The organism is Streptomyces shaanxiensis (genome assembly GCF_039537145.1).
GTDB classification, from domain to species: domain Bacteria; phylum Actinomycetota; class Actinomycetes; order Streptomycetales; family Streptomycetaceae; genus Streptomyces; species Streptomyces shaanxiensis.
The window spans coordinates 261,881-319,207 of record NZ_BAAAZY010000012.1; the positions used below are offsets into that span (position 1 = coordinate 261,881).

The following is a 57,327-nucleotide window of genomic DNA, read 5'->3' on the forward strand; positions in this document are numbered from 1 at the left end:
GGTCCTGGGGCGGAGCCCCCGGCCTCGCCCACCCGCCACCCGACTCGGTCGGTCAAGAGGCTGGACTCGGGGGCGTCGGGGGCGTCGGGGGCGGGCGGGGTGGGGGAGTGAGAGGCGGGTCGGCTCGGAGGAGGGCGGGGTCCGGGGGCGGCAGCCCCGGGCCTGGTCGTCTACGCTGGGGACAAGACAGCAGGGGTACCCGCAGGCAACCCGTTTTGACCCGGCCGAGGCGCCGCAGGTATCCTGCATGTTCGTTGTGTATTGGCTTGCTCATTCTCACGGGACGGGCCCTTACACCGGTCCACCGGGCCGATGACCAGCGACCCCACGTACGCGGTATGCGTCGCCGCAGTGCGGTCCAGGCTGTCGTGATCGTTTCGGTGACCTTGTCAGGACCATTCACTCGAAGCGAAGGCTACGAACCGTGCGTACGTACAGCCCCAAGCCCGGCGATGTGACGCGCCAGTGGCACGTCATTGACGCTCAGGACGTCGTCCTGGGCCGTCTCGCCAGCACCGCCGCCTCCATCCTGCGGGGCAAGCACAAGCCGATCTACGCCCCCCACGTCGACACCGGTGACTTCGTCATCATCATCAACGCCGACAAGGTGCACCTGTCCGGCAACAAGCGGACCCAGAAGATGGCGTACCGCCACTCCGGCTACCCGGGTGGTCTGCGCTCCGTCCGTTACGACGAGCTCCTCGACAAGAACCCCGAGAAGGCCATCGAGAAGGCCGTCAAGGGCATGCTCCCCAAGAACACGCTGGGCCGTCAGATGCTCTCGAAGCTGAAGGTCTACAAGGGTGACCAGCACCCGCACGGCGCGCAGCAGCCGCAGCCGTACGAGATCACCCAGGTCGCGCAGTAAGTCCGGCCACCCCCTAAGCCTGAAGAGAATCTGAGGAGAATCGTGGCCGAGACCACTGCCGAGCAGCCGCTCGAAGAGCTTGACATCGACAGCTACACCACCGAGTCCGAGGTTCCGGTGGAGGGTGAGTACACCTCCGAGTCCCTCGCCTCGCGCTTCGGTGAGCCCCAGCCCGCCGCCGGTCTGGGTCGTCGTAAGAACGCCATCGCCCGCGTCCGGATCGTTCCGGGCACCGGCAAGTGGAAGATCAACGGTCGCACCCTTGAGGACTACTTCCCCAACAAGGTGCACCAGCAGGAAGTCAACGAGCCGTTCAAGGTTCTCGAGCTCGAGGGCCGTTACGACGTCATCGCCCGCATCGCCGGTGGCGGTGTCTCCGGTCAGGCCGGTGCGCTCCGTCTCGGTGTCGCCCGTGCGCTGAACGAGGCCGACGTCGACAACAACCGCGGCGCGCTGAAGAAGGCCGGCTTCCTCCGCCGCGACGACCGTGCGGTCGAGCGCAAGAAGGCCGGTCTGAAGAAGGCCCGCAAGGCCCCGCAGTACAGCAAGCGCTAAGCGCAAGCTGCCTCTGCTGGTACTCCGGTACTCCGAACGCCCCGGCGGCACGCCACAGTGCCGCCGGGGCGTTCGTTTTATCCCCGGGCTCAGGCGTATAACGGCACAAGACGTTCAAAGGCTTGTGTGATCCGATGCCCAGGCATGGAATGCCTGGAAGCGGGAGCCACCGGCGGCAGATCGCGCGCCGGCTCCGCTTCCGGAACTGATGTTTCCTCAGGAGGACAAGTGGGACGACTCTTCGGCACGGACGGCGTGCGCGGCGTCGCCAACGCGGATCTGACGGCCGAGATGGCGCTCGGTCTCTCCGTGGCGGCGGCGCACGTACTGGCCGAGGCGGGCACCTTCGAGGGCCACCGGCCGACGGCGGTGGTCGGGCGGGACCCGCGTGCGTCCGGGGAGTTCCTGGAGGCCGCCGTGGTCGCGGGCCTCGCGAGCGCCGGCGTGGACGTCCTGCGCGTCGGTGTGCTGCCGACGCCCGCGGTGGCGTTCCTCACCGGCTCGCTCGGCGCCGACCTCGGCGTCATGCTCTCCGCCAGCCACAACGCCATGCCCGACAACGGCATCAAGTTCTTCGCCCGCGGCGGCCACAAGCTCGCCGACGAGCTGGAGGACCGTATCGAGACCGTCTACGACGAGCACCGGCACGGTGAGCCGTGGGAGCGGCCGACGGGCGCGGCCGTCGGGCGGGTGCGGTCGTACGACGAGGGGTTCGAGGAGTACGTCGGCCACCTGCTCAGCGTCCTGCCCAACCGGCTGGACGGGCTGAAGATCGTCCTCGACGAGGCGCACGGTGCCGCGGCGGGTGTCTCGCCGGAGGCCTTCTCACGGGCCGGGGCCGACGTCGTCACCATCGGGGCCGAGCCGGACGGGCTCAACATCAACGACGGCTGCGGGTCCACGCACATGGACAAGCTGAAGGCCGCCGTCGTCGAGCACGGGGCCGCGCTGGGCGTCGCGCACGACGGTGACGCCGACCGGTGCCTCGCCGTGGACCACACCGGCGAGGAGGTGGACGGCGACCAGATCCTGGCCGTGCTCGCGCTGGCCATGCGGGAGCGGGGCGTGCTGCGGTCCGAGACCGTGGTCGCGACCGTGATGTCCAACCTCGGCTTCAAGCTGGCCATGGAGCGGGAGGGCATCGCGCTGGTGCAGACCGCGGTCGGTGACCGGTATGTGCTGGAGGAGATGAAGGAGCGCGGGTTCGCCCTGGGCGGCGAGCAGTCCGGGCACGTCATCGTCCTCGATCACGCCACGACCGGTGACGGTACGTTGACCGGGCTGCTGCTGGCGGCTCGGGTCGCGCAGACCGGTCGTACGCTCAAGGACCTCGCCTCGGTCATGGAGCGGCTGCCGCAGGTTCTGATCAACGTCCCGGACGTGGACAAGGCCCGGGTGAAGACCTCGGCCGACCTCGCCGCCGCCGTGGTCGAGGCGGAACGCGAACTGGGCTCGACGGGGCGTGTGTTGCTGCGGCCGTCGGGTACGGAACCGCTGGTGCGGGTGATGGTCGAGGCGGCCGACATCGATCAGGCCCGATCCGTAGCGGGGCGTCTGGCCGATGCGGTGAAGTCGGCGCTGGGCTAGCTCACCAACGGCCGTCACTCGACGTACGTAACAAAGGGTGCGTGTCTGATAACTGATTGTTTGACTTTGGTCGAGGGGGGTTCCGCCCGGCGCCGCCCGGGCGTCCTGCCTCGACGAAAGCGAGAGACACAGTATGAAGATCGTGAACACCACCCTGAAGCGAGCCGTCGGTCCGGCCGTGGCCGCCGGTCTCCTCGTCACCGCGTTGGCCACCCCGGCCGCGGCCCAGACCCCCGGCTCCACCGTGTTCCGTCTCTTCGGCAGCGCCTACCTCAGCGCGCGTACCGGCGTGGCGAACCAGGTGACGGCCACCGTCTCCAGCGGCCGTCTGATCCTCACGGACACCACGGGCCTCGCGGTGGGCGGGGGCTGCACTCGCCTGTCCGACACCAGCGCCGACTGCGGCAGCGTCGCCAGTACCGGCCGGCTCTCCGTCGGGCTGGGTGACGGGAACGACAGTTTCAACGGGTCGAGCATCTCGCTCCGCAGCCTGGTCGATGCCGGCCTCGGCACCGACAATGTGACGACCGGCTCCGGCGGCGACACGATCGGCGTGAGTGACGGCGTCGGCAACGACACGGTGGACTGTGGCGATGGCTCCGACCTGGTGTTCCGCGATGCCGGTGACAACATCGCCGCGAACTGCGAACGGCGGTACTAGCGGTCCCAGCGGTAGAAGCGGTACTAGACGCCGCTCGCCTTCGCCGTCCGCCCGCGCTGCCTGGCCCACAGCCACTTCTGGGCCAGTAGCGTGAGCGTGCCCGCCAGGACGATGCCGAGCAGGTTGAGCAGGAGCTGTTGGGTGGAGCCCCAGGTCTGCACGGTGTCGCCGTAGCTCAGGGCCACTGCCGCGTTGGCGGCGGCCGGGACCGTGGTCACGGAGATGGCCACGCCCACCAGGAGGCCGGACTTGGCGGATGTGAGGGAGAGGGTGCCGGCGATGCCGGCCAGGACCGCGACGATGAACGAGAACTCGTCGGGGGCGTAGACGAAGCCTGTGTTGGGCCGGTCGGCTTCCAGATCGGACTTGTGGAACAGGTCGAGCCAGTCCATGAACAGGCTGAAGCCGACCGTCACCGCCATGGCGACGGCGAAACCGGCGACGAGCGCGATCAGTGAGCGCAGGGCGAGCCGGGGGGCCCGCTGGACCAGGGCCGTGCTGAGCCCGGCCAGGGGGCCGAACTCCGGGCCGACGGCCATCGCGCCCACGATCAGGATGGCGTTGTCCAGCACGACACCGCAGGCCGCGATCATCGTGGCGAGCGTGATGAAGGCGACGTAGGTGATGGAGAGGGTCGACTCCTCGTGCGTGGCGTCCGCGAGGTGCTCCCACAGCACCGCGTCCGCGCCCTCGCCCGGGGCGTCCTCCTCGGCCTTCTCGGCCCGTTCGGAGAGGGACAGGTCGATGTTCTCGACGGCGATCGAGCCGGTCTTGTCCAGGTCCAACTGACGTAGCGCGCCGATGAGTTCATCGCCCGCCTCGCGGGCCACGTCGCACAGGACGACGTCCCCGGATGGGTTGCGGGCGGCGCCCGGCAGCACGACGAGGTGCGTGGTGCCGACCGTCTTCTCGATCAGGCGGACCACGTCGTCCGTCCTGTGGGTGGGCGTGATCAGGCGCAGATGCAGCATGACGCCTTTCTAACAGGCCCGCGTTACGGCCCTACAGCTTGCGCAGGCTCAGCCGCTGCACCTTGTGGTCGGGGCCCTTGCGTACGACGAGGGTGGCTCGGCCGCGGGTGGGGGCGATGTTCTCCACCAGGTTGGGCTTGTTGATGGTGCGCCACATCGTGCGGGCGTAGTCGAGGGCCTCCTCCTCGGACACCTGGGTGTACTTGCGGAAGTACGAGGAGGGGTTCTGGAAGGCGGTCTCGCGCAGCCGCTTGAAGCGGTTGAGGTACCAGTGCTCGATGTCCTCGGTGCGGGCGTCGACGTACACACTGAAGTCGAAGTAGTCGGCGAGGCCGACCCGGGTGCGGCCGTCCTTGCCGGGGAGGGCGGGCTGCAGGACGTTCAGGCCCTCGACGATCAGGATGTCGGGGCGGCGGACCGTGAGCTTCTTGTCCGGGACGATGTCGTAGATCAGGTGGGAGTAGACCGGCGCCGTGACCTCGTCCTTGCCGGCCTTGATGTCGGCGACGAAGCGGGTGAGCGCGCGGCGGTCGAACGACTCGGGGAAGCCCTTGCGCGACATCAGGCCCCTGGCCTCCAGCTCCTTGGTGGGCAGGAGGAAGCCGTCCGTGGTGACCAGCTCGACGCGCGGGTGCTCGGGCCAGCGGGAGAGCAGGGCCTGCAGGAGACGGGCGACCGTGGACTTTCCCACGGCGACCGAGCCGGCGACTCCTATGACGAACGGCGTGCCGGACTGGGAGCCCTGTTCGCCGAGGAAGGTGTTCAGCGCGCCTCTGAGGCCGTCGGTGGCGCCGACGTAGAGGTTCAGGAGGCGGGAGAGCGGGAGGTAGATGTCGCGGACCTCGTCGAGGTCGATGACGTCGCCGAGGCCGCGCAGCTTCTCGACCTCCTCCGCGGTGAGCGGCAGCGGGGTCTTGTCGCGCAGCGCGCTCCACTCGGCACGGGTGAGGTCGACGTAGGGAGTCGCCTCCGGCCGCTGCCGGTGGGCGCTCCGGGGCGTCGAGGAGACCGGAGAGATCACAGTCCATTGTTAACGGAGTTTGAACGGGGTGGGGGGTGGGGTGCGTCACGCACGGCGGTACGTGGTCGCCGCCCCTTCGAACACGGCGGGCCCCGCCGAAGCCGGTGCTGATCGGCTTCGGCGGGGCCCGCCTCATGAGTGGATCAGGGTCGCAGGCCCTTCACCTGGACCATGCTCCCGTGCCCGTGTCCGTCCGGTTCCTCGACCTCGAATCCTGCTGAGGCGAGAATCCCCAGGAGAGCGGCCCCCATGTGCTGGAGCACGGTGTTGTGGTGGCGGACGACCGGCGGCGGTTCGGAGTAGTCGATCCCTTGCGCGAAGAGATCGAGAGCGGCATCTCTCAGCTCCGCGTCCGTGCCCCAGTCCACGTACACCCCGCCGTCGACGAAAGGCGTCACATGCACGTCCGCGCCGGGCCGGCTGTGCGGACCACCGCTGAGGTCACCCCGGTACACGGGAAGACCGGCCCGTCGCAGCTCCTCGCACACCCGCTCGGCCAGCGCCTGGCGCTCCTCGACCGTCTCCGGCGCGGCCATCGGGTGCAGGTCGAATTCGGGTTCAGTCATGGACACCTTGTTCCTCTCCCTGCTGATCGGCCGTCGCCAAAAGTGTCGCTCGTCCACCTCGGGCCTGCGTGACGTAGCGGAAGAGCAGGCTCTTCGCCGCCGACGCGTAGGAGGGGTGGTAGGGGACCGCCCAGCTGACCGGCGTCCCCGGTTCGAGCGCCTTGAGCAGAGCGGAGTCGCAGGTCGGGCAGGGCTGCCGCTCCGTGTACAGAGCGGTGATCTTCTTGGGGTCGATGTTCTTCGCCTTCAGCATGTCCAGGATGGCCGTCTCCGAGTGGCCGCTGAAGCTGCTGTTGGCGATCACGAAGTCCCCGGTCTTGGGGTCGTTCCATCCCGGTACCTTCGCGACAGCGACGTTGTGATCCGCCCCGTAGTACCCGTTTTCCGTCCGGTACTTGAACGCGAGGTGGCTCATCTCGTCGCTGTTGTAGGCGATCAGCCCCACGGGACATGCGCTGGCGGCCTTGGCCACGCGTGAGGTCAGAGCCGTACGGCTCTTGGCGCAGGACTTGACGATCCCGTCGAGTGCCTTGGCCCCGATCGCGACAACGGCGTCGTCGGCCAGACTGAAGGTACGCAAGGCCTGGTAGGCGTCCGCGAAGCCGATGCCGGTTCGGGCGGCGGCGTCCACCGCTCTGACCGCGTCCGCGATGGGCCGGAGGACCTTGCCCGCGAACAGCGAGGCGACGTCCACCGCCGCCCAGGCGCATCCGCCCCAGCTACCTCCCGCACCGCCCGGGGCGATCTTCTGGACGCACTTGATCCAGCTCCCGAAGAGGATGTCGATCGGGTCGATGCTCTTGTTGAACTCGGCGATCGTGATGTTGTGCGTGACCTCGGTGGACAGTTCCTTGGTCGGGTACTCGCCGAGGTACGTCGTCGCGCCGGAGGGGCACATGTACCGCTGCGGGTCCAAGTCCTCCGCGCTGCACATGTACAGGTCGAGGATCGCCTTGAAGCGAATCTTCGAGGTGATCGTGCAGTCGCCCTGGTAGGCGAGTTTGTCGATCCAGCCGTCGCAGCCGTCCGTCTTCTTCACGACCTGCGGATCGCCGATCGTCTCGAGATGGTCGACGACGTAGAACATGTTGCCGATGAGGGCGCCGTTCTCGTCGGGGACGGTTCCCGTCTCGATCTGCTGCCCGTTGCCCTGCTTCTCGGTCCTGTCGGCCGCTTCCTGCGCCTCCGCCGCGTACTTGTCCGCGTCCTTGGCCGCCTCTTCCGCCTCGGTCGCCGCCGCGTCCGCGCGGTCCGCTGCCGCTCGGGCGTCCTTCGCGGCCTGTTCGGCCTCCGCCGCTGCCGTGCGGGCGGCCTCGGCGTCGAGGGCGGCCTGGTCGGCGGCCGCTCGGGCGGAGGTGGCGTAGCCCTCCGCGCGGCCGGCCGCCGCGTCGGCTGCCGCCGCGTCCTCGGTGGCCTGGCGCTGGTACTCGATCGTGCGGGCCAGTGAGGCGCTGGCCTTGGCGGCGGCATCGGCCGCGTCGGCCGCGTAGCCCAGGGCCTCCTTGGCGTAGCCGCGGGCGTCCTTGGCATGGCCGGCGGCCTTCGCCGCGTGCTGGAGGGCGGCCTTGGCGTCCGAGGTCGCCTGGTCGGCGATGACCTGAGAGGCGGCGGCCTCCTCCGCGGCGTTCTTCGCGTGGGCCTCGGCGACGGCCTTCTGCTGCTCGGCGATCGTCTTCGACGCCTGCCCGCTCAGCACGACCAGGCTCGCGGCCGAGTCGGTGGTGAGGTAGGGCGAGCCCAGCTGGATGGCGTCGTTGGCCGGTGCGGCGACCTGTTCGGCGGACTTCGTCGCGTCCACCGCCGCCTGGGCGGTGACGTGGGCGAAGCCGGCCGCCTTGGCTGCCGCGACGCGGGCTTTCGCCGCTTCGGCGAGTGCCGCGTTCGCGTGGCCTCTGGCCTCCTTGGCGTGCGCCTCGGCCTCGTCGGCCAGTTGCACCGCGGTCTTCGCCTCCTGGGCGGCGTGCGCGGCGGCCTTGATGGCGTCGGCCACCGCTGCCGTGGCGACGCGTACGGCGGCGTCGGCCTTCAGCTTGGCGGCCTGCGCCGCGTCCGCGTCGGCACGCGCCCGCTTGGCCGCTGCCTCGGCACGGGTGGCGGCGGCGTCCGCCTCGGCGGCGGCCCGGGTGGCGGCGTCCGCGGCGGAACGGGCGTTCACCGCGGCCGTCTCGGCGATGTCCGCCTGGCTGTCCGCCTCGTCGGCGGCGGACCGGGCGGCGTCCGCCGCCTCGCCGGCGTCCAGGGAGTCGGCGTAGGCGCCCTTGGCGTCGGCCTTGGCGCGTGCCGCGTCGGCCTTCTGCTCGGCCTCCCACGCGTCGTCCCGCTTGGCCTTGGCGTTGTCGCGGGCCGCGACCGCGTCGTCCCGCCTGCTCTGCGCGGTCCTGTCGGCGGCCTCGGCCTTGTCCTTGGCGTCCTTCGCCTTGTGGGCCTCGGCCTGGGCGGTCTGTTTGTGCTGGTTGGCCTCGGCCTGCTTGGCCTCGGCGGTCTCCTTCTCCTTCTTCGCGGTGGCTTCCTCGGCCTCGGCCGCGAGCCGCCGGGAGTGCGCCTCGGCGGCGGCCGCCTTGGCGTCGTTCTCGGCCTGGAGCGCGACGGCAAGCTTCGCCTCCGCGGTCTCCTTGTCCTTCTTGGCGTTGTCGCGGTGGACCTTCGCGGCGTCCGCGGCGGCCTTCGCCTGGAACTCCGCCTTCTCGGCGGCCTCTCGGCGGAACTCGGCCTTCACCTGCGCGGCCTGTGCCAGCGCCCGCTGGGTGATGGTCGCGCTGTCCGCGGCGGCGGCGCGGGTGGCGGCCTCGGCGGTCTCGCCGGCCTTCACCATCGCCTCCAGCGCGGCCACCGCACCCTTGGTGACCTGCGCCTTCTGCTGGCCGACGAGCAGTCCGCGGCCGCGCGGGGCGCCCTTGCCGTCCGCGACGGTGTACGCGGCCTGCTCGGCGGCGTCGGAGGCGGTGGCCGCCTTCTGCGCGGCGGCGAGCTGGGCCTTGAGGGCGGCGAGCTTGTTCGCGGCCGCAGCCTGGGCCTTGCTGATGTTGGCCTTGGCCTTGGTGAACTGGGCGGCCGGCGGAACGGTGCCGGTGTGGCCGGACGGCTTGACGGTGAGCTTCTGCGGGGTGCCGCCGGAGCAGGTCCACAGCCGGGAGTCCTGGCTGTTGTCGTACGTCGCCAGGTCCAGGCACTTGCCCGTGCCGACGTTCTTCAGCGGTGTGGCGGCGCGGACGTTGTACTCCCAGGTCTGTGCCGGGGAACTGTTGCACGTCCACAGCTGGATCTTCGTGCCGTTCGCCGAGTTGTTGTTCGAGACGTCGACGCACTTGAGGGCCTTGACGTTGCGCAGGTGCAGGCCCTTGTCGTCGCCCTCGACCGTCCACTGCTGCCCGGCCGAGCCGTTGCAGGTGTAGATCTGGACGACGGTGCCGTTGGCCGTGCCGCCGCCCGCCGCGTCGAGGCACATGCCCGTCTTGCCGGTCACCTGGATCGTCGTCGGCGCGTCACCGATCCAGCCGACGCCGCCCTCGGACCAGTAGTCCTGCCAGCGCGTGAGCCGGTCGGCGGCCCAGGACTGGCCGAGCAGGTCGCCCATCGCCTTGGAGGCGGTGGTCAGGGCCGCGACCGCGTCCTTGTTGGCGGTCAGGATCTGGTTGCGCTGCGTGGCCTGGGAGGCGATCTCCTGCTGCCACTCGGCGGCCGCGGTGGCGGTGGCGTCGTTCAGCACGCCGTTCGGGTCGAGGGGGTCACGCCAGGCGCAGGTCGCGAACCGGGCCTTGAGGTTCTCGACCGCGACCCGGTACTCGGCGCTCTCCGGCTCCGGGGCGGTACGGGGGAAGCCTCCGGACTCCAGGAAGATCCGGGCGTCGTCCCCGCCCGCGTTCGCCCCAGGGACTCCGTGCATCCAGGAGAACGCGTCCCGCTCGGCGAGGGCGCGGTTCCACTCGTCGCTCGGCAGACTCGGGTCCGGGTCCTTGCCGTAGAGCGGGGTCCCCAGGGTGTCGACGGCCTTGAGGGTCTTCTCGTCGGTCTCCGGCGTGGAGTCCTGGTAGAAGCCGTCGTCGCTCTGCCAGAAGCGGTCGGAGATCCACTTGGTCAGACCGGTCTGGCCGTAGAAGGTCTGCCGGCCGTCGTTGTTGGTGCCGGGCGGCCAGTGGAAGCCGGTCTCGGTGAAGCCGGCCGGGGTCGTGAGCCCCTCGACGGGCGTGTGCCACGTGTCCCGCAGGGCGTTGATGGCGTCGAGTTCCCTGGCCGCCTGGTCGCGGTCCTTCTGGTACGCCGTCGCCAGCGGCGTCTGCTGCCAGTGCTCCCGGTCGGCCAGGGTGCGCAGCTTGTCCTGCGGCTGGTTGAGCGCGTCCTGCGCGGTCGTGGCCATGGCCGTCCCGCCCAGGCGCAGGACATCGGTCATCAAGCACTGGTCCTGCCGCAGTTGTTCGGCGGCGGTGTCCTCGTACCAGGAGTAGCTGTCACCCGCGGGGGAGGCGTCCTGGGCGGACGGCTGGACGACCGGGCCCGAGCCGGCGGCGATGCCGGCGAGGAGCGCGGTGGCGAGGACGGGAGGGAGGACTCGGGTGGCCGTGGCGAGTCGTCCGAACAGGGATCTCGATGGTCTGGAGCGCAACTGCGTACCCCCTGTCGGGGGAAGACGGTCGCGGCTCGGGCCCGGGCGGACTCGCGGTGCGCCGCAGATACTGCGGCATGACGATGTGCCCCCCGTGGCGCGGCGACACTGTTCCCCCGTCGCTGGCTTGAACTGAGTGCTGCCGGATTAGTCATGATCCGGTCAAGCGTGCGTCACTTTAAGCGGAGGTCGAGGGGGGTGAGCAAGGGCTTTCTCACTGGATGGCGGGGGCGGCCGGAAGTCGTTCATGGCGGGTCGTCGGCCGCGGGGGTGTGCGCTGCGTCCGCACTCAGGGGATTTCTGTGTTCCTTGTGTGCCCTTCCGGTGCGGGTGTTGGTTACGTGACGGGTGAAATTGGCCTGATCCCGACCATCGCCTCGTCGGCTGACTGCCCGCTGGGTGCCGACTGAGTGTCGGCCGAGTCGGGAAATCCGGGCAAACCGGGGAATGTCAGTGCCGTGCGTCACAGTTGTGGGAGAGGTGGGCCCAGGCCGGGGCCCACCAACCCCGAGGGGGTGACCCATGACGTATGCGATCGAGGCGGAAGGCCTGGTCAAGCGGTTCAAGGAGACCGAGGCGCTGGCAGGGGTCGACCTGGGGGCCCGTAAGGGCTCGGTGCTGGGGCTGCTGGGGCCCAACGGTGCGGGGAAGACGACCGCGGTGCGGATCTTCGCGACGCTGCTCAGGCCCGACGCCGGCAGGGCCCGCGTGGCGGGGCACGACGTGGTCCGCGAGGCCGGGGTCGTACGCGCCATGGTCGGGCTGACCGGGCAGTACGCGGCGGTGGACGAGAACCTGACCGGCACGGAGAATCTGCTGCTCATCGGCCGGCTGCTCGGTCTGCCGAGGAGGGAGGCCAGGGCGCGCGCGGCTGAGCTGCTGGAGCGCTTTCAGCTGACGGACGCGGCCGGACGGGCCGTGAAGACCTTCTCGGGGGGCATGCGCAGGCGGCTGGACCTCGCGGCCAGCCTCGTGGGCCGGCCCAGCATCCTCTTCCTCGACGAGCCGACGACCGGCCTGGACCCGCACAGCCGCGGTGAGCTGTGGGACCTGCTGCGGGGCCTGGTCGCGGACGGCGCGACGGCCCTGCTGACCACGCAGTATCTGAACGAGGCCGATGTGCTCGCCGACGACATCGTGGTGATCGACAAGGGCCGGGTGATCGCCGAGGGCACCCCGGACCAGCTGAAGTCCCAGGTCGGCGGGCAGGTGCTGGAGCTGCGGCCGGTGCTGGGGCAGGACCTCGCGCGGGCGCACCTGCTGGTGGCCGGGGCGGCCGGGGAGGAGGCCCGTATCGAGGGCGAGACGATCACCGCCCCGGTGAAGGACCCCGAGCTGATGCCGGCCGTCGTGCGGGCGCTCGACCGTGAGGGGATCGCGGTGGGCGAGCTCGCCCTGCGGCGTTCGTCGCTCGACGAGGTCTTCCTGGCGCTGACCGGGCATCGCGCCGAGCCGGGTTCGCCCGAGGGCAACGGTGGCGCGGCCGTCCGGGACGACGACAGCGAACTGCAGGAGGCGGTGAGCCGGTCATGACCGCCGCCACCACGACCATCACGGCACCGATCACCAAGTCGGGCCGCGTGCGGCCGCTCGACGGGATGCGGCAGACCTTCACGATGGCCTGGCGGAGCCTGGTCGCGGTGAAGCACAACCCGCTGGAGCTGGTGGACTACAGCATCACGCCCATCATGTTCGTGTTCCTCTTCACGTATGTGCTGGGCGGACAGATGGCCGGATCCCCGGAGGCGTATCTGAAGTACGCGTTGCCCGGGATCATCGTGCAGAACACCCTGTTCATGACGATGTACACGGCCATGGCGCTCAACACCGACCTCACCAAGGGCGTCTTCGACCGTCTGCGCAGCCTGCCGATAGCCCGCTCCGCCCCGCTCATCGGCCGGATCACCGCCGACCTCGCCAAGCACGTCTGGGCGTTGCTGCTGATGATCGGCCTCGGACTGCTGCTCGGCTTCCGGATCACCGGGGGACTGGACGGGTTCCTGCTCGGGACGTTGCTGGTGGTGGTGTTCGCGGCGGCGGTGTCCTGGAGCGCGGTGCTGATCGGGATGCTGGCGGGCGACGCGGAGAAGGTGCAGGCGTTCGCGTTCACGATCATCTTCCCGATCACCTTCACCAGCAGCGCGTTCGTCATGGTCGACACCATGCCGGGGTGGCTGCAGGCATGGAGCGACGTCAATCCGGTGACGCATCTGTCGGATGCGTTCCGGGGGCTGCTGCTGGGCGGGCCGGTGGCTGAGCCGGTGTTGTGGTCGTTGGTGTGGGCCGCGGGCATCGCGATGGTGTTCTATCCGTTGGCCATGCGGGCCTATCGGGCGAAGGCGTAGCGGTCTCTGACGCTTGGAGGGCTGTCGGGGCGTTCGTACTGCCGTGGGAATTTCCGAATTCGGGCACGCGGAGGCCCTTTCGGGCGCCGGTTCGGTCGTAGGCTGCCGCGCATGTGCGGAATCGTGGGATACGTGGGGTCGCAGTCGGCGCTTGAGATCGTGATGGCCGGGCTGAAGCGGCTGGAGTACCGGGGGTACGACTCGGCGGGCGTCGCCGTTCCGGCGGACGGGGGGCTGGCGGCGGCCAAGAAGGCCGGGAAGCTGGGGAACCTGGAGAAGGAGCTGGCCGAGCGGCCGTTGCCGACCGGGACCACCGGGATCGGGCACACGCGGTGGGCCACGCACGGAGGGCCCACCGATGCGAACGCGCATCCGCATCTCGACAACGCCGGGCGGGTCGCCGTCGTGCACAACGGGATCATCGAGAACTTCGCAGCTCTGCGGGCCGAGTTGACGGAGCGGGGGCACGAACTCGGCTCCGAGACGGACACCGAGGTGGTCGCGCATCTGCTGGCCGAGGAGTTCTCCGCCTGTGCCGATCTCGCCGAGGCCATGCGGCTGGTGTGCCGGCGGCTGGAGGGGGCCTTCACCCTCGTCGCGGTGCATGCCGATGAGCCCGACATGGTCGTCGGCGCCCGGCGGAACTCGCCTCTCGTGGTGGGCGTAGGAGAGGGTGAGGCCTTTCTCGCCTCGGACGTCGCCGCGTTCATCGCCCATACGCGGTCGGCGATCGAGCTGGGGCAGGACCAGGTCGTCGAGCTGCGGCGGGACGGGGTGACCGTCACCGGGTTCGACGGGCGGCCGGCGGATGTGCGGCCGTATCACATCGACTGGGACGCCTCGGCCGCGGAGAAGGGGGGCTATGACTACTTCATGCTCAAGGAGATCGCCGAGCAGCCCAAGGCGGTCGCCGACACGTTGCTGGGGCGCATCGACGCGGCCGGCTCGCTGACGCTGGACGAGGTGCGGATCAGCGCCTCCGAGCTGCGGGAGGTCGACAAGGTCGTCATCGTCGCCTGCGGCACGGCCTTCCACGCCGGGATGATCGCCAAGTACGCCATCGAGCACTGGACGCGGATCCCGTGCGAGGTCGAGCTGGCGAGCGAGTTCCGGTACCGGGATCCGATTCTGGACGCCCGTTCGCTGGTCATCGCCATCTCCCAGTCCGGCGAGACCATGGACACCCTCATGGCGCTGCGACACGCCCGCGAACAGGGCTCCAAGGTGCTGGCGATCTGCAACACCAACGGTTCGACGATCCCGCGCGAGTCGGACGCGGTGCTGTACACCCACGCCGGGCCGGAGGTGGCCGTCGCCTCGACCAAGGCGTTCCTGACGCAGCTGGTGGCGTGCTACTTGGTCGCCCTCTATCTGGGACAGGTGCGGGGCACCAAGTGGGGCGACGAGATCGGCGCCGTGATTCGCGATCTGTCGCAGATCTCCGGTGCGGTCGAGCGGGTGCTGGAGACCATGGAGCCGGTACGGGAGCTGGCGCGGACGCTGGCCCACAAGAACACGGTGCTGTTCCTGGGCCGCCACGTGGGCTATCCGGTGGCGCTGGAGGGCGCGCTGAAGCTGAAGGAGCTCGCCTATATGCACGCCGAGGGTTTCGCGGCGGGTGAGCTGAAGCACGGGCCGATCGCGTTGATCGAGGACGATCTGCCGGTGGTGGTGGTAGTGCCGTCGCCTCGGGGGCGCTCCGTGCTCCACGACAAGATCGTGTCCAACATCCAGGAGATCCGGGCGCGGGGTGCGCGGACCATCGTGATCGCGGAGGAGGGGGACGAGGCGGTCGTGCCGTACGCCGATCACCTGATCCGGATTCCGGTCACGCCGACTCTGCTGCAGCCGCTGGTGGCCACGGTGCCGCTGCAGGTGTTCGCGTGTGAGCTGGCGACGGCTCGCGGCAACGAGGTGGATCAGCCGCGGAATCTGGCGAAGTCGGTGACGGTGGAGTGAGCTGCGCTCGAGGCCTGAGCGCATGAAAGGGGCGAACGGCCGACTGCCGTTCGCCTTGACGGATTCCTTGGGCTTGACGTTGACGAGCGAGCTGCAGTCCGGCTTCGCTGACGGGCTGGAGCTGCGTCCGGAAGTCACCGCGGCTGACGGGTCGCCTGGGGGTGCTCACCGTTTCCGTTGGTCGTCCACTGCGTTCGCCCTCCACACCGCCGCCTGAGGCAGGAACCGGTGCTCGGTCGCGTGCGCTGCCATGCGGGCGTTCCGGGCCTCCGCCTCCGGGCCGTCCGGCAAGTGGAATTCGCTGCCCGCCCGTGCGGAACGGGCCTGCATGCTCGTGGCGCCCGCCAGCCGTCGGCGGACGTAGCGGTCGAGGGCGTCGGGTACGTCGGTCGGCGTCGCGCCCGTGAGGACGTCGCCCAGTACCGCAGCGTCCAGGATCGCCTGGGCCGCCCCCTGGGCCTGGAACGGCACCATGGCGTGGGCGCTGTCGCCGAGGAGGGTCACCCGGCCGAGGTTCCAGCGCTCGAGCGGGGTTCGGGTGTGGATGCCGTAGCGGAAGACCTGGCCCGCGCGTTCGAGGACGCTCAGCACCCGGGGGTCCCAGTCGGCGAACTCGTGCAGTTGCTCTCCGGGTTCCGCCCGAGCGGTCCACGACTCCTGGGCCAGTTCCCGCGTGCTGAACACAGCCACGACGTTGAGCAGTTCGCCGCGCCGCACCCAGTAGTGGACGAAGTGGCGGTCCGGGCCGAGCCAGGCGGCGAGCGGCGGCAGGCCCAAGTCCTTCACCTCGTGCGACGGCAGCAGAGCCCGGTACGCGACCGTTCCCGAGAACGCCGCCTCGTCCTCGCCGAAGAGCCACTGGCGGGCAGCGGACCGGATGCCGTCCGCGGCCACCACGAGGTCTGCGGTCAGGCGTTCGCCCGTCGCCGTCATCACCTGGGCGTGGTCGTCGTCCTGGCCGATCGCGACGACCGTCGTGTTCAGGCGTACCGACTCCGAGGGCACCGCCGCGGCCAAGGCGCTGTGCAGATCCGCCCGGTGGACCACCAGGTACGGCGCCCCGAACTCCTCCTCCGCCTCGCGGCCCAGCGCGTAGCGGCAGATCTCCGACCCGTCCGACCAGGTGTGGAAGCTGACGTGGGCAGGGCGGGCGGCCTGGGCGGCGACCGCGTCCAGTACGTCCAGCCGGCGCAGTTCCCGCGTGGCGTTGGGGGCCAGTTGGATTCCGGCGCCCACCTCCGTGAAGCGTGCTGTCTGCTCGACCAGCGTCACCTCGACACCCGCGCGGCGCAGGCTCAGTGCCGCGGCCAGTCCTCCGATTCCCGCGCCCACGACGACCGCCCTCATGCCATGCCCCCGCCACGGGATCGGCTCAGTGCGGCACGCGGGTCGCCGCCGTCGTATCGCCTCTCGTCAGCACGGTTCGTCTCCGCCCCGAACCTCTCAACCCCGTACATCCCGCCAGGCCCCCGGAATCCCCTCGGCCACGTCATGCGCCCCCACCGGCGCCCCGTCCGCCGCGAATCTCGCCGACAGGCCATGGAGATACGCAGCGACGCTCGCAGCGTCCACCGCCGTGAGTCCCGCCGCCAGCAGTGATCCCGCCAATCCCGACAGCACGTCCCCGCTTCCGGCCGTGGCCAGCCAGCCGGTTCCCGTGGGATTCACCCGGACCGGGCCCGCGCCCCCGGAGTCGGCCACCAACGTCGTCGACCCCTTCAACAGCACCGTCGCCGCATACCGCCCCGCCAACTCCCGTACCGAAGCCAGCCGAGCCCCCTCGACCTCCTCCCGTGCCACCCCGAGCAGCGCCGCCGCCTCTCCGGCGTGCGGGGTCATCAGGGTCGGTGCCGTACGGGCACGTACCGCCTCCGGGTCGGCCAGCCGCAGCCCGTCCGCGTCGAGCAGGACCGGTACGTCCGTCGCCAGCACCTCCGCCACCGTCGCCGCGTCGTCGCCCGCCCCGGGGCCGGCCACCCACGCCTGCACGCGGCCCGCCTTCTTCGGTCCCCGGTCCGACACCAGCGTCTCGGGAAACCGGGCGATGACCGCGTCCCCGGCCGGACCGACGTACCGTACGGCCCCCGCCCCGCCCCGCAACGCCCCCGCGACCGCGAGCACGGCGGCGCCCGGGTAGCGGGCCGAGCCGGCCGCGATGCCCACGACCCCTCGCCGGTACTTGTCCGTCTCCGCCGCCGGCAGCGGCAACAGCCGTGCCACGTCCGTGTGTTGCAGTGCCTCCAGCTCCGTCGCGTCGGCCGGCAGCGCGAGACCGATGTCCACCAGCCGCACCACACCGGCGTACTCCCGCGCCGGATCGATCAGCAGCCCCGGCTTGTGTGTGCCGAAGGTGACCGTCAGGTCGGCGCGCACCGCCGCGCCGCGTACCTCGCCCGTGTCCGCGTCCACGCCGCTCGGCAGGTCCACGGCGACCACGGCGGCCCTCGATCGTGCGGCCGCCGCGGCCAGTGGTGCCGCCTCCGGGCGGAGCCCGCCCTTGCCGCCGATCCCGACGATGCCGTCCACGACCAGGTCCGCGCGCTCGATCAACTCCTCGGCGGCGTCAACTCCCCTGACCACGCCGCCCGCCCGCTTCAACGCCGCGAGACCCCCGGCGTGCGCCCGTTCCGGCGACAGAAGCACGGCCGTGACTCCCGCCCCGCGCCTGGCCAGTCGGGCCCCGGCGTACAGGGCGTCGCCGCCGTTGTCGCCGCTGCCGATCAGCAGGACGACCCGGCTGCCGTACACCCGGCCGAGCAGATCCGCGCAGGCGGCGGCGAGTCCGGCCGCCGCCCGCTGCATCAGCGCGCCGTCCGGAAGCCGCGCCATCAGCTCCCGTTCGGCCGCCCTTACCGTCTCCACGCTGTACGCAGTCCGCATGTGACCGAGTCTTCCGTACTCCTCCGTCCGCACTCTTGCGTCCGCGGCGGAGCTCGTCGCATCCATTGACGCTTTGCCGTGCCTTTGCCAAACTCACCGGCCCCCACAGCGTGAATCGATTCAGTCGAAATGAGTTCGACGAGATCGGTTCGATGAGAGGAAACCCCCCATGGGACGCAGAGTTCCCCTCCTCGCCGCCGCCGGTGCCACCGCTCTCCTCACCGCCCTCGGCACCCTCACCGCCCCCACCCCCGCCGCGGCCGCCGCCTGCGGCGAAGGCTCCTACCAGGCCGAAGCCACGCTCAGCGGCAGCACCTGGACCGCGCGGCGCGGCAGCAGCACCGTGTACACGGGCGGTGACATGCGGGCCGCCGTCCAGGCGGCCGTGAACAGCCTGACCTCCGGGCGAACCGCCAAGGAGCGGGTGGTGGTGCGGGGTTCGGGGTCGATGTCCGCCGGGTCGCGCATCTCCCTGCCCAGCTACACCGTGCTCGACGTCTGCGGCACCATCAACGTCACCGGCAGCGGCTCCGGCGACCAGGCGCCCGTCTACTCGCGCGGCACCCGGGACGTCGAGGTCCAGCATCTGAACCTCACCGGCAGTCCGCTGTACGGCGTCTTCATGCGCAACGTCGAGAACGTGGTCCTCGGGCAGATCGACATGCGGCTGTCGGCCGGGCTGGGGGTGCGCATCGACAACCGCGGCAACACCAGCCAGTGGACGCGGAACGTCCGTATCGACAACGTGTTCGTCTCCGGCGCCTCCAGCCACGCCGTGGAGACGTACGGCGTCGACGGCATCACCATCGGGACGGTGACCGCCCGGAATGTCGGCGAGTCCGGGCTGTTGTTCAACCAGACCGTCAACGCCACCGTCGGCAAGGTCGACGCCGAGAACGCGGGGACCGGCACCGGGTACGCCGCCTTCCGCATGGCCAACCGCAACGGGCGCGTCGGCAGTTCCTACCCGACCAACATCCGGGTGGGCGAGGTCATCGCGCGCGGCGGCGGGCGCGGGGTGTTCTGCGTGTCCGAGAGCGGCGGGGCCGTCATCGACAAGGTGACCCTCAACAACACCGGCAACAACTCGGTCCTGATCGAGAACTGTTACAACGTCAACCTCGCCGCGCAGGGCGGGACCATCACCGGCGGTGGTGAGCTGCGGCTGGCGGCACGGTCGGAGTTCGCGAACAACCGGGACATCACCGTCCAGAACCTGACCGTGACCAACTCCTCCATCAGGGAGAGCCCCTGCGGCGAGAACACCACGTTCCGGAACATCACACGGGTGAACACCGGTCAGTCCATCTGCTGACGCGGACCTCACGGGTGGCGGAGGCTCAGCCCTCCGCCACCACCACCGCCGACGCCACCCCGGCGTCATGGCTCAGCGACACATGCCAGGACCGCACGCCCAGTTCGGCCGCCCGGGCCGCCACCGTCCCCGTGACCCGCAGGCGTGGCCGGCCGCTGTCCTCGACGAAGACCTCCGCGTCGGTCCAGAGCAGACCCGCCGGTGCGCCCAGTGCCTTCGCGAGGGCCTCCTTCGCCGCGAAACGCGCCGCGAGCGAGGCGACGCCCCGGCGTTCGCCGCTGGGCAGCAGCAACTCGCTCTCCAGGAAGAGCCGTTCGGCCAGCCCAGGGGTGCGCTCCAGCGCCGCCCCGAATCTGTCGATCTCGGCCACGTCGATTCCGACCCCGATGATGCTCATGCCGAGCACCCTATGGGTCATACGGTTCTTCGAAAGATGGTCCTCAAAAGAGTGACCCCGCCGCGCGGCATCTCCCGCACAGCGGGCCCTCACGCTTCTGTGACCCCATGATCAGCGGACGTATCGCATGTCGGAGCATCGCCGTGGTGCTCGCCGCGGCCACCCTGCTGCCCGTCGGCAGCGCGTCGGCCGACGACCCCGTGCCCCCGGCTTCCGGACCGCAGGGCGAACTCATGCCCCCGCCCGCCGGGCTCGTACCCCCGTCTGCCGGACCGTCGGCCGAACCCGCGCCTCGGGATCCCGGGCCCCAGGCCGAACCCGTACCCCCGGTCTCCGGACCGCAGTCCGAACTCGTGCCCGGCGTCCCCCTGAACTCGCTCCAGCTCTGGCAGACCGACACGCCCGACCAGGCGCTGCCGCCCAAGGTGTACACACCCAGCGCCGCGGAGGACGCCGTCGAGCCGCAGGACGCGGCGGAGGGGACGTACGACCGCGTGGAGTACGTCCCACGCGAGGACGCCGTCGAGGACGTGGAGTGCAGCGAGCGGACGGGCCCACAGCAGCGGCAGGTCGAGGAGTGGCTGAAGCTGGAGGTGGACGGGGAGCAGTCGGTCGCCGACTGCCGGGCCATCCGCGCGTTCCAGACCAAGCACAAGATCGAGCCCGCCAGCGGGTTCGCCGGGCCGGTGACCTGGGCCACCATGCAGCTCATCTCGGCCCGGAAGAACCCGAACGCCGACAAGAGGTGCCCGGTGCGGAAGTACCGGGTCGCCTGTGTCGATCTCGACCGGCAGCTGATGTGGGTGCAGCACGGCCGGGAGGTCGTGTTCGGGCCCGCCTCGATCCGCAGCGGACGGGAGGGATACGGGACGCGGACCGGGTGGCACGCGATCTACTGGCGGCACAAGAACCACGTGTCGTCGCTGTACCACAGCCCCATGCCCTACTCCCAGTTCTTCAACGGGGGCCAGGCCTTCCACGGCGTCTACGGCAGCCTCTTCACTCCCGTCGGTTCGAGGGGCTGCGTCAACATGACCCTGGACGACGCCCGGGCGCTGTGGGGGGTGCTGAGGAAGGGCGACCGGTTGTACGTGTGGGGGCACAGGCTGGAGGAGTAGCCCATGGATCCCGGCGCGGCGGCGTTGTCGGACCCCTCTGAGACACTGGGGGCGCCATGACAGAAACAGCAGCCCTGCGGACCGCCCCCCTGCGCGCCCGCGCCGAGATCGATCTGGCCGCCCTGCGGGCCAATGTGCGGACCTTGCGCGCCCTCGCGCCGGGTGCGGCCCTGATGTCCGTCGTGAAGTCGGACGCGTACGGCCACGGAGCGGTGCGGTGCGCCCGCGCCGCCGTCGAGGCGGGCGCCCAGTGGCTGGGCACGGCCACGCCCGAGGAGGCCCTCGTGCTGCGCGCCGCCGGGCTGGACGGCGTACGGATCATGTGCTGGCTGTGGACGCCGGGCGGGCCCTGGCGGGAGGCCATCGAGGCCGACCTCGACGTCTCCGTGAGCGGGATGTGGGCCCTGCGGGAGGTCACCGAGGCCGCCGGGCAGGCCGGCGCCGCCGCGCGCGTACAGCTCAAGGCCGACACCGGGCTCGGACGCAACGGCTGCCAGCCGGGTGAGGACTGGGCCGAGCTGGTCCGGGAAGCCCTGCGCGCGGAGGCCGCCGGGCTCATTCGCGTCACCGGGCTGTGGTCGCATTTCGCCTGCGCCGACGAGCCCGGCCATCCCTCCATCGCCGCCCAGCTCTCCCGCTTCCGGGAGATGGTGGCGTACGCCGAGACACAGGGCGTGCGTCCCGAGGTGCGGCACATCGCCAACTCGCCCGCCACGCTCACCCTCCCGGACAGCCACTTCGACCTGGTGCGCACCGGGATCGCGACCTACGGCATCTCGCCCAGCCCCGAGCTCGGCAGCCCCGCCGACTTCGGGCTGCGGCCCGTGATGACGCTGTCGGCGTCCCTCGCGCTGATCAAGCACGTGCCGGGGGGCCACGGCGTCAGTTACGGCCACCGCTACACCACCCCCGGCGAGACCACCCTCGGCCTCGTCCCCCTGGGCTACGCCGACGGCGTCCCGCGGCACGCCTCCGGCGCCGGGCCCGTCCTGGTCGGCGGCAAGTGGCGGACGGTCGCGGGGCGGATCGCGATGGACCAGTTCGTCGTCGACCTCGGCGGGGACGAGCCCGAGCCGGGAGCGGAGGCCGTGCTGTTCGGGCCCGGCGACCGCGGCGAGCCCACCGCCGAGGACTGGGCGCAGGCAGCGGGCACCATCGCGTACGAAATCGTCACCCGGATCGGAACGCGCGTTCCGCGCGTCTATAGGGATGCGTCCATGTGATGCGGGCTCGTGACGCGGTCAGGTGACGCGGCCATGTGGTGCTGCCACGCGGTGCGTCTACGTGATGGTGGTCCTAGGAATGCGTGCGCGGGCATGCGTCCATAGGAGTGCGTCTATGTGAATGAGGAACGAGACGGGTAACCCGTAGCGGAACAACGCAACAGAACACCGGCACCATCCACCACCGACGTCACACCGGCACCAGCCGACCATCTGCATGACCCAGCGAAGAGGAGCGGTACGTGAGCGAGAGCAGCGCGGAGGCCGTCGCGGCCGTCGCCTCCGCCACGGGGGCGGCCGCGAACTGGCGCAGGGCCACCGGCTTCGCCGGGGCGGCGATAGGCGTGATCGCGGCGGGCGCCGCCGCCGGTGTCGCCATAGAGCGGATGACGGTGGGCCGGGGCATGCGGCAGAAGGCACGCCTCGCGCTGGACTCGGCGGGACCGTACGGCTCGCTGCGCGGCACACCCGGCAAGGCGCAGGCCGAGGACGGCACGGAGCTGTACTACGAGGTCGACGACATCGACCCCGAGGCCGCCTCCGCCCTCACCCCGCGCCGCCGACGGCTCTTCGGCCGCAAGGCGCCCGCCCCCGTCACCGTCGTCTTCAGCCACGGCTACTGCCTCAACCAGGACTCCTGGCACTTCCAGCGCGCCGCGCTCCGGGGCGTCGTACGCACCGTGCACTGGGACCAGCGCAGCCACGGCCGGTCCGCGCGCGGCGTCGCCCAGACGCAGGAGGGCAAGCACGTCGACATCGAGCAGCTCGGGCGCGACCTGAAGGCCGTCATCGACGCGGCCGCACCCGAAGGGCCGCTGGTGCTGGTCGGGCACTCCATGGGCGGGATGACGGTCATGGCGCTGGCCGACCAGTACCCCGAGCTGATCCGCGACCGCGTCGTCGCCACCGCCTTCGTCGGTACGTCCTCCGGGAAGCTCGGCGAGGTCAACTTCGGGCTGCCCGTCGCGGGAGTGAATGCCGTACGGCGGATCCTGCCGGGCGTGCTCAAGGCGCTGGGGCAGCGGGCCGAGCTGGTCGAGAAGGGGCGCCGGGCCACCGCCGACCTGTTCGCGGGGATCATCAAGCGGTACTCGTTCTCGTCCCGGGACGTCGACCCGGCCGTCGCGCGGTTCGCCGAGCGGATGATCGAGGGCACGCCGATCGACGTGGTCGCGGAGTTCTACCCGGCCTTCGCCGACCACGACAAGGACGAGGCGCTCGCCCTCTTCACCGACATGCCGGTGCTCGTGCTGGCCGGGGTGGGCGACCTCGTCACGCCCAGCGAGCACAGCGAGGCGATCGCCGACCTGCTGCCGGACGCCGAGCTGGTCCTGGTGCCGGACGCCGGGCACCTGGTGATGCTGGAGCATCCGGAAGTGGTCACCGACCGTCTGGCCGACCTGCTCACCCGCGCGGGTGCCGTGCCCGCAGGGGCTACCGTAAGTGGCTATGGAAGCACCAGCAGCACCGCGCAACGCGGGTGACATCGAGCTCACCGTCACTACTCCCGACCAGATGCGGGAACTGGGCCGCCGCCTCGCCAAGCTGCTGCGCGCCGGCGACCTCCTGATGCTCAGCGGGGAGCTCGGCGCGGGCAAGACGACGCTGGCCAGAGGCCTCGGCGAGGGCCTGGGCGTCAGGGGCGCGGTCACCTCCCCGACCTTCGTGATCGGCCGTGTGCACCCCTCCCTGGGCGACGGTCCGCCGCTCGTCCACGTCGACGCCTACCGGCTGTCCGGCGGCCTGGACGAGATGGAGGACCTCGACCTCGACGTCTCGCTGCCCGAGTCGGTGATCGTCGTGGAGTGGGGCGAGGGCAAGGTCGAGGAGCTGACCGAGGAACGCCTTCAGGTCGTGATCCACCGGGCCGTCGGCACCGCGTCTTCCCGGGGGGCGACCCCCGGACTTCCGGAGACCGACGAGGTGCGGCACGTGACCGTGACCGGGCTCGGGGAGCGCTGGGCGGCCGTGGATCTGAGCGTGCTGTCCGCCTGAGCGCTGGATGGGCCGGGTGATCCGGATGAACATTCCGACAAGACGTCGGCAAGATGTCGGCAAGATATTGCATTTGCGGTCTTGCACGTGGTCACATGGTATCCAGTCCGTAGTTAGGTCTACCTAACTACGTCCCCTCCCGGCCCCAGGAGGCGTCCATGTCGGCTTCGGAGAACAAGGTCCAGCAGCGGCCGCACGTGGTTGCCGGGGTGTCCATGCGTGATCTGCTGGCGGCCGGTGCCGCCGCGAACCTGATCTCCACCCCGCCGCGGGTTCCTGAGCCGGTGACGAACCGGCCGCCGGCCGAACACGGGCATCGTGAGAAGCGCGGGCACCACCAGGAACACGGGCACCGCGAAGCCGCTTAGGGGATCACTGCCACCGCGCGGCCGATCGTCGCGAAGTCCCACATCGCGTTGCCGTCCTCGCGGGACTCGCGGATGCCGCCCGTCTTCAGCGCCGGGTCGGGCGCGGGCATCGAGCCGTCCACGGCCGCGCTGAAGCCGATGGTGATGTCCTCCACCTCGGTGAAGCGGACGACGTGTTCGACGGGGGTGCCGTCGGTGCCGGTGATCGCGTTGGAACGGGACGTGACCGCGTAGACGCCCGGCGCCGGGTCGACCGATCCGGGGGTGACGCGGAACGTGCGCTTGACCGAGTCACCCTCGCCGACCAGCCACACCCGGTCGTCGTCCACCGAGTACACGACCCGCACACCCGTACCGGACCCGGCGGGCAGCGCGGCGGGGTCCTTCCGGTCGCGGGGCGTCTTGGAGGTACCCACGACGGGTGAGTTGTCCGCGTGCGGCTTGCCCAGGCCGGCCGGGACGCTCGCCGAGGCCTGGTACGCGAGGAAGCCGACGGACGCGAGGGCGGCCACGGTGAGCCCCGCCACGAATCCGGAGCTGCTGCTTGCCACCGTCGCCCACCTCGGTTGTTCGGTCGTACGTCGCGCTTTCGCTCGACCGTAGCAGTCGGGAAGCGCCCGACCGGGGCGGCGCTTCCTGAGGCGTGAGCGCCGTAGGCTGTTTGCGTGCTCTTGCTCGCTCTGGATACCGCCACCCCCGCCGTCACCGTCGCGCTGCACGACGGTACGGACGTCATCGCCTCGTCGAGCCAGGTGGACGCGCGCCGGCACGGCGAGTTGCTGCTGCCGGCCGTCGACCGGGTCCTCGCCGAAGCCGACGTGAAACTCGACGCCGTCACCGGCATCGTCGTAGGCATCGGACCCGGCCCCTACACCGGACTGCGCGTCGGACTGATGACCGCCGACACGTTCGGACTCGTCCTCGGCGTCCCCGTGCACGGCGTGTGCACGCTGGACGGTCTCGCGTACGCCGCCGACATCGAGAAGGGCCCGTTCGTCGTCGCGACCGACGCCCGGCGCAAGGAGGTCTACTGGGCGCGGTACGCCGACTCGCGTACCCGTCTGACCGACCCGGCCGTCGACCGGCCCGCCGACATCGCCGACCGGGTCGCCGGACTGCCCGCCGTCGGCGCGGGCGCCCTGCTGTACCCCGACACCTTCCCCGGCGTCCACGAGCCCGAGCACGTCTCGGCGGCGGCGCTCGCGGCACTGGCCGCCGAGAGACTGGCCGCGGGCGAGGAACTGCCCGCGCCCCGGCCGCTGTACCTGCGCCGGCCCGACGCCCAGGTCCCCAAGAACTACAAGGTGGTCACCCCCAAGTGACCGAACCCGTGACCCCTTCCGCCGCTCCGTCCGGTCCCGCGCTGCGCGAGATGCGCTGGTGGGACATCGACCGCGTGCTGGAGCTGGAGAAGGACCTGTTCCCCGAGGACGCCTGGTCCCGGGGCATGTTCTGGTCCGAGCTGGCCCATGCCCGCGGGCCCGAGGCGACGCGGCGCTATGTCGTCGCCGAGGAGGGCGAGCGGCTCGTGGGATACGCCGGCCTCGCCGCCTCCGGGGACCTCGCCGACATCCAGACCATCGCCGTCGCCCGTGCCCACTGGGGGACGGGGCTCGGCGGCCGTCTCCTCACCGAACTGCTGCACGCGGCGACCGACTTCGACGCCGCCGAAGTGATGCTGGAGTGCCGTGTGGACAACGTCCGCGCGCAGAAGCTCTACGAGCGCTACGGCTTCGAGGCGATCGGCTTTAGGCGCGGCTACTACCAGCCGGGGAACGTCGACGCGCTGGTGATGCGCCTGACCACAGCGCCCGACAGCGGCTCCGCCGCGGGCGAAAACTCCGTACAAGGAACCGAGATCAATGGCTGACTCGCGGGACGAACCCCTCGTCCTCGGCATCGAGACCTCCTGTGACGAGACCGGCGTCGGCATCGTCCGCGGCACGACCCTGCTCGCCGACGCCATCGCCTCCAGCGTCGACGAGCACGCCCGCTTCGGCGGCGTCGTGCCGGAAGTCGCCTCCCGGGCGCACCTGGAGGCGATGGTCCCGACCATCGAGCGCGCGCTGAAGGAGGCGGGGGTGAGCGCGAGGGACCTGGACGGCATCGCCGTCACCGCCGGCCCCGGGCTCGCGGGCGCGCTGCTGGTCGGCGTATCGGCGGCGAAGGCGTACGCCTACGCGCTGGGCAAGCCGCTCTACGGCGTCAACCACCTCGCCTCCCACATCTGCGTGGACCAGTTGGAGCACGGCGCGCTGCCGGAGCCGACGATGGCGCTGCTGGTGTCCGGCGGGCACAGCTCTTTGCTGCTGTCCTCGGACATCACCTCCGACGTCCGCCCGATGGGCGCGACCATCGACGACGCGGCGGGCGAGGCCTTCGACAAGATCGCCCGGGTGCTGAACCTCGGCTTCCCCGGCGGCCCGGTCATCGACCGCTACGCCCGCGAGGGCGACCCGAACGCGATCGCGTTCCCGCGCGGCCTGACCGGCCCGCGCGACCCGGCGTACGACTTCTCCTTCTCCGGTCTCAAGACGGCGGTCGCCCGCTGGATCGAGGCCAAGCGGGCGGCGGGCGAGGAGGTGCCGGTGCGCGATGTCTCGGCCTCCTTCCAGGAGGCGGTCGTCGACGTGCTGACCCGCAAGGCCGTCCGCGCCTGCAAGGACGAGGGCGTCGACCACCTGATGATCGGCGGCGGCGTGGCCGCCAACTCCCGCCTGCGGGCCCTGGCCCAGGAGCGCTGCGAGGCGGCCGGTATCCGGCTGCGGGTGCCCCGGCCGAAGCTCTGCACGGACAACGGGGCGATGGTGGCGGCGCTGGGCGCGGAGATGGTCGCGCGCAACCGGCCGGCGTCCAGCTGGGACCTGTCGGCGGACTCCTCGCTGCCGGTGACGGATCCGCACGTTCCCGGCCACCACCATGACCACGTGCACGAGGTCAGCAAGGAGAACCTCTACTCGTGACGGTCGCGTTGATGTGGGAGGCGCGGGCGGTGCCCGGGCGGGGCGAGGAGCTGCTCGCCTGGGCGCGGGCGCAGGAGTTGGCGGTACGGCCCCTGCGCCGGGAGACCTTGCGAGCACCGCAGGATCGGGTGCTCGTCGTCACCTGGTGGGATGCGCCGTACGACGCCGAGCTTCCCGAACTGCCCGAGCCGGGCGGGGAGTTGGTCACTCGGGCCGTGCATCGGTGGCGGTTCGAGTCCGTCGACGTCCGGACGGGGTGAGCCGGAGAGGTCTCGGTCACCCCGGTCCCGACACCTCCGCCTCGCACCGCAACCGCCGCTCCGGCCCCAACTCCCGTACAGGACCCGTGAGTTCCAGTCGCGCCGTATGCCGTACGTCCGCGCTGGACGCCGCCAACCGCAGCTCCAGGACACCCGGTTCGACCACCCGTCGGCCTGCGCGGTCCGTGAAGGAGGACAGGTCGGTGTGGAAGCGGAAGGTCACGCGGCTCGACTCGCCCGGTGTCAGCTCCACTCGTTGGTAGCCGATGAGCCGTACGTCCGGGCGGGTCACCGATGCCACCGGGTCGTGCAGGTACAGCTGGACGACCTCCGCGCCCGCGCGGTCGCCCGTGTTGCGGACCGTCACCGACACGTCGTACGAGCCGTCGGTGCTGATCTCGGTGGGGGCCTCGCCGCCGGTGAAGTCCGTCCACTCGAAGGTCGTGTACGAGCGTCCGTGGCCGAACGCGTACAGCGGCGTCGGATCCAGGTTGCTGACCTCCCCCGCCAACCCCAGGGGCGGTTGGAGGTACGTCCACGGCTGGCCTCCGGGCACCCTCGGCACACTCACCGGCAGCCGCCCCGACGGGTTCACGCGGCCCGACAGCACTCCCGCCACCGCAGGGCCGCCCTCCTCCCCGGGGAAGAACGCCTGGACGGCCGCCGCCAGGCGCCCCTGCCAGCGGCCCAGTGCGTACGGGCGGCCGGTGAGGAGGACCAGGACCACCGGGACGCCGGTCGCGACGAGGGCGTCCAGCAGGTCGGCCTGTACGCCGGGCAGCCGTAGGTCCGTCACGTCGCAGCCCTCGCCCGACGTGCCCCGCCCGAACAGCCCGGCCCGGTCGCCCAGTACCGCGAGGCACACGTCCGCCTCCGACGCCCGCGCCACCGCCTCCTCGAAGCCCGCCGGGTCCGGGTCCAGGACCCCGCAGCCCTCCGCGAACGTCACCTTGGCGTCGGGGAGTTCGGTGCGCAGCGCCTCCAGGACCGTCGGGATCTCGATGCCCATCGGCACCTCGGGGTGGTGCGTGAGGACGTGGGAGGGGAAGGAGTAGCAGCCCAGCATCGCGAGCGCGTCCGCCGCGCGGGGGCCGACGACCGCGATCCGGGCGTCCGGGGAGAGAGGCAGTGTCCCGTCCGGGTTGTCCAGCAGGACCACCGACTTCTCCGCCAGCCGGCGGGCGACGGAACGGTTCGCGGGGGAGTCCAGATCGAGGTGCGCCGCCCGCGGCTCCGGGGTCCAGTCCTCGTCCAGGAGGCCCAGCTCGCACTTCTGGAGCAGGACCCGGCGCGCCGCCCGGTCCACCAGTTCCTCCGGGACCTCACCCGCCCGGATCGCCTCCACCAGCGGTTCCCCGTAGCACTTCAGGGTCGGCAGCTCCACGTCGATACCGGCGGCCAGCGCCGCGTGCGCCGCCTGGGCCGGGGTGCCCGCCACGCGGTGCAGGGTCTGCAGGAAGCCGATGCCGAAGTAGTCGGCCACGACCGTTCCGGTGAACCCCCACTGCTCCCGGAGGAGTTCGGTCAGCAGCGCCGGGTCCGCCGACGCCGGCACCCCGTCCGTCTCGTTGTACGCCGCCATCACCGAGCGCGCCCCGCCCTCGCGCAGCGCCATCTCGAACGGGGGGAGAGTGACGTCCGCGAACTCCCGGACGCCCGCCCGTACCGGTGCCAGGTTGCGCGCGCCCGCCGAGGACGCGTACCCGGCGAAGTGCTTCAGCGTCGCGACGACCCCGGCCGACTCCAGACCCCGGACGTAGGCCGCGCCGATCGTGCCGGTCAGGTACGGGTCCTCGCCGATGGTCTCCTCGACCCGGCCCCAGCGCGGATCGCGTACGACGTCCAGGACCGGCGCCAGACCCTGATGGACGCCGGCCGCGCGCAGATCGCCGCCGATGCGCCGGGCCATCTCCTCGACGAGCGGCGGGTCGAAGGCGGCCCCCCAGGCCAGCGGGACCGGATAGGCCGTGGCCTGCCAGGCCGTGAAGCCCGCCAGGCACTCCTCGTGGGCCACCGCGGGGATGCCGAAGCGGCCCGCGTCGGCGATACGGCGCTGGGCGCGGGCCAGTGCCTGCGCGCCCAGCGCCGGGTCCACGGGGGCGGTGCCGAAGGAGCGGGTGAGCTGGCCGAGGCCGTGGGTGATGAGCTCCGCCCAGTCGTAGTCGACGGTCATGTCGTGCTGGTGCGGGGCGACTCCGTCGCCGTCCGAGGCGGCGCCCACCCACACGCCGTACAGCTGGGCGGTCTTCTCCCGCAGGGTCATCCGGGAGAGGAGGTCGGCTACGCGGGCGGCGGCGGGCAGGGCGGGGTCGCGCCAGGGGGCGGTGGTCATGAAACTCCTGTCGGGGCGATGGCCCACTCGCGAATGTTTCGTTGTTCACCTCGAATGTTCCGGGAACTTAGGTGCGGTGAGAAGGGTTCGTCAAGAGGCCGCGCAGGGATACGATCGCCGCCATGACTGCCCGTGAGCCCGCTGAAACCCGGACGACAGAGTCGGAAAGCCGGTCGACACCGTCGGAAACCCGGACGACCACGACCACGGCATCGACGACCGCCCGGTCCGCCCAGACCGCGACGCTCGCCGAGATCGCCCGTGAGGCCGGCGTCTCGGCGCCGACTGTTTCGAAGGTCCTCAACGGACGCGCCGACGTCGCCCCGGCCACCCGCACCCGTGTCGAGGAACTGCTGCGCGCCCACGGCTACCGGCGCCGGCGCGCCGAGGCCAGCCGCTCGCCCCTGATCGACCTGGTCTTCCACGAACTGGAGAGCGCCTGGGCGATGGAGGTCATCCGGGGCGTGGAGAACGTCGCCCGCGACGCCGGACTGAGTGTCGTGCTGAGCGAGAGCGCCGGTCGGCTGACGCCCGGCCGGACCTGGGCCGACCAGGTCGCCGCCCGCCGCCCGCACGGTGTGATCCTCGTGCTGTCCGGCCTCGACGAGTCCCAGCGCGCCCTCCTCACCAGCCGCTCGATCCCGTTCGTGGTGATGGACCCGGCGGGCGACCCGGGCGCCGACGTGCCGTCCATCGGGGCGACCAACTGGCAGGGCGGCCTCGCCGCCACCCGGCACCTGGTCGAGCTGGGGCACCGCAGGATCGGCGCGATCACCGGGCCGTCCCGGATGATGTGCAGCCGCGCCCGCATCGACGGCTACCGCGCCGCCCTGGAGACGGCCGGGCTCCCGGTCGAGCAGGACCTGATCCGGCCCGGCGACTTCCACCACGAGACCGGCTACCGGCAGGGCCTGGAGCTGCTGCGCCGCCCGGACCGGCCGACCGCCGTCTTCGCCGGCAACGACCTCCAGGCGCTCGGGCTGTACGAGGCCGCGCGCGAGCTGGGGCTGCGGATCCCGGAGGACCTGAGCGTGGTCGGCTTCGACGATCTGCCGGTCACCCGCCTGGTGGGGCCGCCGCTGACGACCGTACGGCAGCCGCTGACGGAGATGGCCGAGGCGGCGGCCAAGCTGGTCCTCGACCTCGCGCGGGAGGAGGGGACGCCGGCGGCGACGCGGGTGGAGCTGGCGACGAGTCTGGTGGTGCGCAGCAGTACGGGGGAGCCTCCGGCGGTGTAGCGGGAGAGGCCGGCTGCCGTATGGCGGGAGAGGCGTGTTGCTGTATTGACGGGTGTTTCCCGGCGCCTCACACTGCACCGAAGCCAGTCGGTTGTTCAACCGAAACTTTCGGAGGCGCCCGCAATGAGATCTCTGAGAACCGGCTTATCCCTGGCGGCACTTGTCACCTGCCTGACGACGCTGCTCACGGCGCCCGCCGCGCACGCCGCCGACACCCCGCTCCGCGACCTCGCCGCCGCCAAGGGCAAGGTCATGGGTACGGCGGTCACCGGCTCCAAGCTCACGGGCACCTACGGCGACATCGCGGGCCGCGAGTTCAACGCGCTGACCCCCGGCAACGCCATGAAGTGGGGCTCCGTCGAGCCCACGCGCGGCACGTTCAACTGGGCCGAGGCCGACCAGATCGTCGACTTCGCCGAGGCGCACGGCCAGCAGGTGCGCGGCCACACCCTGGTCTGGCACAGCCAGAACCCGAGCTGGCTGACGAACGGCAGCTGGACCTCGGCCGAGCTGAGCCAGTTGATGAACGACCACATCGCCCTCGAAGTCGGCCGCTACAAGGGCAGGCTGGCGACCTGGGACGTGGTGAACGAGCCGTTCAACGAGGACGGCACCTACCGGCAGACCCTCTGGTACAACGGCCTCGGCGCCGACTACATCGCCCAGGCCCTGACCGCGGCCCGCGCCGCCGACCCGAGCGCCAAGCTGTACATCAACGACTACAACGTCGAGGGCGTCAACGCGAAGAGCACCGCCCTGTACAACCTGGTCAGGTCGCTGAAGGAGCGGGGCGTCCCGATCGACGGGGTCGGGCTCCAAGCGCACCTGATCCTCGGTCAGGTGCCGTCCACCATGCAGCAGAACATCCAGCGGTTCGCCGACCTCGGCGTCGACGTGGCCATCACGGAGCTGGACATCCGTATGCAACTGCCCTCGGACAGCGCCAAGCTGACGCGGCAGGCCGCCGACTACAAGGCCGTCGTGAACGCCTGCCTCGCGGTGTCCCGGTGCGTCGGCGTCACCGTCTGGGGCTTCACCGACTCCGACTCCTGGATCCCGAGCACCTTCCCGGGGCAGGGCGCGGCGACGCCGTACGACGAGAACTACGCGCCGAAACCGGCGTACTACGCGATCGCCGAGGCGCTCGGCGGCGGCACGACGACACCGCCGCCCACGGACGCGTGCACGGCGACCTACAGCGTCACCAACCAGTGGAACACCGGCTTCACCGGGCAGGTCAGGATCGCCTGCTCGGGGGCGGCGCTGTCGTCCTGGAAGGTGGGCTGGAGCTTCGGCGCGGGGCAGCAGCTCACGCAGGCCTGGAACGCGAGCTGTGCACAGTCGGGGGCGGCGGTCACCTGCTCCAACGCCTCGTACAACGGCACGGTTCCCGACGGCGGCTCGGTGACCTTCGGGTTCAACGGGACGTGGAGCGGGAGCAATCCGGTGCCGTCGGTGACCCTGGGCTGAGAAGAGTCAGAGAAGTCTGAGATTTTCCGAAGAAAACCCGGTCTGGCGTTCCTGCCCGTAATAATTCGGACTTACGTTCCTCCTCGTGACTGGACGAGACGAGAACGGGGACGACGGCAGACGGGCGGGCCGGCGGTCGAGGGTGCTGAAGACCGCCGGCCTGATCCTCGCGGGCGCCCTGGTGCTGGGCGTGGGGACGGCGGGCTGGGCCTACTGGCACCTGAACGACAACATCAAGAGCGTCGACATCGACAACGCGCTCGGCGACAACCGCCCGCTGAGCGGCGTGACGACACCGGTGCCGTCGGGATCCGCCTCGGCCTCCCCCCTGCCCACGGGGTCCCTGAACATCCTGGTCCTGGGTTCGGACTCGCGCAGCGGCGAGGAGAACCAGGAGTTGGGCGGCGGCAGCAGCACCGGGGCCCGCTCGGACACCGCGATGGTGGTCCACATCGACGCCGGCCGCACGGAGGCGACGGTCGTCAGCATCCCGCGCGACACCCTCGTCACCCGCCCGTCCTGCCCCCTGTCGTCGGGTGGCTCGACGGAGGTGGCCTACAGCACGATGTTCAACAGCGCGTACGCGATCGGCGGCCCCGTCTGCGCGGTGGCGACGGTCGAGTCCGTCACCGGCATCCGCATGGACCACTACATCGAGATCGACTTCTCGGGCTTCGCGAAGCTGGTGGACGCGCTGGGCGGCGTCACGGTCACAACGGACGAGGACATCGACGACGAGGACAGCCACCTCCAACTGGAGGCGGGCACCCATCACTTGGACGGCGAGCAGGCGCTGGCCCTGGCCCGCACCCGGCACGGCATCGGCGACGGCAGCGACCTGGGCCGCATAGGCCTGCAACAGAAACTGGTGAAGGCCCTCCTGGACCAGATCTCCACCACGTCCCTCCTCACCGACCCGACCCGCCTCTACCGCGTCGCCGACGCGGTGACGGGCAGCCTGACGACGGACACGGGACTGGACTCACTGAGCGAGCTGATGAGCCTCGGGGAGAGTCTGAGCGGGCTGTCGTCGGACGCGGTGCGGACGGTGACGATGCCGGTGGTGCCGGCGGCGTCGGACCGGAATCGGGTGGTGGCGGACGAGCCGGAGGCGGGGGAGTTGTGGGAGTCGCTGCGGTAGGAGCGCGCTGGTTCGCGTACGCCTGAGGTGACTCCGCGCGCTCGCGATGAACACGTTCACTCCCTGTGAAGGGAGGGGCGCGGAGGGTTCCGCGCGGCCATCATTCAGGTGTGCTTCGGGGGCCGTTGAGAAGGGCGCGTGCGCGCCGGCGACTCGTCCGCGACGGCCTCTTCGCCGGCGTCGGATTGGGGGCGACCGGCCTCGCCGTGGCGATGATCGTGACCGGGAATGCCGAGACTCTGGCTGCGGTGGCCGGGCTGCCCGTGGGCATCGCCTCGCTGCTGATGGCCCTCGCGGACTTCTTCCGCCAGGAGCCGACGGCGCCCGACCCGGCGGTGTACGCCGACGACCTCGCGCGGACGCTCAGGGCGCAGTGGCTGGAGGAGGCGGAGGCCAGGCGGCTGCGCGACCCCCGGGTGCTGCCCCTCGCCTGGACGGCGACGGCCCGAGAGGTCGCCGACGAGTCGCGCACGCGCGCACCCGGGGCGGTGGGCGGCAGGGTGGTGCGGGTTCATCTCGACGGCCGTCTCGCCGGGCGATTCGAGGAGGTGACTTCCCAACTCGCCCGGGGTTACGGCCAGTTGGCTCAGCGCAGGCTGGTTGTCATCGGTGAGCCCGGAGCGGGCAAGACCGTCCTCGCGATGCTGCTGACACTGGGACTCCTCGACGCCCGCGCGCCGGGAACCCCCGTCCCCGTCCTGCTCCCCGTGTCCTCCTGGGACCCCTTGCGTGAGCGCCTCGACGACTGGATCGTGCGCTCCCTCGCCGTCCCGCACTACAGCGGCCGTGAGGAGATCCCGCGCAGCCTGCTGGCCCACGGCCTGCTGCTCCCCGTACTCGACGGTCTCGACGAGATCCCCGAGTCCGCCCGGCGCGGCGCCATTCGCGGCATCAACCACGGCATCGGCGGCGAGCGGCCCGTCGTTGTCACGTGCCGTGCCGTGGAATACGAGGAACTCATCCGCGGCGGTGCCCCGAGGCTGCGTCAGGCGCCGGTGGTGGAGGTGCTGCCGGTGCCGCCCGAGGACGTCATCGGATATCTCCGGGACACGGAGTGGCCGGAGGGAGTGGTGTGGGACGGGGTCATGGGCCACCTGGGCACGGAGCCGGACGGGCCGCTGGCGGAGGCTCTGTCCACGCCGCTGATGGTGACCACGGCACGGCTGGTGTACCAGCGCGGTGGCACGCCCGCGGAGCTCCTCGACCGAGAGGTGTTCGACTGCCGTTACGCGGTCGAGGACCACCTCACCAGCCGGGTGGTCGACGCGGTGTACGCCCCCGACACGCGGCTTCCCGAGGACGCGGAGGCGGCGCAGCGCTGGCGCCCCGAGCAGGCGCGGCGCTGGCTGACGTACCTGGCCGGCTATCTGCACGACCACCGCGAACGGGACCTGAACTGGTGGCTGATGGGCGGGCGGCTGCTGCCGACCTGGGCCGGACCCGTCGCCGGGCTGGTTCTGGGGCTGCTGGTCGCCTTCGGGGCCGCGGTGTGGGTGGCCCTGACCGAGGGGCTGGACGGCGCCCAAGGGGCCGGCTCGGTGGCCGCTCTGACGCTGGCGATCGGCGGGGGCTTCGCGGTGGGCGGGTCCGTCGTCTGGTACGCGGTGGGCGATCCGCTGCCGGGACGGCTGTACTGGTCGCTCAGCGGCTCGCGGAAGCGGCTGTGGCGAGGTTTCCGCAGCGGCGTCGTGCTGTGCCTCGCCGTTGTCCTTCCGGTCGGCGCGGCCGTCACCCTCGTCCATGTTCTCCGGTACACGCTGGGACCGGGGACCCTGCAAGGCGCCGAGGCGGTCGCCACGTGGCTGACGCTCTGCCTTGCGTTGAGCATTGTCACGGGGCTGTCCCTGGCCACGCACGGCTGGCTCAACGCGCCCCCGTCCCGGGCGTCTCAGGTGAGCCCTGCGAACTCCCTGGCCCAGGATCGAGGGTCGGCTGTGTCCGGAGCGCTGATGGCCGGTGTGGTCTTCGGCGCGACCGGGCTGCTCGGGCTGCAGGCGGGGCTGCTGGGCGGAGGCCTGGTCTTTCGCATGGCCAACGGGTGGCCGGGTTGGCCGAGGGACGGAGAGACCCGGGACTTCGCCACGTATGTGTGGCGGAGTTCGGGAGGGGAATTCGGTCCGGAGCACTACGGCTACGGCGTGCCGTACGTGCTGCCCGGGATGCTCTTCGCTCTCCTCGTTCTGCTGTCCCGCGCATGGCCCCGCTTCGTCCTGGTCCGTCTCTGGCTCGCCGCGAGCGGCAAGCTGCCGTGGCGGCTGATGGCCTTCCTCGCCGACGCCCGGCGTCGGGAGATCCTCCGGCAGTCGGGCGGCGCGTACCAGTTCCGCCACATCCGCCTCCAGGAGGCGCTGGCCGCTCGTCCGACGTACGAGGAACCCCGGCCCACGCCCGGGCGGCCGGACTCCGCGGGCGTGCGGCGCAGGGTGGTGCTGGCGGCGGGGGTGGCAGTGGCGGTCTCGGGGGCGGGGGCGGTGGTCCGGCACCATGAGGACGAAAGCCTCGTGACGTTTTCGGGGGCGGCGGGCACGTCGGTGGGCCCGGTGGTCTTCCGGCCGAAGACGAACGACGTGTTCTGGGGAGATGGGAAGGGCGCGGTCTGGCGTGGCGATGTCCGTACGGGACCGCACCGGGTACTGGAACCGCCGCGTCCGGTTCGTGACAGCGAGACAGGTGAACCGACGGACCAGGAGGTCACCTCCATGGCCTTTCATCCGGACGGCAAGATTCTCGCCGTCGACCGCCCCGGGGAGATGCAGCTCTGGGATGTGCGGCGACAGCAGCCGCGTCTGCTGTCTGCCGGATGGAGCGACGTGGTCGGCAACCTGGCCTTCAGCCAGGACGGTGAGTACCTCGCCGGACTGGATCGCGGCGACCCGGACGAAGAGTGGTACAGAGTCTTCCTCAGGCGAGTCGACTCCCAGGGCCGGCTCAAATGGACCGAGCACCGAAAGGACTGGAACGAGGCGGCGGCCGAAGCAGTTGCCTTCCTCGACGGCGGAAACCTGGGAGTCCTTGCCAGGAAGCGCCTCATGACGCACCCCGTGCCGGGATTCGACCAGGGGAAGCAGCTTTTCAAGGTGAAGAAAAAGGTGAGTGCCCGTGGTGCTGGGCTCGCCTTGACCACCAGCCGCCAGGGTGACCGTCTGCTGGTGAGCAGTGGCTATGCCAGCGAGTTGTGGCGGCTGGGAACGGACGAAACGTGGGCACCTGTCGCGATGCTCCCCGGCATGTACCTCGCAACCTTCCATCCGAGGGACCCCGTGCTGGCCTTCAACTCAGGTGACGACGGAACGATCGAGCTCTGGTCCATCGCAGAGAAGCCGGAGCCGTTGAAAACCCTCCATGGACACATGTCCTCGGTCGACTCCATGGACTTCAGCTCGGACGGCCGCCTGCTGGCAACGAGCAGTTACGACGGGACCGTTCGCCTGTGGGAGGTCAGCTACCGTCCGTAGCACGCTAAGCGTCGCCCGGCGTGTGACAACGGGCGCTACTCCCCCGACAACTCGCTCATGCGCGGCAGCGCTTCCGCATCCTCCTCCGTGAGGAAAGCGGGGAAGAACGGCCGGCGCTCCGGGGCGGCGGCGCGGCGGGTGTCGGCTCGTCGGAAGACCAGGGCGCCGTAGACGACGTTGGCCGGCTCGGTGATCGCCGCGCGCACGGTCGGGCGGTACGGCGCCGGGGCGCTGCTGGTGGTGGGCGGGGCCGTGGGACTCGGGGTGCTGGTCACGGTGGCGGCGAGCGCGGGGGACGGAGCGGAGGGGGCGCAGGGGCTGATCGACGGCTACTCGGCGGCGTACTGGGTGGCCACCGGGCTGCTGGCGGTGGCTGCCGCGGCCGCCGGGTTCCTGTCCGGGAGGGGCGCACCGCCTGCGGAAATGCCGGCCGGAGAAAAATCTCCGAAGAAAAATGGCGAGCGTGTCGATCCGGACGTCTCCCGTTCGACGCAGGGGTGAGAGGCCGGGAAGAGCCCGGTCGCCGACCCTGAGACCCGAGGAGTCACCATGCCCCGCTACCTGTCCCTCGTCCGGATCGACGAGTCCACCGCGCCCGCCGAGGGCCCCAGTCCCGAGCTGATGCAGCGCATGGGTGAACTGCTGGAGGAGATCACCAAGGCCGGCGTGATGCTCGACACCGCTGGGCTCACTCCGTCGGCGCAGGGCACCCGGGTGCACTGGGACGGCGCGAAGACCTCCGTCACCGACGGGCCCTTCACCGAGTCCAAGGAGGTCATCGGCGGCTACGCGATCATGCAGTGCAAGGACAAGGCCGAGGCGCTGGAGTGGGCCTCGCGGTTCCTGAAGGTCCACGGGGAGGAATGGCAGGTGACCTGCGAGGTGCGGGAGATCGCCGAGGGCTGATCCGCCCTCCTTGGATCCGCGGCCGTACAGGTGTTGCATGGTGGGCTGTGAAGCCGCAGCCCACCGCAGACACCGGCGGTACCCCGGACGACACGACGGCGACCATCGAAACCGTCTTCCGCATCGAGTCGCCCCGCGTCATCGCCGCCGTCACCCGTATGGTCCGCGACGTCGGCATCGCCGAGGAACTCGCGCAGGACGCGCTGGTCGCCGCGCTGGAGCAGTGGCCCCGGGACGGCGTCCCCGACAACCCCGGTGCCTGGCTCATGGCCACCGCCAAGCACCGCGCCGTCGACCTGATCCGGCGCCGGGAGAACTACGCCCGCAAGCTCGCGGAGATCGGCCGCGACCTGGAGACGACCGCACCGCCCGAGGAGCCGTCCGCCCTCCGCGACCCGGACGACATCGACGACGACCTGCTCCGCCTGGTCTTCACCACCTGCCACCCGGTGCTGTCGCCGGAGGCCCGCATCGCCCTCACCCTCCGCCTGCTCGGCGGCCTGACGACACCGGAGATCGCCCGCGCGTTCCTGGTGCCGGAGGCCACGGTCGCCCAGCGCATCGTCCGCGCCAAGCGCACGCTCGCCACGAAGAACGTCGCTTTCGAGGTCCCGTACGGCCCCGACCGCGAGGCCCGCCTCGGCTCGGTCCTGGAGGTCATCTACCTGATCTTCAACGAGGGCTACGCCGCCACGGCCGGCGACGACTGGCTGCGCCCGGCCCTGTGCGAGGACGCGCTGCGCCTGGCCCGTGTGCTGTCCGGCCTGATGCCGAAGGAGCCGGAGGTGCACGGCCTGACCTCGCTCCTGGAGTTCCAGGCCTCCCGCACGACGGCCCGCACCGGCCCGTCCGGCGAACCGATCCTCCTCAAGGACCAGAACCGCACCCGCTGGAACCGCATGCTCATCGCCCGCGGCATCAAGGCCCTGTCCCGCGCGGACGCCACGACCACCGGCGCCCCAGGCCCGTACGCCCTCCAGGCCGCCATCGCCGCCTGCCACGCGCACGCGTACACCTACGAGGAGACGGACTGGAAGACCATCGCCACCCTGTACGGCCTCCTCGCCGCCCGATCCCCGTCCCCCGTGGTCGAGTTGAACCGGGCGGTCGCCGTCTCGATGGCCGAGGGCCCGGAGCCCGCGCTGCGGATCGTCGAGACGATCGCCGCCGAACCCGCCCTCCGCGACTACCACTTGCTGCCGAGCGTGCGCGGAGACCTCCTCGCCCGCCTGGGCCGTACGGCGGAGGCGCGGGCGGAGTTCGAGCGGGCGGCGGCGCTGACGCGGAACGAACGGGAGCGGGAACTGCTGCTGCGCCGGGCGGCGGAGTCCTCGGAGATCTCGGAGATCTCGGAGATCTCGGAGACCTCGGAGTCTTCGGAGAGCTCGTGACTCAGGCCGGGCGCCCCACCAGCATCGTCGGCGCCCCCGCCACCCGCGTCAGAAACACCGTCGCCGAGTTGGGGCCCTGAGGCCTGACCTTCTTCCGCAGCTCCTCCGGCTCGACGGCCGACCCCCGCTTCTTCACGGTCAGCGTGCCGACCTCCCGCTCGCGCAGCAACGCCTTCAACTTCTTTACGTTGAAGGGCAGTTGGTCGGTGATCTCGTACGCCGTCGCATGCGGTGTCGGCCGCAGCTCGTCCGCCGTGACGTACGCGATGGTCGCGTCGATCAGCCCGCCGTCCAGCTGGTCGGCGACCTCCGCGACCAGATGCGCCCGGATCACGGCGCCGTCGGGCTCGTACAAGTACCGTCCGACGGGCCGGACTTCAGGGTCGGGGAGGCGGCGGGACAGCAGCGAGCGCGGTCCCGGCAACAAGGTGGCCCGCACCGCCCCGGGCTCCGTCCCGAACCACAGCACCGCCTCCTTCACATCGCCACCGTCCGAGATCCACTCGGCTTCGGCGTCCTCGGGAATCGCCTCATGGGGAATGCCCGGCGCGATCTTCAGTGCGGCACGGGGCGCCTTCCGCGCCGCCTCCACGGCCCAGGACAACGGCGGCGAATACGCCTCCGGGTCGAAGATCCTCCCGCGTCCGCCGCGCCGCGCCGGGTCGACGAACACGGCGTCATAGCCGCCCGTGTCCACCCCGACGACATCGGCCTCGCGCACCTCCACCAGGCCCCCGAGCCCCAGCGCCTCGACGTTCGCCCGCGCCACCGCCGCCGTCACCGGATCCCGGTCCACCGCCAGCACCCGCACCCCGGCCCGCGCGAGCGCGATCGCGTCGCCGCCGATCCCGCAGCACAGGTCGGCGACCGAGCCGATGCCCAGCGCCTTCATCCGCCCGGCCCGATACGCCGCGACACTCGCCCGCGTCGACTGCTCGACCCCGTTCAGCGTGAAGAACATCCGGCCCGCGTCCGCCGCCCCGAACTTCGCCACCGCCCGCTGCCGCAGCCGCGCCTGCCCCAGAGCCGCCGACACCAGCTCTACGGGGTGCTCGCGGCGCAGCCTTGTGGCGACGGCGAGTTCGTCGGCGGGGTCGGTGTCGCGCACGGCGTCGAGGAGGGCGCGGCCCTCGGGGGTGAGGAGGGAGGAGAAGGAGGCGAGGTCGTTCACCGGGTCATTGTCGGACAGCCGGTGGGCTGTCTGTACACCGTGGGGTGGGCCCGGCCGCCCCTGCGAGCCCGGTCTGCCGGGTGTGGCCGACCGCGCCGGGCGCCGGGGCGGCGGGCCGCCTGTTCACCGCGGGCCAGGTCGATGACCGTCCGCTCGCCGTGGGCTTAGTCGGCGGACCGCGGCTCACCGTTCGCCGCCCGGTGGCTCGCCCGCGCCATGTGGGCCAGTCGGTGGATGGTCCGCCCCTGGCGGCGGTGTCGGCCCGGCTTCGGGGCGGGTGCCTGCGAGGATCCGGCTCCATGCGAGTAGTAGGACAAAATGACAAAAGTCACCGCAATGGGTCAGTCGTAGAGCGTGGTCGGCGTGGTTATCGGGCAGCCGGACGTTCGCGGGTACGGGGCGGGATCGCCGTCCTCGCCGTCGCCGCCATCGCCTCGGGCTGTGCGCCGGCCGGCGACGGCGGATCCGAGGCCGGACGTCCCACCGCGAGCCGACAGCCCCTCAAGGCCCCGCCGCCGGCCGCCACCGCGGCCCCGGACACAGGCGCGGCGAACACCAAGAGCCCGCACGCCAAGGGCCCGCACACCAAGGGCCCTCAACCCAAGAAGTTCCAGTCCCCCCGCGCCGCCCACGCCGCCCGAGTCGCCGCAGCCAGACGCTGGCGTTTGGCAAGCGTCCCGCTCGCGCCCCCACCACCCCCGGCCAGGAAGCCGGCGATCACCACCCGCGACGGCTTCGAGGTCGACGGCCACGAGGAGCTCGGTCTCCCGCCGGTCTTCACCACCGTCCCCACCAAGCAGAAGGTCGTCTTCCTCACCATCGACGACGGCGCCGAGAAGGACCCGGCGTTCCTGCGGATGATGAGCGACCTGCAGGTGCCGTACACCGCCTTCCTCAGCGACTACCTGATCAAGGAGGACTACGGCTACTTCAAGCGGATGCAGGCGAACGGCGTGGTCCTGAACAACCACACCCTCCACCACCCCTACCTCCCCGCCCTGTCCTACCCCCGCCAGAGGCGTGAGATCTGCGGCATGCAGCAGGTGATCGAGGAGCGCTACGGCAAGCGCCCGCTGCTGTTCCGCCCGCCCTTCGGCAACTACGACAGGAACACCCTGCGCGCCGCGAAGTACTGCGGCATCGAGTACGTCCCCTTGTGGAACGAGGAGGTCTTCGTCGACCACTGGGACTACCGCGAGTGGGACAGGAGGATCCGTCCGGGTGACATCGTCCTCACTCACTTCCGGGGCAGGGAGGACTGGAAGGGCACAATGCCCGACATGATCCGCCGATTCCTGAACAAGGTGACGGCCGAGGGGTATGCGGTGGCCCGGCTGGAGGACTACCTGTGAGGTCGGGCGCGGTTCCGCCGGCGCTGGCGGCCGTCGTCCTGGCGTACGCCCTGCTCACCGGCTGCGCCCAGCCGACCGGGTCGATGGCCCCCGGCGCGGCCACAGCCGAACGGCCGACCGGCACGGCGACACACGACGCCCGGCCGGCGAAGGACCCGACGCCCACAGCACAGCCGTACCGCCGCTGGGGCCTGACGGCCCCGCTGCCCGCACCTCCGTCGCCACCCGCCCGGCGGATGCCGACCCGCGCGGGCGGCATGCTGCCCGTCGTGGACCGTGTCCCCACCCGCGACAAGGTCGTCTTCCTCACCTACGACGACGGCGCCGAGAAGGACCCCCGCTTCGTCGACATGGTCCGTGAACTGCGGCTGCCCGTCAGCATGTTCCTCACGGACAGCGTGGTCGGCCCGGGCTACGGCCACTTCGCGCGCCTGCGCTCGGTGGGCGCCTCCATCCAGAACCACACCCTCGACCACGCCGCCCTGCGCGGGTTGCCGTACGCGGGCCAGCGCGCCGAGATCTGCGGCCAGCAGAACAAACTCCGCGCCCGCTTCGGCATCCGCCCCCACCTCTTCCGCCCGCCCTACGGCACGTACGACGCCACGACACTCCGCGCGGCGGCCGACTGCGGCGTGACGGCTGTGGTGCTGTGGCGCGCGGCGATGGAGGGCGACGGCGAACTGACGTACGCGGAGGGCCCCGGCCGACTGCGCGCCGGCGACATCGTCTCCGTCCCTTCGGGTGAACCGACGGGCTTGTCCCTGAGGAAGCGGACGACGAGGCTGCTGCGGGAGATCCAGGGACAGGGACTGACGGTGGGCCGTCTGGAGGACTACCTGTAGCCCCACCAGCCTGTCCGGCGCTTGAGCAGGAGGCCGTTCAGGCCGAAGGGGGTCCTGGGGCACAGCCCCCGGAACGGCGGCCACGGCAACGCCGGTCACCAGAAACCGCGGCTCGGCCGGCGCAGCGAATTAGCAGTCCGCTTGACCGAGTGCTAATCACGGTCATAGTCTCGGCTCTGGCACTCCCCCCTGGAGAGTGCCAACAACGCGACGGGCAGGTCCGGCACCCGCGACGACGGATCCACCTGGTCGCCACCTCAGACAGTTAACCCCGTGAGATCTCCGAAGGGGGAGGTCGGATCGTGACGACCGCCAGCTCCAAGGTTGCCATCAAGCCGCTCGAGGACCGCATCGTGGTCCAGCCGCTGGACGCCGAGCAGACCACGGCCTCTGGCCTGGTCATTCCGGACACCGCCAAGGAGAAGCCCCAGGAGGGCGTCGTCCTGGCCGTGGGCCCGGGCCGCTTCGAGAACGGCGAGCGCCTGCCGCTCGACGTCAAGACCGGCGACATCGTGCTGTACAGCAAGTACGGCGGCACCGAGGTGAAGTACAACGGCGAGGAGTACCTCGTCCTCTCGGCTCGCGACGTGCTCGCGATCATCGAGAAGTAATTCACCTCAAGCACATTTTGCTTGTGAGCTGCGCCCCGGGCCCCCGCGACCTTATGAAGCCGGGCGTCAGGGGCGCAGTTCGTTTCACCCACGTTTTCCGAGAGGGCTGAACCGCTCCCATGGCGAAGATCCTGAAGTTCGACGAGGACGCCCGTCGCGCCCTCGAGCGCGGCGTCAACAAGCTGGCCGACACGGTCAAGGTGACGATCGGCCCCAAGGGCCGCAATGTCGTCATCGACAAGAAGTTCGGCGCCCCCACCATCACCAACGACGGTGTCACGATCGCCCGTGAGGTCGAGATCGAGGACCCGTACGAGAACCTCGGCGCCCAGCTGGTGAAGGAGGTGGCGACCAAGACCAACGACATCGCGGGTGACGGTACGACCACCGCCACCGTGCTCGCCCAGGCGCTGGTGCGCGAGGGCCTGAAGAACGTCGCCGCGGGTGCCTCCCCGGCCGCGCTCAAGAAGGGCATCGACGCCGCCGTCGCGGCCATCTCCGAGGACCTCCTCGCCTCGGCCCGCCCGATCGACGAGAAGTCCGACATCGCCGCCGTCGCCGCGCTGTCCGCCCAGGACCAGCAGGTCGGTGAGCTCATCGCCGAGGCGATGGACAAGGTCGGCAAGGACGGTGTCATCACCGTCGAGGAGTCCAACACCTTCGGTCTGGAGCTGGACTTCACCGAGGGCATGGCCTTCGACAAGGGCTACCTGTCGCCGTACTTCGTGACGGACCAGGAGCGCATGGAGGCCGTCCTGGAGGACCCGTACATCCTCATCAACCAGGGCAAGATCTCCTCCATCCAGGACCTGCTGCCGCTGCTGGAGAAGGTCATCCAGTCGGGTGCCTCCAAGCCGCTGCTGATCATCGCCGAGGACGTCGAGGGCGAGGCCCTGTCGACCCTGGTCGTCAACAAGATCCGCGGCACCTTCAACGCGGTCGCGGTCAAGGCCCCCGGCTTCGGTGACCGCCGCAAGGCGATGCTCCAGGACCTGGCGGTCCTCACCGGCGCCACGGTCATCTCCGAAGAGGTCGGCCTCAAGCTCGACCAGGCCGACCTGGACGTGCTGGGCTCCGCCCGCCGTGTCACGGTCACCAAGGACGACACGACCGTCGTCGACGGTGCCGGCAACGCCGAGGACGTCACGGGCCGCGTCGCCCAGATCAAGGCCGAGATCGAGAACACCGACTCCGACTGGGACCGCGAGAAGCTCCAGGAGCGCCTCGCGAAGCTGGCCGGCGGCGTGTGCGTGATCAAGGTCGGCGCCGCCACCGAGGTGGAGCTGAAGGAGAAGAAGCACCGTCTGGAGGACGCCATCTCCGCGACCCGCGCCGCGGTCGAGGAGGGCATCGTCTCCGGTGGTGGCTCCGCTCTGGTCCACGCCGCCAAGGTGCTCGAGGGCGGCCTCGGCAAGACCGGCGACGAGGCCACCGGTGTGGCCGTCGTCCGCCGCGCCGTCGTCGAGCCGCTGCGCTGGATCGCGGAGAACGCCGGCCTGGAGGGCTACGTCATCACCTCCAAGGTCGCCGAGCTCGAGAAGGGCCAGGGCTTCAACGCCGCCACCGGCGAGTACGGCGACCTGGTCAAGGCCGGCGTCATCGACCCGGTCAAGGTCACCCGCTCCGCCCTGGAGAACGCCGCCTCCATCGCCTCCCTGCTCCTCACGACCGAGACCCTGGTCGTCGAGAAGAAGGAAGAGGAGGAGCCGGCGGCCGCCGGTGGCCACGGCCACGGGCACGCCCACTGAGCCCAGGCGCTCCTAGCCGGCCGCCTCTACCAGGCAAGCAGGCAGAAAGGCCCCGGTCCCGCACACACGCGCGGGACCGGGGCCTTCCCCTTCGCGGGCGTCACTGACCGAGTACCCCCAACTGCTCCAGCAGACCCGCCCGGTCGTAGAGCCAGCGGCTCTCGCAGATCCTGCCGTCCCGGAACCGCTGCCAGGTCATGCCCTGCATGCTCACGTCCTGCCCGGTCGCCGGAATCCCCAGGAACTCACCCTTGTGCCGGGCGACCCACGTCCACCGCGTGCACACCTGGTCCTCCTGGGCCATCTGGTCGTCGATCCGGAACGTGAAGTCGAACGCGGCACGCCACCCCGCGTACTGCTCCCGCACCCCCGCGACACCCTGCACGGGCTGCGGATACGACGGATCGTGATCCACGTAGTCGTCGGTGAGGTGGTCCCCGATCCGCTCCGGTGCCATCTTCCCCATGGCCCCGAAGAAGGCCCGCGCCGCCAGGACGTTCAACTGCTCGTCCCGCACGACGTCGAGATCGGTGAACGTAGGCGTCTCGTCACAGAGCGCGACCATCTCCTGGAAGATCCGATCGGTCTCGGGCAGATTCGAGTTCCGCATCGCGTCCTCGTACGACGGGAACTCCACGATCTCGATGAAGTGCGCGGAGTCCGACCGGTCCTTCCCGATGATGTCGTGCGTCGCTGTCCGCTTCCCCTTGGTCTGCTCGACCCACCTGTCCATCAGCCGGTTCATCTCGTCGAAGCGGCTGGTCCTGCAATCGATGAGCTGCACGAAGGTCATGACGTCGACGCCTCCCGGTGCCCCTGGATGCGGCTGAACAGCACCATTCTCCTCGCTGGAGGGTCGGTGTGCCTGTCGTACCCGGTGACGAGCACGACAGCGCCCGCTGCCGCGCCGGTCCTCGCCGAAGCCTTCCGGCGCCCGCCTACTGCGGCCCGTACTTGCGCCCCGTCCGCGAACTGATCCCCCCGAGCAACCCCCGGGGCACCACCTTCACCACGCCCATCAACGCCTTGTACCGAGGATCCGGGATCGACACCGCCTTCCCCCGCGCCAGATCACCGAGCGCCGCCGCCACCAGCTTGTCCGCGTCGAGCCACATCCACCCCGGGATGTTGTCCGTCCCCATCCCGGCCCGCTCATGGAACTCGGTCCGCACGAACCCCGGGCACAGCGCCATGAGCCGCACCCCGCTCCCCGCCAGATCCCGCGCCGCTCCCTGCGTGAACTGCACGACCCACGCCTTGGACGCGCCGTACGTCCCGCGCGGCACGAAGGCCGCCACGGAGGCGACGTTCACGACACCGCCCCGTCCCCGCTCCCGCATCGCCTCCGTCGCCGCCGACGTCAGCCGCAGTACCGCCTCGCAGTGCACCTTGAGCATCTTCAGCTCGTCGGCCATGGAGACGTCGAGGTAACGGCCCTTGTTGCCGAAGCCGGCGTTGTTGATCAGCAGGTCGACGGGGTTGCGACGGTCGCCGAGGCGGGCGGCGACGGTCTCGATGCCGGTGTCCTCGGCGAGGTCGGCCGAGAGCACCTCCGCCTCGATGCCGTGCCGGTCGTGCAGCTCGGTGGCCTGCTCCCGCAGCCGCTTGGTGTCCCGGGCCACCAGGACGAGGTCGTGCCCGTCCGCCGCCAGCCGTCGCGCGAACGCGGCGCCGATGCCCGCGGTCGATCCCGTAATCAATGCCGTTGTCATGGCGCAACATTAGTGACCTGGACTGAGCACATCCGCTTACTGCACAGGCCCCGTCGATCAGTGAAGCCCCGGCGAAGACGCCTCTCCTGCGAGGGACCGTCAGGCCCCTTACGCCGCCCCGCACTTGCGAGCCGCCTCCAACGACTCGGGAGGCAGCACATCGCCCGCCCACCTTCACGGTGGGTGATCAGGAGTCAAAGTATCTGTGCGCTGTAGGGCGATGAGTCCAAGGATCACTTATGCTCGACCTGTGATCGAGGCCCGTCATCTCCGTGTGCTGCGCGCCGTCGCCGCCACCGGTTCCTTCTCCGCGGCGGGGCGCGAACTGGGCTGCACCCAGCCCGCCGTCAGCCAGCAGATGAAGGCCCTGGAGGCGTCCGTCGGCACGCCCCTGCTGATCCGCAGCGGTCGCGAGATGCGGCTGACCCAGGCCGGTGAGGCGCTGGTGCGGCACGCCGCCGGGATCCTGGCGGGACTCACCGCCGCCGAGGAGGAGGTCGCCGCCATCGCCGGGCTGCGCGCCGGGCGCGTGCGCCTCGTCTCCTTCCCCAGCGGCAGCTCCACCCTCGTCCCGACGGCCCTCGCCGCCCTGCGCGCGGCCCACCCCGGCACCCGCGTCTCCCTGGAGGAGGCCGAACCGCCGCAGTCCGTCGAGCTGCTGCGCGAGGGCGACTGCGATGTGGCCCTCGCCTTCCGGTACGAGGGTGCGGCCCTGGAAGGGGAGTGGGAGGACCTCGTCGTACGCCCGCTGCTGACCGACCGGCTCGTCGCCCTCGTACCCGAACGTCACCGGCTCGCCCGCACCGTTCCTTCGGGTTCCATCGCCATCGGCGAGCTCGCCGCCGAGCCGTGGATCGCCGGATGCCCGCGCTGCCGGAGCCAGTTGATCGAGGTGTGCGAGAGCGCCGGCTTCACGCCCCGCATCGACTTCGCCACGGACGACTACCCGGCGGTCGTCGGCCTGGTCGGCGCCGGCCTGGGCGTGGCCGTCCTGCCCCAGCTCGCCGTCGAGTCGGTCCGGCCGCGAGGGGCGCGCATGGTGACGCTGGAACCGGCGGTCCGGCGGGAGATCGTCGCGCTCACCCTGCCCGACCTGGCACAGGTGCCGGCCGTGGCGGCGACGCTGGAGCAGCTGGCGCGAGCGGCCGCCCGCTAGTCAGAAGTAAGGGCACGCGTGCGCGTGCCCTCCTTGAAGAAACGTTCCTTCAGTTGTGGGAAGCGGACTCCCCGCTGGCCGTCGACGCCGAGACCAGCCGGTTGCGTGCCCGCCCCATGAGCTCCTCGCGCTCGTCCTCGGTCAAGCCGCCCCAGACGCCGTACGGTTCGCGGACCGCCAGCGCATGCGCCGCGCACTGCGCGCGCACCGGGCACCTCATGCAGACCTCCTTGGCCGAGTTCTCACGAGCGCTCCGAGCCGCACCGCGTTCGCCCTCCGGATGAAAGAAGAGCGAGCTGTCCACCCCGCGACAGGCGGCCAGGAGCTGCCAGTCCCACAGGTCCGCGTTCGGTCCGGGAAGGCGGGAGAAATCTGCCATTGCGTGACCCCTTGTAGCCGTTCTGGGCGGATACGGTGCTCACGACCGTACATCTACGATCTAAGGAGATGAAAATATGACTCATTGCGAATCTAGCCCCAAACGCCAAGAAACGGGAAGAAAAAGGGCTGAATGGGGCATGGGTTGTGATGAAACGTTGTGGGTCCGCCCCGCATGTCTGCACCGTGTCCGCCCCCTCACGTAGAGTGCCGAAGATGGCACACGGCCCCGTAACTCTTTCGAGTGACCGTCGTTGAGAGGGCGAGGCGGTTGAAGGAACAAGCGCTCGGGCAGGCGTCCGAGACGGTCGACCGCTCAGGTGACGATTTCGTACCAGCCTGGAGGCTCAAGGTGACGTGCATCAGCTGCGGAGGGCGGCCATGACATCCGTCCTCGTCTGCGACGACTCCCCGCTTGCCCGAGAGGCGCTCCGCCGCGCGGTCGCGACCGTGCCCGGCGTCGAGCGCGTGACGACGGCGGCCAACGGCGAGGAAGTCCTCCGCCGCTGGGGCGCCGACCGCTCGGACCTGATTCTGATGGACGTACGCATGCCCGGTCTGGGCGGCGTAGAGACCGTGCGGCGGCTGCTGTCCGCCGACCCCGGTGCGCGCATCATCATGCTCACCGTCGCCGAGGATCTGGACGGCGTGGCCCTCGCGGTCGCCGCCGGCGCCCGCGGCTATCTGCACAAGGACGCCTCGCGCGCGGAGCTGCGTGCCACGGTGACGCAGGCGCTGGCCGACCCGACCTGGCGCCTTGCCCCCCGTCGGCTGCGCTCCGCCGAGATGGGTGCCGCACCGACGCTCACGGCGCGTGAGATCCAGGTGCTCGAGGGGATGAGCCACGGTCGTTCCAACGCGGAGATCGGACGCGAGCTGTTCCTGTCCGAGGACACCGTGAAAACCCACGCCCGGCGGCTGTTCAAGAAGCTCGGTGCTTCGGACCGGGCCCACGCGGTGGCGCTCGGGTTCCGTTGGGGCCTGGTTCGCTAGGAGCTCGGTCCTGCAGGCCGTTGCTGTGTGCGGGTCGTTTGTGGCTGGTCGCGCCCACGCGGCGGAGCCGCATGATGTCCCGGCCCGCGCCCCCTTGTGGGGCGCGGTTGCGGGGTCGGCCAGAGCGGCCCTGTCGGTGCCCGCTGCTCGTTTCGGCGCGGATGCCGCATCCTTGAGATGTGGAGTCTCTCGGGGACGAGTCGGTCGAGCGGAAGGGGAGGGCGCAGGGGATGAGTGCCGGCGCACCTACTCATAACGCTTCGGTGCACAACATCGGGCGCGATGCAACGGACCACACGGCCGCAAGGCACCATGGACCGATGCGCGACGACGAGGCGGCCAATGCCGCAGGGGCGATCGGTGCACTCGTCCATCGCGCCGTCGACGGAGACGAGCAGGCCACGCACGATCTGCTCGCGCACGTCCACCCCCTGGCCCTGCGCTACTGCCGCACCAGGCTGTCGCGCCTGCCGGGCGACGCGCGGCACTTCGTCGAGGACCTCGCCCAGGAGGTCTGCGTCGCCGTCCTGCTCGCGCTGCCGCGCTACAAGGACACCGGCCGCCCCTTCGAGGCGTTCGTCTTCGCGATCGCCGCGCACAAGGTGGCCGACCTGCAGCGGGCCGCGATGCGGCACCCGGGGTCCACGGCGGTTCCGTCGGACGAGATGCCCGAGCGCCCGGACGACTCCCTCGGCCCGGAGGAGCGGGCGCTGCTGAGCAGCGACGCCGAATGGGCCAAGAAGCTGCTGGCCAACCTGCCCGAGAACCAGCGGGAGCTGCTGCTGCTGAGGATCGCGGTGGGGTTGACCGCGGAAGAGACGGGTCAGATGTTGGGAATGTCACCCGGCGCGGTCCGGGTGGCCCAGCACAGGGCGCTGAGCAGGCTGCGAGCACTGGCGGAGCAGTAGCGCTCCCCGTGCGCTCCCTTGAGTGCGCCCCCAAATGAACAGGCTTCTCCTCGGTTCCGTACGAACATACGAAGCCCGGAGCCATACAGAACCGTGGAATTTGCGAGCCGTGCTTCCCGTTAGCATGGACATCCGCACCGATCAAGGCCATTTGGGGAAGGTGTCATGACTGCCAACGTCGACGGAGTGCCCGGAAAATTCGCAACCCTCGGGCTGACCTACGACGACGTGCTGCTGCTGCCGGGCGCATCCGAGGTGCTCCCCAACGCGGTCGACACCTCGTCCCGCATCTCCCGCAACGTCCGGGTGAACATCCCGCTGCTCTCGGCCGCCATGGACAAGGTGACCGAGTCCCGCATGGCGATCGCGATGGCCCGCCTCGGCGGCGTCGGCGTGCTGCACCGCAACCTCTCCGTCGAGGACCAGGTCAACCAGGTCGACCTGGTGAAGCGGTCCGAGTCCGGCATGGTCACCGACCCGATCACGGTGCACCCGGAGGCGACCCTCGCCGAGGCCGACGCCCTGTGCGCCAAGTTCCGTATCAGCGGCGTTCCCGTCACGGACCCGGCCGGCAAGCTGCTCGGCATCGTCACCAACCGGGACATGGCCTTCGAGAGCGACCGCAGCCGTCAGGTGCGCGAGGTCATGACGCCGATGCCGCTGGTCACCGGCCAGGTCGGCATCTCCGGCGGCGACGCGATGGAGCTGCTGCGCCGCCACAAGATCGAGAAGCTTCCGCTGGTCGACGAGGCGGGCGTCCTCAAGGGCCTCATCACGGTCAAGGACTTCGTCAAGGCGGAGAAGTACCCCAACGCGGCCAAGGACTCCGAGGGCCGCCTCCTCGTCGGTGCCGCCGTCGGCGCCAGCCCCGAGGCCCTGGAGCGGGCCCAGGCGCTCGCCGAGGCCGGCGTGGACTTCCTGGTCGTCGACACCTCGCACGGCCACAACAGCAACGCCCTCAGCTGGATGTCGAAGATCAAGTCCAGCGTCGGCGTCGACGTGATCGGCGGCAACGTCGCCACCCGTGACGGCGCCCAGGCGCTGATCGACGCCGGTGTCGACGGCATCAAGGTCGGTGTCGGACCGGGCTCCATCTGTACCACCCGTGTGGTCGCCGGCATCGGCGTCCCGCAGGTCACCGCCATCTACGAGGCCTCCCTCGCCGCCCGCCCCGCGGGCATCCCGCTGATCGGCGACGGCGGCCTGCAGTACTCCGGCGACATCGGCAAGGCGCTCGCCGCCGGTGCCGACACCGTGATGCTGGGCTCGCTGCTCGCGGGCTGCGAGGAGTCCCCGGGCGAGCTGCAGTTCATCAACGGCAAGCAGTTCAAGTCGTACCGCGGCATGGGCTCGCTCGGTGCCATGCAGTCCCGTGGCCAGGGCAAGTCGTACTCGAAGGACCGCTACTTCCAGGCCGAGGTCGCCGCCGACGACAAGCTCGTGCCCGAGGGCATCGAGGGCCAGGTGCCCTACCGCGGCCCGCTGTCCAGCGTCCTGCACCAGCTCGTCGGCGGTCTGCGGCAGACCATGGGCTACGTGGGCGCGGCCACCATCGACGAGATGGAGTCCAAGGGCCGCTTCGTACGGATCACCTCCGCGGGCCTCAAGGAGAGCCACCCGCACGACATCCAGATGACGGTCGAAGCGCCGAACTACAGCCGTAAGTAGTCACCAGGCATCGACAAGGGCGGCCCCGGAAGCACCGGGGCCGCCCTTGTCGTGCCCGTCGGCGATACTGGAAGACGCTGAACGCATCAGGGAAAGGCCACAGACGTGACTGAGATCGAGATCGGGCGCGGCAAGCGCGGGCGCAGGGCGTACGCCTTCGACGACATCGCCGTCGTCCCCAGCCGCCGTACGCGGGACCCGAAGGAGGTCTCGATCGCCTGGCAGATCGACGCCTACCGCTTCGAGCTGCCGTTCCTGGCCGCCCCCATGGACTCGGTCGTCTCCCCGGCCACCGCGATCCGCATCGGCGAGCTCGGCGGCCTCGGCGTGCTGAACCTCGAGGGCCTGTGGACGCGGTACGAGGACCCCCAGCCGCTCCTCGACGAGATCGCCGCGCTGCCCACCGAGGCCGCCACGCGCCGCCTCCAGGAGATCTACGCCGCTCCCATCAAGGAGGAGCTGATCGGGCAGCGCATCAAGGAGGTGCGCGACTCGGGCGTGGTCACGGCCGCCGCGCTCTCCCCGCAGCGCACGGCCCAGTTCTCCAAGGCGGTCGTCGACGCGGGCGTGGACATCTTCGTCATCCGCGGCACGACGGTCTCGGCGGAGCACGTGTCCGGTTCGCACGAGCCGCTGAACCTGAAGCAGTTCATCTACGAGCTCGACGTCCCGGTGATCGTCGGCGGCTGTGCCACGTACACCGCGGCCCTGCACCTGATGCGCACCGGCGCGGCGGGCGTCCTGGTCGGCTTCGGCGGCGGCGCGGCGCACACCACGCGCAACGTCCTGGGCATCCGGGTCCCGATGGCCACGGCGGTCGCGGACGTGGCGGCTGCCCGCCGTGACTACATGGACGAGTCCGGCGGCCGGTACGTGCACGTGATCGCGGACGGCGGCGTCGGCTGGTCCGGCGACCTGCCCAAGGCGATCGCCTGCGGCGCGGACGCGGTGATGATGGGCTCGCCGCTCGCGCGCGCCACGGACGCGCCGGGCAAGGGCAACCACTGGGGCATGGAGGCGGTCAACGAGGATCTGCCGCGCGGCAAGAAGGTCGACCTGGGCACGGTCGGCACGATCGAGGAGGTGCTGACGGGTCCGTCGCACACCCCCGACGGCTCGATGAACTTCTTCGGCGCCCTGCGGCGGGCCATGGCCACGACCGGGTACAGCGAGCTGAAGGAGTTCCAGCGGGTCGAGGTCACGGTCGCGGACTCGCAGCACATGCGGTAGCCGCTCCATCGGCGTCAGGGAAGGGCCGGTCACTCCAGGTGGGGTGACCGGCCCTTTTTGTGTGCCCAAGTGGGCTTGGGCGGGGGCGCGTTGTGCCGGAGGGGGCGCGCGGTTGCGTTTGGGGCGAATGTGGGCCGAACGGGCGAAGGGAGTCGGTAGCGTCCGTGATCGGCGTCCCGTTCTCTGGGGCGCCCCCTTCCAAGGAGATGTTCCGGACCCCGGCCCTCGGGGCCCGGCCCGAGCTCCAGACGGACCGCCTACCGGGTCAATGGGCGGCATCGTGGAAGGGGGCGCGCCCATGGGCCGTCACCGCAAGCCAACCCGCTGGGATCGCACTTGGCTTCGGCTGGTGAAGTTCCGGAGGAGGTGTGTCTTGTGGTATTTCGGAAAGTGAGCGGCCGCCCCCAAGAGGACTAGGGGCGGACACCCGGCCACTTTTCAGGAGCCTGCCACAGTGACCGCTGTGGTGGGCTCCACCTGTTCGTACGGTACCGGACTTGCTGTCGAGCGGGTCCGGTACCGGAGGTGGTGCATCTTGCGGATCTATGTTCCGTAGGCTAGCGGTGACGAGCATCCCCCGCCACCAGCCCCGAAGGCTCGCGCACCCCACGCGCCCCCCTTCACAACCGATGCGCCGCCCCCGTTGGCGCTGCCCCTCGCGTGTCCAGCAACAGCTGCGCCTTCACCGACAGCCCCTGAAGGTCATACGTCCGATGCTGCTGAAGCAGGATCGTCAGGTCGGCCTCCGCGACGGCCTCGTACAGCGCGTCCGCGCGCGGTACCGGGCGGTCCAGGACGCTCCAGGAGGCGACGTAGGGGTCGTGGAAGCTGATGCAGGCGCCCAGCTCCAGCAGGCGGGTCGCGACCTCCTGGGCGGGGGTGGACTGCTGGTCGGCGATGTCGGGCTTGTAGGTGACGCCGAGGAGGAGGATGCGGGCGCCGCGCACGGACTTGCCGTGCTCGTTGAGGAGGGTGGCGGCGCGCTGGATGACGTAGCGGGGCATCTGGCCGTTGACCTGCTGGGCCAGCTCGACCATGCGCAGGGTGCGGCCGGCGGGGCCGGTGAGGTCCTGCGGGACGGCGTGGCCGCCGACGCCGGGGCCGGGGCGGAAGGCCTCGAAGCCGAACGGCTTGGTCTCCGCGCAGCGGATGACGTCCCACAGGTCGATGCCCAAGTCGTGGCAGAGGACGGCCATTTCGTTGACCAGGGCGATGTTGACGTGCCGGAAGTTGGTCTCCAGCACCTGTACGGTCTCCGCCTCGCGCAGTCCACGCGCGCGTACCACCTTGTCGGTGAGCCGGCCGTAGAAGGCGGCCGCCGACTCGGTGCACGCAGGCGTGAGGCCGCCGATCACCTTGGGGGTGTTGGCGGGTGTGAAGTCGCGGTTGCCGGGGTCGACGCGGCTGGGGGAGTAGGCCAGGTGGAAGTCGCGGCCGGCGCGCAGTCCCGAGCCCTCTTCGAGGAGCGGGCGCAGGACGTTCTCGGTGGTGCCCGGGGGTACGGGCGACTCCAGGATGACGGTGGTGTGCGGGCGCAGCATCGCGGCCAGCGTGCGGGCGGCCGTCTCCATCTGGCTCAGGTCGAGCCCGCCGTCCTCGCCCCGTGGGGTCGGCGGGCAGATGACGGCGGTGCGGACGCGGCCGAGCTCGGTGGGGCTGGTGGCCTGCCGGAAGCCCCCCGAGACCATCCGGCGCAGTTCGGCGGGGCTGAGGGAGCCGGAATCGGGCCCGGTCCGGTAACCGAGCGTGGGGATGCCGGCGGCGACGGCGGCCTTGGCCAGCGGCAGGCCGTACGGGCCTAGTCCGATGACGGCGAGATCTGCGGGCATGGCGTGGGCCGTCCTTCCCAATAACCGAAGTGGTGCAGGTGCGCAAGCCCTGTGGACAGAACGAGGGGGCGCAATGTCAGACTAGGAGTAAATATGACCGATTTGCGGGATTGAATGATCGCGTTTCCTTGAGTGTTGTCCACAGGCTGGGGGCGAGTAGTGGCTGAAGCCGGGCAACCCGGTCAGAATTTGGGCATGGGGGGTACGAACCGGGCTTCGCCCGACGGGTGCGGCCTACTCGACCGATGAGCGGGAGGCAGCGGTGAGGACAGCGACACTGGGGCCGGCGGAACGCGCCGAGTCACTGGCGGCAATGGCCGAGCGCGAGCTGGACCTACTGGTCGTGGGCGGCGGCGTCGTGGGCGCGGGTACCGCCCTCGACGCGGTGACCCGCGGACTGTCCACCGGCCTGGTCGAGGCTCGTGACTGGGCCTCGGGCACGTCCAGCAGGTCCAGCAAACTGATCCACGGCGGCCTGCGCTATCTGGAGATGCTCGACTTCGCGCTCGTACGGGAGGCGTTGAAGGAGCGCGGGCTCCTGCTCGAGCGGCTGGCTCCGCATCTCGTCAAGCCGGTCCCCTTCCTGTATCCCCTGCAGTACAAGGGCTGGGAGCGCCTGTACGCGGGGTGCGGCGTCCTGCTCTACGACGTCATGTCGATGGCCCGCACCCATGGCCGGGGGCTGCCCATGCACCGCCACCTGAGCCGCCGTCACGCCCTGCAGGTCGCCCCCGCCCTGAAGAAGGACGCGCTGGTCGGCGCCCTGCAGTACTACGACGCACAGATGGACGACGCCCGCTATGTGGCCAACCTGGTCCGTACGGCGGCGGCCTACGGCGCGAGGGTCGCCAACCGCGCGCGCGTGAGCGGGTTTCTGCGCGAGGGCGAGCGTGTCGTCGGGGCCCGGGTGCAGGACGTCGAGGCGGGCGGGGAGTACGAGATCCGTGCCAAGCAGATCGTCAACGCCACCGGTGTGTGGACCGACGACACTCAGTCGATGGTGGGCGAGCGCGGGCAGTTCCATGTCCGCGCCTCCAAGGGCATCCACCTGGTCGTCCCCAAGGACCGCATCCACTCCACGACGGGCCTGATCCTGCGCACCGAGAAGTCCGTGCTGTTCGTCATCCCCTGGGGTCGGCACTGGATCGTCGGCACCACCGACACCGACTGGGACCTCGACAAGGCCCACCCCGCCGCGTCCAGCGCCGACATCGACTACCTGCTGGAACACGTGAACTCGGTGCTCGCGGTGCCGCTGACCCGGGACGACGTGGAGGGCGTGTACGCCGGACTGCGGCCCCTGCTCGCCGGTGAGTCGGACGCCACCAGCAAACTCTCGCGCGAGCACACCGTCGCCCACCCCGTGCCCGGGCTCGTCGTCGTGGCGGGCGGCAAGTACACGACGTACCGGGTGATGGCCAAGGATGCGGTGGACGCGGCGGTGCACGGGCTCGACATGCGGGTCGCCGAGTGCGTGACGGAGGACATTCCGCTGCTGGGCGCCGAGGGATACCGGGCCTTGTGGAACGCACGGGCGCGGATCGCGGCGCGGACAGGGATTCATGTGGTGCGGGTGGAGCACCTGTTGAACCGGTACGGCGCGCTGGCCGAGGAGCTGCTCGAACTCATCGGCGCCGACCCCGCGCTGGGCGAGCCCCTGCATTCCGCCGACGACTATCTGCGCGCCGAGGTCGTGTACGCGGCCTCGCACGAAGGGGCGCGGCATCTGGACGACGTGCTGACGCGGCGGACGCGCATCTCGATCGAGACGTTCGACCGGGGGACGCGCTGCGCCCGCGAGGCGGCCGAGCTGATGGCGCCGGTGCTGGGCTGGGACAAGGACCAGATCGAGCGCGAGGTCGAGCACTACGAGAAGCGGGTGGAGGCCGAGCGGGAGTCGCAGCGGCAGCCGGACGATCTGACGGCGGACGCGGCGCGGTTGGGGGCGCCCGACATCGTGCCGTTGTAGTGCTCCGGCCGCTGCGGCGGTGGTCGCACGCCGTGCCGGCGACCGATCGCACCGGCACGGCGGAACCTCACTCGAACGAGTGGCGGGAGCTGGGATCTCTGCTCGAACCTCGGCCGTTCTATCTGGTGCGAGGGCAGAACTCGGCGGCGAGCAGCCGGGGTTCGAGGCCGGGATC

General features: G+C 70.8%; 50 protein-coding genes (1 of these 50 running past the window's edge). 34 read left to right on the top strand and 16 right to left on the bottom strand.

The window, feature by feature from the left end; all coding sequences use genetic code 11:
- The first annotated feature begins 424 nt into the window (after nt 1-424).
- The 4 genes from rplM to ABD932_RS24310 all read left to right on the top strand — a co-directional run bounded on the left by rplM (nt 425) and on the right by ABD932_RS24310 (nt 3,671).
- Nucleotides 425-868 carry a 50S ribosomal protein L13 gene (rplM, locus tag ABD932_RS24295; RefSeq protein ID WP_030046395.1) on the top strand — a complete coding sequence of 148 codons (444 nt, stop codon included), beginning with the start codon at nt 425-427 and terminating at the stop codon, nt 866-868.
- Nucleotides 869-910: 42 nt separating this feature from the next.
- On the top strand, nt 911-1,423 hold the full coding sequence (gene rpsI, locus ABD932_RS24300; protein WP_067018959.1) for a 30S ribosomal protein S9: 513 nt from the start codon (nt 911-913) through the stop codon (nt 1,421-1,423).
- Between the two features lie 228 nt (nt 1,424-1,651).
- A complete protein-coding gene (gene glmM / locus ABD932_RS24305; protein WP_345015624.1) occupies nt 1,652-3,010 on the top strand; it encodes a phosphoglucosamine mutase in 1,359 nt (452 codons plus the stop codon).
- A 142-nt stretch (nt 3,011-3,152) separates the two neighbouring features.
- Nucleotides 3,153-3,671 carry a hypothetical protein gene (locus tag ABD932_RS24310; RefSeq protein WP_345015627.1) on the top strand — a complete coding sequence of 173 codons (519 nt, stop codon included), beginning with the start codon at nt 3,153-3,155 and terminating at the stop codon, nt 3,669-3,671.
- 23 nt (nt 3,672-3,694) lie between these two features.
- Here ABD932_RS24310 and ABD932_RS24315 read toward each other — a convergent pair whose 3' ends face one another.
- The 4 genes from ABD932_RS24315 to ABD932_RS24330 form a co-directional block, all read right to left on the bottom strand.
- Entirely contained in the window at nt 3,695-4,642 is a 948-nt protein-coding gene (locus ABD932_RS24315; protein ID WP_345015630.1) for a DUF389 domain-containing protein, read from the bottom strand.
- Nucleotides 4,643-4,673: 31 nt separating this feature from the next.
- A complete protein-coding gene (gene coaA / locus ABD932_RS24320) occupies nt 4,674-5,663 on the bottom strand; it encodes a type I pantothenate kinase (RefSeq protein WP_126394286.1) in 990 nt (329 codons plus the stop codon).
- A gap of 143 nt (nt 5,664-5,806) precedes the next feature.
- Nucleotides 5,807-6,229, bottom strand: coding sequence for a hypothetical protein (locus ABD932_RS24325; RefSeq protein WP_345015632.1), 423 nt, complete (start codon nt 6,227-6,229; stop codon nt 5,807-5,809).
- The gene (locus ABD932_RS24330) at nt 6,222-10,616 is read right to left on the bottom strand and encodes an RICIN domain-containing protein (RefSeq protein WP_345016370.1); all 4,395 of its coding nucleotides are present in this window, start codon (nt 10,614-10,616) and stop codon (nt 6,222-6,224) included. Before ABD932_RS24330 ends, ABD932_RS24325 begins: the two co-directional genes overlap by 8 nt.
- A 735-nt stretch (nt 10,617-11,351) precedes the next feature.
- Between ABD932_RS24330 and ABD932_RS24335 the strand changes: the two genes are divergently transcribed.
- The 3 genes from ABD932_RS24335 to glmS all read left to right on the top strand — a co-directional run bounded on the left by ABD932_RS24335 (nt 11,352) and on the right by glmS (nt 15,133).
- On the top strand, nt 11,352-12,362 hold the full coding sequence (locus ABD932_RS24335) for an ATP-binding cassette domain-containing protein (RefSeq protein ID WP_345015633.1): 1,011 nt from the start codon (nt 11,352-11,354) through the stop codon (nt 12,360-12,362).
- Complete coding sequence (locus ABD932_RS24340; protein WP_345015634.1) at nt 12,359-13,174, top strand: ABC transporter permease; 816 nt, start codon at nt 12,359-12,361, stop codon at nt 13,172-13,174. The genes ABD932_RS24335 and ABD932_RS24340 overlap by 4 nt, the downstream gene beginning before the upstream one ends.
- A gap of 111 nt (nt 13,175-13,285) precedes the next feature.
- Complete coding sequence (glmS, locus tag ABD932_RS24345; protein ID WP_345015635.1) at nt 13,286-15,133, top strand: glutamine--fructose-6-phosphate transaminase (isomerizing); 1,848 nt, start codon at nt 13,286-13,288, stop codon at nt 15,131-15,133.
- A 165-nt stretch (nt 15,134-15,298) separates the two neighbouring features.
- On the opposite strand, the gene ABD932_RS24350 is transcribed toward glmS, so the two are convergent.
- Nucleotides 15,299-16,480, bottom strand: a complete 1,182-nt coding sequence (locus ABD932_RS24350) for an FAD-dependent monooxygenase (RefSeq protein ID WP_345015636.1) — start codon at nt 16,478-16,480, stop codon at nt 15,299-15,301.
- Between the two features lie 96 nt (nt 16,481-16,576).
- Nucleotides 16,577-18,013 carry an NAD(P)H-hydrate dehydratase gene (locus tag ABD932_RS24355; RefSeq protein WP_345015637.1) on the bottom strand — a complete coding sequence of 479 codons (1,437 nt, stop codon included), beginning with the start codon at nt 18,011-18,013 and terminating at the stop codon, nt 16,577-16,579.
- Between the two features lie 169 nt (nt 18,014-18,182).
- Between ABD932_RS24355 and ABD932_RS24360 the strand changes: the two genes are divergently transcribed.
- Nucleotides 18,183-19,328 (top strand): hypothetical protein, encoded by a 1,146-nt coding sequence (locus ABD932_RS24360; protein ID WP_345015638.1) that lies wholly within the window; start codon nt 18,183-18,185, stop codon nt 19,326-19,328.
- A 25-nt stretch (nt 19,329-19,353) separates the two neighbouring features.
- On the opposite strand, the gene ABD932_RS24365 is transcribed toward ABD932_RS24360, so the two are convergent.
- Nucleotides 19,354-19,725: a holo-ACP synthase gene (locus tag ABD932_RS24365; RefSeq protein WP_345015639.1), complete on the bottom strand. Its 372-nt coding sequence runs from the start codon at nt 19,723-19,725 to the stop codon at nt 19,354-19,356.
- 107 nt (nt 19,726-19,832) lie between these two features.
- Between ABD932_RS24365 and ABD932_RS24370 the strand changes: the two genes are divergently transcribed.
- The 5 genes from ABD932_RS24370 (at nt 19,833) to ABD932_RS24390 (ending at nt 24,429) form a co-directional block, all read left to right on the top strand.
- A complete protein-coding gene (locus ABD932_RS24370; protein WP_345015640.1) occupies nt 19,833-20,843 on the top strand; it encodes a L,D-transpeptidase family protein in 1,011 nt (336 codons plus the stop codon).
- A 56-nt stretch (nt 20,844-20,899) separates the two neighbouring features.
- The gene (alr, locus tag ABD932_RS24375) at nt 20,900-22,066 is read left to right on the top strand and encodes an alanine racemase (protein ID WP_345015641.1); all 1,167 of its coding nucleotides are present in this window, start codon (nt 20,900-20,902) and stop codon (nt 22,064-22,066) included.
- 242 nt (nt 22,067-22,308) lie between these two features.
- Entirely contained in the window at nt 22,309-23,550 is a 1,242-nt protein-coding gene (locus tag ABD932_RS24380; protein ID WP_345015642.1) for an alpha/beta fold hydrolase, read from the top strand.
- On the top strand, nt 23,516-24,061 hold the full coding sequence (gene tsaE / locus ABD932_RS24385; RefSeq protein ID WP_345015643.1) for a tRNA (adenosine(37)-N6)-threonylcarbamoyltransferase complex ATPase subunit type 1 TsaE: 546 nt from the start codon (nt 23,516-23,518) through the stop codon (nt 24,059-24,061). Before ABD932_RS24380 ends, tsaE begins: the two co-directional genes overlap by 35 nt.
- 158 nt (nt 24,062-24,219) lie before the next feature.
- Nucleotides 24,220-24,429 (top strand): hypothetical protein, encoded by a 210-nt coding sequence (locus tag ABD932_RS24390; RefSeq protein WP_345015644.1) that lies wholly within the window; start codon nt 24,220-24,222, stop codon nt 24,427-24,429.
- Here ABD932_RS24390 and ABD932_RS24395 read toward each other — a convergent pair.
- A complete protein-coding gene (locus tag ABD932_RS24395) occupies nt 24,426-24,980 on the bottom strand; it encodes a hypothetical protein (RefSeq protein ID WP_345015645.1) in 555 nt (184 codons plus the stop codon). The two genes, ABD932_RS24390 and ABD932_RS24395, sit on opposite strands and share 4 nt — an antisense overlap.
- Before the next feature lie 114 nt (nt 24,981-25,094).
- On the opposite strand from ABD932_RS24395, the gene tsaB reads away from it, so the two are divergent.
- Genes tsaB through ABD932_RS24415 form a run of 4 tightly spaced genes read left to right on the top strand, consistent with a single transcriptional unit; the run spans nt 25,095 to nt 27,652 of the window.
- A complete protein-coding gene (gene tsaB, locus ABD932_RS24400; protein ID WP_345015646.1) occupies nt 25,095-25,751 on the top strand; it encodes a tRNA (adenosine(37)-N6)-threonylcarbamoyltransferase complex dimerization subunit type 1 TsaB in 657 nt (218 codons plus the stop codon).
- Nucleotides 25,752-25,801: 50 nt separating this feature from the next.
- Nucleotides 25,802-26,299, top strand: coding sequence for a ribosomal protein S18-alanine N-acetyltransferase (gene rimI, locus ABD932_RS24405; RefSeq protein WP_250091711.1), 498 nt, complete (start codon nt 25,802-25,804; stop codon nt 26,297-26,299).
- Nucleotides 26,292-27,392: a tRNA (adenosine(37)-N6)-threonylcarbamoyltransferase complex transferase subunit TsaD gene (gene tsaD / locus ABD932_RS24410; RefSeq protein ID WP_345015647.1), complete on the top strand. Its 1,101-nt coding sequence runs from the start codon at nt 26,292-26,294 to the stop codon at nt 27,390-27,392. Before rimI ends, tsaD begins: the two co-directional genes overlap by 8 nt.
- On the top strand, nt 27,389-27,652 hold the full coding sequence (locus ABD932_RS24415; RefSeq protein ID WP_345015648.1) for a hypothetical protein: 264 nt from the start codon (nt 27,389-27,391) through the stop codon (nt 27,650-27,652). The genes tsaD and ABD932_RS24415 overlap by 4 nt, the downstream gene beginning before the upstream one ends.
- Before the next feature lie 16 nt (nt 27,653-27,668).
- Here the strand turns inward: ABD932_RS24415 and ABD932_RS24420 are convergent, their stop codons facing one another.
- Nucleotides 27,669-29,984, bottom strand: a complete 2,316-nt coding sequence (locus ABD932_RS24420; protein WP_345015649.1) for a beta-xylosidase/alpha-l-arabinosidase — start codon at nt 29,982-29,984, stop codon at nt 27,669-27,671.
- Nucleotides 29,985-30,106: 122 nt separating this feature from the next.
- Here ABD932_RS24420 and ABD932_RS24425 point away from each other — a divergent pair, with 122 nt between their 5' ends.
- The 4 genes from ABD932_RS24425 to ABD932_RS24440 all read left to right on the top strand — a co-directional run bounded on the left by ABD932_RS24425 (nt 30,107) and on the right by ABD932_RS24440 (nt 37,288).
- A complete protein-coding gene (locus tag ABD932_RS24425) occupies nt 30,107-31,222 on the top strand; it encodes a LacI family DNA-binding transcriptional regulator (RefSeq protein WP_345015650.1) in 1,116 nt (371 codons plus the stop codon).
- A gap of 123 nt (nt 31,223-31,345) precedes the next feature.
- The gene (locus ABD932_RS24430) at nt 31,346-32,692 is read left to right on the top strand and encodes a glycoside hydrolase family 10 protein (RefSeq protein WP_345015651.1); all 1,347 of its coding nucleotides are present in this window, start codon (nt 31,346-31,348) and stop codon (nt 32,690-32,692) included.
- An 85-nt stretch (nt 32,693-32,777) separates the two neighbouring features.
- On the top strand, nt 32,778-33,833 hold the full coding sequence (locus tag ABD932_RS24435) for an LCP family protein (protein WP_345015652.1): 1,056 nt from the start codon (nt 32,778-32,780) through the stop codon (nt 33,831-33,833).
- 125 nt (nt 33,834-33,958) lie between these two features.
- On the top strand, nt 33,959-37,288 hold the full coding sequence (locus ABD932_RS24440) for an NACHT domain-containing protein (RefSeq protein ID WP_345015653.1): 3,330 nt from the start codon (nt 33,959-33,961) through the stop codon (nt 37,286-37,288).
- A 35-nt stretch (nt 37,289-37,323) separates the two neighbouring features.
- On the opposite strand, the gene ABD932_RS24445 is transcribed toward ABD932_RS24440, so the two are convergent.
- Nucleotides 37,324-37,494, bottom strand: a complete 171-nt coding sequence (locus tag ABD932_RS24445; protein WP_345015654.1) for a hypothetical protein — start codon at nt 37,492-37,494, stop codon at nt 37,324-37,326.
- On the opposite strand from ABD932_RS24445, the gene ABD932_RS24450 reads away from it, so the two are divergent.
- From ABD932_RS24450 to ABD932_RS24460, 3 genes are read left to right on the top strand one after another with little or no spacing between them, the layout of a single operon-like run.
- Nucleotides 37,478-37,789: a hypothetical protein gene (locus ABD932_RS24450; RefSeq protein WP_345015655.1), complete on the top strand. Its 312-nt coding sequence runs from the start codon at nt 37,478-37,480 to the stop codon at nt 37,787-37,789. The two genes, ABD932_RS24445 and ABD932_RS24450, sit on opposite strands and share 17 nt — an antisense overlap.
- A gap of 48 nt (nt 37,790-37,837) precedes the next feature.
- Nucleotides 37,838-38,194, top strand: coding sequence for a YciI family protein (locus ABD932_RS24455; RefSeq protein WP_126394316.1), 357 nt, complete (start codon nt 37,838-37,840; stop codon nt 38,192-38,194).
- 47 nt (nt 38,195-38,241) lie between these two features.
- The gene (locus ABD932_RS24460; RefSeq protein WP_345015656.1) at nt 38,242-39,585 is read left to right on the top strand and encodes an RNA polymerase sigma factor; all 1,344 of its coding nucleotides are present in this window, start codon (nt 38,242-38,244) and stop codon (nt 39,583-39,585) included.
- Between the two features lies 1 nt (nt 39,586).
- On the opposite strand, the gene ABD932_RS24465 is transcribed toward ABD932_RS24460, so the two are convergent.
- Entirely contained in the window at nt 39,587-40,756 is a 1,170-nt protein-coding gene (locus ABD932_RS24465; protein ID WP_425587507.1) for a THUMP-like domain-containing protein, read from the bottom strand.
- A gap of 299 nt (nt 40,757-41,055) precedes the next feature.
- Between ABD932_RS24465 and ABD932_RS24470 the strand changes: the two genes are divergently transcribed.
- The 4 genes from ABD932_RS24470 to groL all read left to right on the top strand — a co-directional run bounded on the left by ABD932_RS24470 (nt 41,056) and on the right by groL (nt 45,309).
- A complete protein-coding gene (locus tag ABD932_RS24470) occupies nt 41,056-42,108 on the top strand; it encodes a polysaccharide deacetylase family protein (RefSeq protein ID WP_345015657.1) in 1,053 nt (350 codons plus the stop codon).
- Nucleotides 42,105-42,950 carry a polysaccharide deacetylase family protein gene (locus tag ABD932_RS24475; protein ID WP_345015658.1) on the top strand — a complete coding sequence of 282 codons (846 nt, stop codon included), beginning with the start codon at nt 42,105-42,107 and terminating at the stop codon, nt 42,948-42,950. Before ABD932_RS24470 ends, ABD932_RS24475 begins: the two co-directional genes overlap by 4 nt.
- Nucleotides 42,951-43,252: 302 nt before the next feature.
- Nucleotides 43,253-43,561, top strand: coding sequence for a co-chaperone GroES (groES, locus tag ABD932_RS24480; protein ID WP_055493212.1), 309 nt, complete (start codon nt 43,253-43,255; stop codon nt 43,559-43,561).
- 119 nt (nt 43,562-43,680) lie between these two features.
- Complete coding sequence (groL, locus tag ABD932_RS24485) at nt 43,681-45,309, top strand: chaperonin GroEL (RefSeq protein WP_345015660.1); 1,629 nt, start codon at nt 43,681-43,683, stop codon at nt 45,307-45,309.
- Between the two features lie 100 nt (nt 45,310-45,409).
- Here the strand turns inward: groL and ABD932_RS24490 are convergent, their stop codons facing one another.
- Nucleotides 45,410-46,102, bottom strand: coding sequence for an ester cyclase (locus ABD932_RS24490; RefSeq protein WP_345015661.1), 693 nt, complete (start codon nt 46,100-46,102; stop codon nt 45,410-45,412).
- Nucleotides 46,103-46,247: 145 nt separating this feature from the next.
- On the bottom strand, nt 46,248-47,021 hold the full coding sequence (locus ABD932_RS24495; protein WP_345015662.1) for an SDR family NAD(P)-dependent oxidoreductase: 774 nt from the start codon (nt 47,019-47,021) through the stop codon (nt 46,248-46,250).
- Between the two features lie 250 nt (nt 47,022-47,271).
- Here ABD932_RS24495 and ABD932_RS24500 point away from each other — a divergent pair, with 250 nt between their 5' ends.
- Nucleotides 47,272-48,177 carry a LysR family transcriptional regulator gene (locus tag ABD932_RS24500; RefSeq protein WP_345015663.1) on the top strand — a complete coding sequence of 302 codons (906 nt, stop codon included), beginning with the start codon at nt 47,272-47,274 and terminating at the stop codon, nt 48,175-48,177.
- 49 nt (nt 48,178-48,226) lie between these two features.
- Here ABD932_RS24500 and ABD932_RS24505 read toward each other — a convergent pair whose 3' ends face one another.
- Entirely contained in the window at nt 48,227-48,556 is a 330-nt protein-coding gene (locus ABD932_RS24505; protein WP_126394324.1) for a WhiB family transcriptional regulator, read from the bottom strand.
- A 380-nt stretch (nt 48,557-48,936) separates the two neighbouring features.
- On the opposite strand from ABD932_RS24505, the gene ABD932_RS24510 reads away from it, so the two are divergent.
- From ABD932_RS24510 to ABD932_RS24525, 4 genes are all read left to right on the top strand, one after another.
- The gene (locus tag ABD932_RS24510; protein WP_003948568.1) at nt 48,937-49,548 is read left to right on the top strand and encodes a response regulator transcription factor; all 612 of its coding nucleotides are present in this window, start codon (nt 48,937-48,939) and stop codon (nt 49,546-49,548) included.
- 320 nt (nt 49,549-49,868) lie between these two features.
- Entirely contained in the window at nt 49,869-50,456 is a 588-nt protein-coding gene (locus tag ABD932_RS24515; protein ID WP_115906402.1) for a sigma-70 family RNA polymerase sigma factor, read from the top strand.
- A gap of 165 nt (nt 50,457-50,621) precedes the next feature.
- On the top strand, nt 50,622-52,124 hold the full coding sequence (guaB, locus tag ABD932_RS24520) for an IMP dehydrogenase (RefSeq protein ID WP_345015664.1): 1,503 nt from the start codon (nt 50,622-50,624) through the stop codon (nt 52,122-52,124).
- A gap of 105 nt (nt 52,125-52,229) precedes the next feature.
- Nucleotides 52,230-53,354 (top strand): GuaB3 family IMP dehydrogenase-related protein, encoded by a 1,125-nt coding sequence (locus tag ABD932_RS24525; protein ID WP_345015665.1) that lies wholly within the window; start codon nt 52,230-52,232, stop codon nt 53,352-53,354.
- Between the two features lie 620 nt (nt 53,355-53,974).
- Here the strand turns inward: ABD932_RS24525 and ABD932_RS24530 are convergent.
- On the bottom strand, nt 53,975-55,183 hold the full coding sequence (locus tag ABD932_RS24530; protein WP_345015666.1) for a nucleotide sugar dehydrogenase: 1,209 nt from the start codon (nt 55,181-55,183) through the stop codon (nt 53,975-53,977).
- 262 nt (nt 55,184-55,445) lie between these two features.
- On the opposite strand from ABD932_RS24530, the gene ABD932_RS24535 reads away from it, so the two are divergent.
- On the top strand, nt 55,446-57,152 hold the full coding sequence (locus ABD932_RS24535; RefSeq protein WP_345015667.1) for a glycerol-3-phosphate dehydrogenase/oxidase: 1,707 nt from the start codon (nt 55,446-55,448) through the stop codon (nt 57,150-57,152).
- Between the two features lie 118 nt (nt 57,153-57,270).
- Here ABD932_RS24535 and ABD932_RS24540 read toward each other — a convergent pair whose 3' ends face one another.
- Nucleotides 57,271-57,327: the final stretch of a serine hydrolase domain-containing protein gene (locus ABD932_RS24540; RefSeq protein WP_345015668.1), read on the bottom strand. 1,026 nt of this gene lie beyond the right edge of the window; 57 of the gene's 1,083 nt are visible here — the last part of the coding sequence; the start codon falls outside the window, past its right edge; it ends in the stop codon at nt 57,271-57,273.

Excerpts from the sequence above, each read along its gene's own strand:
- ABD932_RS24315 (WP_345015630.1), bottom strand. The coding sequence starts at position 4,642 with ATGCTGCATCTGCGCCTGATCACGCCCACCCACAGGACGGACGACGTG.
- tsaE (WP_345015643.1), top strand. The coding sequence starts at position 23,516 with ATGGAAGCACCAGCAGCACCGCGCAACGCGGGTGACATCGAGCTCACC.
- ABD932_RS24505 (WP_126394324.1), bottom strand. The coding sequence starts at position 48,556 with ATGGCAGATTTCTCCCGCCTTCCCGGACCGAACGCGGACCTGTGGGAC.
- guaB (WP_345015664.1), top strand. The coding sequence starts at position 50,622 with ATGACTGCCAACGTCGACGGAGTGCCCGGAAAATTCGCAACCCTCGGG.
- ABD932_RS24420 (WP_345015649.1), bottom strand. The coding sequence starts at position 29,984 with ATGACCACCGCCCCCTGGCGCGACCCCGCCCTGCCCGCCGCCGCCCGC.
- ABD932_RS24430 (WP_345015651.1), top strand. The coding sequence starts at position 31,346 with ATGAGATCTCTGAGAACCGGCTTATCCCTGGCGGCACTTGTCACCTGC.
- ABD932_RS24490 (WP_345015661.1), bottom strand. The coding sequence starts at position 46,102 with ATGACCTTCGTGCAGCTCATCGATTGCAGGACCAGCCGCTTCGACGAG.
- ABD932_RS24350 (WP_345015636.1), bottom strand. The coding sequence starts at position 16,480 with ATGAGGGCGGTCGTCGTGGGCGCGGGAATCGGAGGACTGGCCGCGGCA.
- ABD932_RS24340 (WP_345015634.1), top strand. The coding sequence starts at position 12,359 with ATGACCGCCGCCACCACGACCATCACGGCACCGATCACCAAGTCGGGC.
- ABD932_RS24510 (WP_003948568.1), top strand. The coding sequence starts at position 48,937 with ATGACATCCGTCCTCGTCTGCGACGACTCCCCGCTTGCCCGAGAGGCG.
- groL (WP_345015660.1), top strand. The coding sequence starts at position 43,681 with ATGGCGAAGATCCTGAAGTTCGACGAGGACGCCCGTCGCGCCCTCGAG.
- rimI (WP_250091711.1), top strand. The coding sequence starts at position 25,802 with ATGCGCTGGTGGGACATCGACCGCGTGCTGGAGCTGGAGAAGGACCTG.
- ABD932_RS24360 (WP_345015638.1), top strand. The coding sequence starts at position 18,183 with ATGGGACGCAGAGTTCCCCTCCTCGCCGCCGCCGGTGCCACCGCTCTC.
- ABD932_RS24330 (WP_345016370.1), bottom strand. The coding sequence starts at position 10,616 with ATGACCGATGTCCTGCGCCTGGGCGGGACGGCCATGGCCACGACCGCG.
- ABD932_RS24470 (WP_345015657.1), top strand. The coding sequence starts at position 41,056 with ATGCGAGTAGTAGGACAAAATGACAAAAGTCACCGCAATGGGTCAGTC.
- alr (WP_345015641.1), top strand. The coding sequence starts at position 20,900 with ATGACAGAAACAGCAGCCCTGCGGACCGCCCCCCTGCGCGCCCGCGCC.
- ABD932_RS24370 (WP_345015640.1), top strand. The coding sequence starts at position 19,833 with ATGATCAGCGGACGTATCGCATGTCGGAGCATCGCCGTGGTGCTCGCC.
- glmS (WP_345015635.1), top strand. The coding sequence starts at position 13,286 with ATGTGCGGAATCGTGGGATACGTGGGGTCGCAGTCGGCGCTTGAGATC.
- ABD932_RS24515 (WP_115906402.1), top strand. The coding sequence starts at position 49,869 with ATGCGCGACGACGAGGCGGCCAATGCCGCAGGGGCGATCGGTGCACTC.
- ABD932_RS24425 (WP_345015650.1), top strand. The coding sequence starts at position 30,107 with ATGACTGCCCGTGAGCCCGCTGAAACCCGGACGACAGAGTCGGAAAGC.
- tsaD (WP_345015647.1), top strand. The coding sequence starts at position 26,292 with ATGGCTGACTCGCGGGACGAACCCCTCGTCCTCGGCATCGAGACCTCC.
- ABD932_RS24455 (WP_126394316.1), top strand. The coding sequence starts at position 37,838 with ATGCCCCGCTACCTGTCCCTCGTCCGGATCGACGAGTCCACCGCGCCC.
- ABD932_RS24365 (WP_345015639.1), bottom strand. The coding sequence starts at position 19,725 with ATGAGCATCATCGGGGTCGGAATCGACGTGGCCGAGATCGACAGATTC.
- ABD932_RS24390 (WP_345015644.1), top strand. The coding sequence starts at position 24,220 with ATGTCGGCTTCGGAGAACAAGGTCCAGCAGCGGCCGCACGTGGTTGCC.
- ABD932_RS24495 (WP_345015662.1), bottom strand. The coding sequence starts at position 47,021 with ATGACAACGGCATTGATTACGGGATCGACCGCGGGCATCGGCGCCGCG.
- ABD932_RS24355 (WP_345015637.1), bottom strand. The coding sequence starts at position 18,013 with ATGCGGACTGCGTACAGCGTGGAGACGGTAAGGGCGGCCGAACGGGAG.
- ABD932_RS24325 (WP_345015632.1), bottom strand. The coding sequence starts at position 6,229 with ATGACTGAACCCGAATTCGACCTGCACCCGATGGCCGCGCCGGAGACG.
- ABD932_RS24335 (WP_345015633.1), top strand. The coding sequence starts at position 11,352 with ATGACGTATGCGATCGAGGCGGAAGGCCTGGTCAAGCGGTTCAAGGAG.
- ABD932_RS24530 (WP_345015666.1), bottom strand. The coding sequence starts at position 55,183 with ATGCCCGCAGATCTCGCCGTCATCGGACTAGGCCCGTACGGCCTGCCG.